Raw genomic sequence first — 56,211 nt, 5'->3', positions numbered from 1 at the left:
TTCGTTTGTTTTAAAAGTGGTTCATCAAATGGAGCAGCGGAAATTATCCCAAGATCGATTTCGTGATTTTGTAGTATCATTCGAATTTCAGGGGCTGTTTTCACTAGTAGCGTTATTTTTATATTGGGAAATTCACATTGAAATTGATGAACGACTGCTGGCAAAAGATAAGTCGCTGGTACATAACTAGCGCCAATTGTTATAGCACCTTTATGAAAATCTTTAAACTCTTGCGTGACACGTCTAGCTTCTTTCATAAGTGCATCTATTTTACAAGCATAATGGTGCAAAGCCTCACCAGCCTCTGTTAAGAAATACCTTCCAGAACGTAATTCGAATAAAGACACACCGAGTTCTTCTTCTAAGCTTTTTATATGAAAAGTAATAGTTGGTTGTTTAACGCCAAGTTTTTCTGCAACGATTGTAAGCTTTTTGTATTTCTTAATAAGTACTACAATTTCTAATTTTAAGAGATTCATTATGAATTGCCGCCTTTTTTATTTTAACTATAGAAAAAATCTATAGAAATAAATAGTTTATTAGAAGTTTTTTAATTTAATCTTTACAGTGCATTAACATTCAGTATAAATCTTCCATATAGAATGAAAGCAGGTTAAGAATGAGGGGAGAGAGGTGAGACGATGGATATTAAAATTAATGGATTAGAAAAAACATTTGGAAAAACACAAGCGTTAAAGCCGTTGCAGATTGTAATGAAAAAAGGGGAATTCACTACACTTTTAGGACCTTCGGGATGTGGGAAAACGACTTTACTTAGAATGATAGCAGGACTTGAAGAACCGGATAAGGGAGAAATATGTTTTGGAGACCAATGCATGTATTCTGCTACAAAAAAGATAAAGACATCTCCTCATGAACGGAATATCGGTATGGTATTTCAAGATTTTGCTTTATGGCCGCACATGACTGTTTTTGAAAATGTTGCATTTGGTTTAAGAGCTACAAAGCAAACGAATCATTTACGAGAAAAAGTAGGGGATGCGATAAAGCGAGTTCGCCTGCAAGGTATGGAGAAAAGGTATCCACACGAACTTTCTGGTGGACAGCAACAACGTGTCGCATTCGCTAGAGCAATTGTAACAAAACCTCATTTTATTTTGTTTGATGAACCGCTAAGTGCACTCGATGCAATTTTGCGAGAAGAAATGAGAATAGAGCTTATGGATATCGTTCATTCCATTGGTTTAACTGCACTGTATGTCACTCACGATCAAACAGAAGCAATGTCAATGTCAGACCAAATTATTGTCATGAAACAAGGAGAAGTATTACAAAAAGGAACACCGGAAGATATTTATGTGAAACCGTCTCATGAATTTGTTGCCAAATTTGTTGGTAAGGCGAATTGGCTTGTAGAGGGTGAAAAAATGATTCGTCCAGAGCATGTGAGTTGGACAAAAAATGATGTGTGCGAAATGTATACAGGTGAAATTCAGCACGTTACATACGTAGGAGAGCGTTATGAAGTGAAAGTAAATATGGGGACTTTAGGCATCTGGACAGCCTATCACAATAGTAAGCTAAGCATCGGGAAACCAGTATCGTTATATGTACCCAAAAAATGTATTCATCATATAGGGGGAGAATCGTATGAAGAAATTCAGTTCGCTTAAGTCTTTATTTGTATGTACTTTACTATTTTCTACTGTAGTAACAGGTTGTAGTTCAAAGACAGGTAATGCAGATGCAAAAAGTAAAAATATGAATGAAAAGAAAATTGTTGTATATAGTGCAGGGCCAAAAGGGTTAGCAGAAAAAATTCAAAAAGACTTTGAAGAGAAAACTGGTATAAAGGTGGAAATGTTTCAAGGGACAACTGGTAAAATTTTAGCGAGAATGGAAGCTGAAAAGAAAAATCCAGTCGTTGACGTTGTCGTACTCGCTTCCTTACCAGCGATGGAAGGATTAAAGAAAGAGGGTCAAACGTTAGCTTATAAAGAGGCGAAACAAGCTGATAAGCTGCGTTCTGAATGGTCAGATGATAAAGGCCATTATTTCGGGTATAGTGCTTCAGCATTAGGGATTGTGTACAATACAAAAAATGTGAAGACGGCGCCTGAAGATTGGAGCGATATAACGAAAGGAGAATGGAAAGGGAAAGTGAATCTTCCAGATCCAGCACTTTCAGGTTCAGCTTTAGACTTTGTAACAGGATACGTGAAAAAGAATGGACAAGATGGATGGAATTTATTTGAGCAGCTTAAGAAAAATGAAGTTACAGTAGCAGGAGCAAACCAGGAAGCGTTAGACCCAGTTGTAACAGGTGCGAAAGATATGGTCATTGCGGGTGTTGATTATATGACGTATAGCGCAAAAGCAAAGGGTGAACCTGTTGATATTGTATATCCAAAAAGCGGAACAGTTATTAGCCCACGTGCAGCGGGGATTATGAAGGATAGTAAAAATGTTGAAGGTGCAAAAGAGTTTATTGATTATTTATTATCCGATGATGTACAAAAACAAGTTTCTAAAGCGTATTTATTGCCTGGTAGAACAGATATAAAAGCTGAAAATAGACCAAATATAGAAGAGATTCCAGTATTAAATATTGATTGGAAAACAGTTGAGAAAGAGCAAGATGAAATAGGAAAACAATTTAAGAAAGTATTTCAATAAGATGGTGATTCCATGGTAAATCGATTCGTATCAGTAAGACAAGTTGGAATGACGGTAGCGTTATTACTTGTGGCGATGTTAATCGTCATTCCACTTTTTCTTATTTTATTTTCTAGTGTATATGAAAATAGCAGTTGGAATTTTTTAAAGCCTTTTGAAGTGATGCAGAGTGGTGGATTAGCTGGGATTTTTCTAAATTCGATGCTTCTAGGTGCACTCGTTGTAATAGGTGCTACAATATTTGCATTTCCATTGGCATTTATTATGAGCAAAACAGATGTAGGAAAGTATAGTAAGTTAGATATTGTTTTTATGATTCCATTTATGACACCGCCGTATATTGGATCGATGGGCTGGATTTTGTTCATGCAACCTAACGGCTATTTTGAACAATTTTTCCCGATGTTAAAGACAGTTTCATCATCGTTTTTTAGTTTAGGAGGTATGGTATTAATTATGAGTCTGCATTTATTCCCATTCCTTTATTTCATGCTGAAAAACACGTTGCTTCAGATTGGGAGTAGTAAAGAAGAAGCTGCAGCAGTTCATGGCGGAAGTTTTTTCTATCGCTTAAGAAAAATAATATTGCCGTTATTAGTATCAAGTTATGTAATGGGTGCTTTACTCATTTTCGTAAAGACGATTGCTGAATTTGGAACACCGGCTACATTCGGACGTAGAATAGGATTCCACGTGTTAACATCAGAAATTCATAAATTTATTTCGAGTTGGCCAATTGATTTCAGTAGTGCAACAGCATTATCTTCTTTATTACTTAGTGCTTGTGTGCTCATTTGGTATATGCAAAATGTATTGAATCGAAAGTATTCATATGCAATGGTTAGTGGAAAAGGTGTGAAATCTAAAAGATATACTTTGTCTATATTTACGCGCGTTGTAGCATGGATGTATGTAATTGGTTTATTAATCGTATCGATTGGAATTCCATACTTTTCTATACTTATTGCTTCTTTTTCAAAATTAAGAGGCGGCGGTTTACATGTAAATAACTTTACAACAAGTCATTATGAGGCATTGTTTACAATGGGGTCTCCGGGATTAGAGGCTTTATGGAATAGTTTTCTTTTTTCACTCGTAACAGCGATTATTGCGGTAATGATTGGAGTCTTTTTGGCACTTATGATTCGAAAGGGGAAAAAACCTCTGAAAAATGGCTTGATATGTGCGGTATGTTACCGAATATGGTACCAGGAATCGTTATGGTTGTAGGTCTTATTCTATTTTGGAATTCACCATATATGCCTATGTCAATTTATAATACACCAATCATGGTTATCGTAACGTATGTTGTTCTGTTTTTACCTTACACGGTGCAATATGTAAAATCATCACTCGGACAAATTGATGATTCTCTCGTGCAGGCAGGAAGTATTTTTTCGGGAAATTATATTTATATTTTTAGAAAAATAATATTGCCTCTTATTATCCCAGGCATTCTTGCCGGATGGGCGATGACATTTACAATTTCAATAAGAGAGTTAGTAGCATCACTTCTCGTATTACCTCCATCAGTAGAAACGTCAGCAACGTTTATTTTTGCTCAATTTGAACAGGGTGAAGTATCTATAGGAATGGCGATGGCCGTTGTTTCTGTTGGACTTACAACAATGTGCTTATTACTGCTGCAACATATGGAGCAAAAGCGAAAAGGGGTAGCATGATGAGAGTGGAAGTATGGGGAGGAGCAGGAGAATACGGTCGCTCTTGCTATTTTGTAAAAAATAAAGAGACGAAAATAGTATTTGATTGTGGTATTAATCGATCATATGAGAATAGTTATCCAAAAATAGAGGGAGAAGTTGTTCAATTTTTAGATGCGGTATTTTTATCACATATTCATGAAGATCATACGATGGGTTTACCTTTATTGGCGAAGTATGGATATAAGAAAAAAATTTGGACGACTCGTTATACGAAGGAGCAACTGCCGTTATATTATGAAAAATGGAGAAACTATAATGTGATGCAAGGGTGGAAGTTACCTTATAGCGACCAACATATAAAAGATTTAAATTATGTATGTATTGATGAGATTAGTAATCCAAATGAATGGATACAAATTACTCCTACATTGCGGTTTCAGTGGGGGTATAGTGGGCATGTATTAGGAGCTGTTTGGTTTTTAGTTGATATGTGTAATACATACGTATTTTATTCAGGCGACTATTCAGCAGAGTCTAATATACTACGAGCTAATTTACCTGAGAAATTGGGCCACAATATAAAAGTTGCAATTGTAGATGCCGCTTATCACACAGATGATGTTTCGCAAAATGAAAGATTAGACGATCTATGTGCAGAAATTGAACGAGTTATGCAAAATGAAGGAATAGCATTATTACCGCTGCCACAACTTGGTAGGGCGCAAGATATAGTATTGTATTTATATGAACTATATAAAGAATTTCCGCTTATAGTAGATAAAGAAATTTTGGCTGGATTTGAAGAGATGTTCATATATAAAGGTTGGATAAAAAATAATGAAGAACTTAAATGGATTATGGAGAGTTTAAAAAGAAACATAATAGTGATGGATAATGACATTAGTATGCAAAATAGTTACGGAATAGTTGTAATGAGTGATGCGAATATGCAAACGAAACGAGCACAGTTATACTATGAACAACTTCGGAATGAAAAACGGAATGCCGTTATTTTTACTGGGCATATTGCGAAAGGGAGTTTTGCAGAAAAAGTTATGAAAGAACATGTAAGGAGTACATGTAGGGTGAAGAGAGTTCCGTATAAAGTTCACCAAAGTATAAGAGACGTTAAAGAGATGCTAAATACATTATTACCAGAACATACGGTGTTAGTGCACGCTTTGAAAGAGGATACGGATCGATTACAACAAAAGCTAAGTACAGCAGGGTATGAAAATGTATATTCACTTGCAATGGAACGTATAGAAGTCATTTGAAATGTAAAGGGGATAGGTATATGAAAAAAGTATTTGTATTCGTAAGCATTTTCTTTTGTTGTTTCCTTTATAACGTTAAGGAAGGGTTTGCAGCTAGTCCAATGAAACCTAGTTTTGAAGTAAAGTTATTATTGAAGCCAGAACAAGTATTAGGTGATAACAAAGAGATGAAGCAAGAGGTGCTAGAACATTTCTAGGCTGGTACAAAATATGAAAGAATACAAGTGCAATTTTTAGATACTGCGAATAAAAGTTTAAGCGAGGAAGGTTGGTTTGCTAGAATTCGAAAGAAAGAATTTAGTAAAGATTTTGAATTAACATATAAAAAAAGATATCCTATTCCAAATGGTGTAATTCAAGATGCACTAGAAGTAGCTAAAAAAGAAGGATTCGATAGTAATACGGATAGTTATGAGGCGGAAATAGATTGGGGATTTGAGAAGAAAACATTAAGCATTTCAAATAAGAAAAGTTACAGCGCTAAAGGATATGGGATACTTGATTTACCAAATGAACAAGCTGCTCAAAACATGTTAGTAGAAAAATTACCAGGGAAAATGAACAAATGGTTGTATACAAATTGGGGAGAGGAAATGTTAAAGAATTCCCGTATTTACGGTCCTGTATTAATGAAACGATATACAGGAGAGTTTGAAAACATAAAAGCAAATATTGAAATTTGGCCATTAAGTAATACCGGAAAATTAGAAGATGACTTCGTAATAGAAGTGTCATTTAAAACAAATGAAGAAAGTATTGCGACAAAACAAAGGGAATTATTAATGGCGAGTTTAGAGAAAAAAGGCTGGTTGTTACCGAAAGATAGTTTGAAGACAGAGCTTATTTTTCAGTAAATGAGAAAAAAGGAATCCATATTTCTTGGATTCCTTTTTCTAATATATGAGTATTAAGCTAAGTCAGCTGACACGAACATATCACTATTTTGAAGGTTTTTAGAGCGTAAACTATAAGCAACTACCTTCTTTTTATATTGTTTTACAACATCAACATGCTCCTCGTGACTATAAATATAAAATGTAAAATTCTTTTTGCCACGTTTTGCATTGATAATTAAAGGCGTACCCTCATTGTGTGGTGGTGCATAATAGCGATCTAAAAATAAACCTTCGTTAAAATCATGAATAATTTTTGATTTCTGTTCGCCTTCTACGTTATTTCCGTGAATTGTAATAGTCACATTCTCTTCTTCAAGTTTTGGATGTGTTTCGTACTTGCTAATAATGGATTCAATAACAGTGTTAGGAAGGCTAGAAACGATAATTTTAAATGCTCCAAATACAACTAACATTACAATAAACCAAGTCGTCATAGTATATCATCCCCTTTATTCTATTTAATAATATAACTCATATGGTAATAGTACATATGGTGAAGTTTTGTATAATTTGTGAAAAATATGCCATTTTCACGAACGAAATGTTAGAAAAATCAATTTTGTTACAAAAAGTTGAAATCGAAGTATTTTAAAAGAAAAAGGTTTATAATAAAAATATAACTAATAACCATATTACTAATTATAAGGAAGTGTAACTATGAGTACTGTAGCAATCGTATATGGTATTATTCTTTCCACAATTATTGTTTTGTTTTTCGTTGGGGTTTCACGTTATATTCATAAATGGAAAGAAGGCGTTGCGAAATTAAATCACATTGAAGAAGAACTTAGTGATTTAATGTTACATCATGGTAAGTAAACATTTATTTTTTAACTAAACAATGTGAAGAATATCACAAAACGTGCTTTCCTAATGAAGGCATGTTTTTTTGTTGTTTAAGAAAAGAAGTGTTTTTGTATAAATAATCTAATTATTACTTAAAAAGGGAAATTTATTTAGTATAATATATAATATGTTTATTTTAGGGGGAGTATCATGAGGGGATTAAAAGTTGTTGGAATTATAGCTGGAATTACTATAGTAGGCTGTATAGCTTTCTTTTCAGTGAAGGAATATGTCAATTCCAAAGAAGACTCTAATTATGTGCTAAATTACATAAAAGAACATAAGGATGATAAAACAACTTCTTTAATTGTTAAAAGAAATGGTGAAACATTGACATCAATAAATGAAAAAGAAAAATTACCGCTAGCAAGTATGTCGAAAATCGTTATAGCAATTGAATATGCTAAGCAAGTAGCTGAAGGGAAAATAAGAAAAGACGAGAAAATTTCATTGAAAGAATTAGAAAAATACTATGTGAAAAATACTGATGGTGGTGCACACCCTGCATGGCTAGATGATGTAAAAGATAAAGAGTTAGTGAAGGGTGGTCAAACTTCTTTAGAAGAAGTAGTGAAAGGAATGATCCATTATAGTTCGAATGCGAATGCATCATATTTATTGGACAAGCTTGGAGCAGCGCGGATAAATGAAAGTTTGAAAGAGTTAGGCTTAAATAGTCACGATGAATTTTATCCAACGTATACAGGGGCATTATATATGAGGGGCTATGTTGAAAAAGAACTGCATATTCCTCAAAATAAAGCATTGGACAAGCTACGTAATATGTCTAATGATGAATATGTTAAGCATGTATGGCAAATACATGAATGGATGAAAGACGAGAAAGAATGGACAAAACGCGAGATATCGTTAAAAGCCGATATGGATTTTCAGCGTATTTGGTCAGATCGGTTTATAGGTGCAAATGCGAAGGATTACATGAGTTTATTGGAAAAGATAAATAGCAGAAATTATTTTACACCACAAATGCAAGGTGAGGTTGAGAATATATTTAAAGGAACCGTAGGAGAGGGTATATTCGAATTTGCTGGACAGAAAGGTGGTTCTACGGCATTTGTATTAACAAATAGTTTCTATGGTACTGATAAAAAAGGGAATAAGATTGAGATTGTCTTTATGATGAACAATTTGAGTGAAAAAGCATTTGAAAAACTTTTAAGTAATATGGATTACTTTATTCGAGATATTGTCATAAGTGAGGAATTCAGAAATAAATTATAATGAAATAATTTTATTATGTAAACAAAGGGGCACTTATGAAAAGTGCTCTTTTGTAATACAGGATTTTCCAATATTATTATTGAATATAGATGGAAAATAAGAAAGGAGGTTAAAAAATGACAACAATATATTTCGTTCGCCATGCCCATTCTACATATACAAAAGAAGAACGGGAACGACCTTTATCTGAAAAAGGGCACTGTGATGCAGAAAATGTAACGCATTTATTAAAAGATAAACATATTGATGTTGTTATTTCTAGTCCTTACAAAAGAGCAATCCAAACTGTACAAGGAATTGCGAATACATATAAATTATCAATACAAACTGAAGAAGATTTGCGTGAAAGATTATTGAGCACAGAGCCAGTATCAAATTTTAATGATGCTATGCAGAATGTGTGGAAAGATTGGAGTTTTGCATACGAAGGCGGAGAATCGAATACTGTAGCACAAAAGCGCGCTGTAATATGTATACAAAATATATTAAAAAAATATGAAGGTAAGAATATTGTAATAGGCACGCATGGAAATATTATGGTATTACTAATGAATTACTTTAATTCGAAATATGATTTGGAGTTTTGGAAAACACTTCATATGCCTGATGTGTATAAATTAAATTTTGATAAAAATCGTTTCATTTCTGCTGAAAGAATAGAGAAAACAGGTCATCGGTTAAATATTTTGTAAAAGTTTATCAAAAAAAGAGGAAAGAGAGAAGTTATTGTAGAAGTATGACTTTGTAACATAAAAATTATATGTTAAAGGAGGCTGTTTACATGTTTGAGAAAGAGAAAGAAGGGCTTATTGAAGTTCACAACGTATATGAAATTGCACCAGCAGATGGAACAATTATTGGTATGGCAACAGAAGAAGAAATGGAAATTGCTGCTGAACTAGAGCTGCAGTACTATGCCCATTCTCGTTTGCTAGAAGCAAATATTCAGTTAGACGGTTCCTCCTATAAAGAGTTACTTCAGGAGTTCCAGGAGTACGAAAGAAAATCAATGAGCTTTTGGCGAGCAATACATAAGCGTTTAGCTGTGCCATGGGCATGGGTATTACGTATTGATGTTGCGAATGGCCCTATTTATGTAAGTAATGGGAATGCGTATTACGAAGAAATCGATGATGAAGAAGATTATGAATAGATAAGTAAGGAAGCAACTTTAGTTGCTTCCTTTTTTTATTTATAGAGATTGAACAGCCTCAATAATAATATCAGGCCGATCAATTTCGATTCCGTGACCAGCATGTTCGGCAAGTATATATTGGCTATGTATGGAGAGTTGTAATTGTTCATGAATCAGTTCTTGCCACATTGTTTCTAGTCGTGTGGCCTCCTCTTTCGGCATGCCGCCCTCAGTTAACTGAGTAATAGAATATTGAGGGTCTCTACCGATAACGATTAACGGTACTTTTAATGTTTTATATAGCTCTTTTATTGAGCGGGCACAATTTTTCCACTCACATAGTTCGGAAGCTGTTGCTTTATATAACAGAGGAGAGGTAGAAAATTCAATGTACTGTCTTGATTGGTTAGCGAGTATAGATTTTAGTTTATTAGAAAGCATGTCTACATCCATTTTGGAGTATGTATTATATTTTTCAAGCCACATATCATCCGAGTCAGTTTGATCAGAAATTGGTAAATGAAGTTCATCTAAACGGTGTAAGTTCATCGAAGTAGAATCAACTAAAATAAGTGCTTGCAGCTTATCTTCATGTAACATCGCAAAATGTTGTGCACATAAGCCTCCATAGGAATGACCGATTAGAATAAATGGCTCTTGAATAGCTAGTTTGTTTAGTAACATATGTAGCTCTTTTGTAACTTGCCTTATTGTACGTGGCTGATTTCCTAGCTCACTTTTCCCGTAACCTGGGCGATGGTATGAAACGACTGTAAAGTGCTGTGAAAGCTTTTTTATAATAGGAAGCCAATCATAAAATGAGCAAGTCATTCCGGTTTGAATGACTACAGTTTGTTTACCACCTCCTTTTATATGTACTTCTATATTTTGCCCCATTATTTCTACAAATTTATGAATGTTAATTCCTCCTAAGCTTGAAATAATTTTTGACAAGCAAAAACGATACACCAAACACCTATACCGAGTAGGACAGATGTACTAAGTGTAAATGAATTTTTTAAACCAATATAGACAATAAATAATAGTAGTGCTGATGCGGGGAATCCATATAATACCCCTAAAGCAAATTGACTCAATTCTTGTTTATTCCCGCCTTCAAATGAAATCCAAAATAGACTAAGTAAACTCACGAGAGGAAGGGCAGCAATAAAGCCACCTATCGTACTGTAGTGTTTAGCGACTTCAGTGATAACGCCGATAATAAGTGCCGAAACGATTACTTTAACGAGGAAATGCATATTTTGCCTCCTTCGCTAATAACGAAAATGCTTTTTCAATTAATTGTTGTTCTTCTTTTGATAACTGTGATTCTAATATTTTTATCTTTTCTTTATCTAGTAAAGTATGTTTTTCTAATACTTCAATTCCTTCAATTGTTAATGTAAGGTTTACCACTCTTTCATCTTTTTTATTTCTCTCTTTAACGATGAACCCCTTTTGAATAAGGCGCTTTATATGTTCAGATGCTGTGTTATGAGAAAGACTAAGCTCAGTAGCGACTTTTCCAATTGTTATATCTTTCTCACGAGAAACGATTTGTAAAATATGAATTGCTTGGTGGGAAAGGTTGTCCTCGTATTCGTATCGTAAGTGATAATAAATGCTCTCCCAATGTTGATTAATGTTGTTCATAATAATAAATCCCCTTTTTTATATCGTATAGTAAGATATATTCGTCATTTTAGAAATAAAATCCTTTTATTTGGATAAAAAATGTTGAAAAAGTTTATTTTTATTGAAATATAAGGTAATCTATGTGTAAAGGTATACATTTAGCAAGAGAGAGGATGATAGTTGTGAATACATTCAAATGGATGAGTCATGAACAGATGTATGTAGATGAAATACATGTTGAAAAATGTGGTCCTCTTTCAGTCGGCGTATATGGGGGAAATCAAGAAAGTGATGCATATGAACGAGGAGATGCGGTACTTGCTTGGTGGGACCCTGAATTACAATTTGAATTTGTTATGATTTTTGATACACACCACAAAACAAAAAATATTGATTATATAATAGAAGCGATTTCAGAAAGAAAAGAGAAATTAAAAGAGTTATTTTCCTATCCAATACATTTAGCTTTTCATCATACACATATGTACTTATTAGCGTTATTTACAGATGAGTTATTTATTAAAAAGTGTGATCAAGATGATGAGGAACTCGCTTGCTTAATTTGTTTACGAAAAGGCGAATTTTTATATTGGTTATCAGTTGGTGATTGTTTCGCGTATTTATTCCATTCTGAGAAAACGAAAAATGGAAAAGGACGATTAAATAAACGGAAAAATTACGAATATATTGGCAGGAAAAATATTTTTGCAGCAAATACACCTTGCTTTACGTCAGGTGTAAGAGGATTAGAAAAAGGAATGAATCACATTGTAATGGCAACGGACGGTATTTTAGAGTGTGACAAACGAAGGTTTGATGATGATCAATCTTTAGTAGAAATATTACACGACGGAAATAGCTTGCAGATTGAGCCCGTATTAACAAATGTACTGCAGTGGAAAGGTAGAGACTGTGCCACGATTATTGGATGGTCTATTGATACTGATAATAAACAATGTGCTAATTAATATAAAAGGAGTTCAAGGTTTTTATCCTTGAACTCCTTTTTGTTAAGCAATATGGATGTGATATGTTTTCAACCATTCATTTACTTGTAGCATATACTCCATGGCACTTCTTGCTTCAAAATTGTTAATCACTTTATTACTTTGATCAGCAATTGAAAGTAAGATGGAATGGTTAATAAGTGAGAAAATAGGATTGTTTTTATTGTTACACATATCAAGTGTTAAATTACGGATTGTTTGTAAGTAGTGTGGATCTTGTGAAGTTGGATAAGCGCTTTTTCTTCTATTGCGTACATCGTCAGGTAAAGCTGGTTGTAGTGCTCTACGTAAAATGCCTTTTTCAATATTATCAATACTTTTTATGTTGAAAGGAACATTCCATAAATATTCAACTAATCTATAATCGCAAAACGGTACACGAACTTCAAATCCAACAGCCATACTCATACGATCTTTACGGTCAAGTAAGAAAGGAAGGAATCTTGTTAAAAATAAATAAAACATTTGACGTTGTTTCGCGGATTTTTTACTTTCGCCTTCAAGAGTAGGTACTTCAAGTATCGCTTCTTGGAATCGTGTATCAATATAGTCTTCTAGATTGCATTGGTTACTTACTTCATTTAGTAGAAGAGGAGATGTATTTTTCCAATTTGTTAGCCAAGGAAACTTATCTACATATAGTAGTTCTTCTTGATGAAACCAAGGATATCCACCGAATACTTCATCAGCTGATTCGCCGGATAAAGCTACGGTCGCATCTTTTTTCATTTCGCAAAATAGTAAATATAGTGAAGTTTCCATTTCACCAGCACTCGGTAAATCTTTTGCATGAAGGGGAACGAATAAGTGATTTGCTAATTCTTCAGCATTCACAATGATATCATGATGCGCTGTCCCGACATGTTCAGAAACGCGTTTTACCCAAGGAGCGTCTAAACCAGTGCGAGCAAATGTCAGTTCGAAATCTTTTGCGCTATTTACAAAGTCAACAGAATACGTATGAAGTGTTTTATTTTCAGCAGCAAATTCTTTACCCGCAAGTGCAGTAATACCGCTAGAGTCTAATCCGCCTGATAACATACAAACGAGAGGAACATCGGCAATTAATTGTCTTTTTACTGTATCTTGTAAAATAGATAAAATATGCGAAGATGTATCTTCTATAGAGTCTGTATGGAACTTACTTTCTAAATTCCAATACTTCGTAACTACTTTTTTATGACGTGTAAATGTTATAGAATGTCCAGCACGTACTTCTTGAATATGTTTAAAGACGCCACATCCTGGGGTGCGAAATAAGCCTAATCCAAATATTTCATTTATTCCATCCGCATCAATTTCAGCAGGGACAGATGGATGCGCTAATAATGCTTTAATTTCAGAGCCGAAAATAATACTGCCATTTCTTTCTGTAAAAAAGAGTGGTTTTACACCTAAATGATCTCGTGCTAAAAACAATTGTTGCTTCTGATCATCCCATAAGGCAAAAGCGAAAATTCCGTTTAAATGTCGTACGCAGTCTTCTTTCCATTCTAAATAAGCATGTAGTAGTACTTCTGTATCTGAATGGGTTTCAAATGCATGCCCACATTTTTGAAGCTGCTCTCTCAGTTCACGGAAATTATAAATTTCTCCATTATAAGTAAGAGCATACGTATAATCACCAGCACGAAATGTCTTAGGCTGTGTCCCGCCTTCTGGATCAATTACAATTAAACGCCGGTGTGCAAAGGCCGCATGAGGTGAAAACCAAAATCCTTCAGCATCCGGACCGCGATGCTGAATACTATTTGCCATCTTTTTTAAAATAACATGTTGATTTGAAAGGTCTTCTTTCCAATCTACCCAACCTGTAATTCCACACATACACATCTCATCTCCTAATTTTTAAAATAGATTAATGAAATAAAATGTACACTAAATTAAAGAGTGACTATATAAATAGTGTACCACATGAATTAAATTACAGACTTGAGAAAGTTTTCCTTGAATGCATAGTTATGTGAGAAAATGGCTAAGGGAAAGTATTCCATTACATACAAAAAATAAAAAAGATGAGAGAAAAAATTTTCTCAGACGTTATATAGGGTGTAAAAGCTTTTACAAAACAATAAGGGGAATCGCTACATGAAATCAAATGAGAAAAATTTTATAAAAAGATTACAGCGGCAAAAAGAAGACGCGTTAGAATTCGTTGTCGATACATACTTACCACTCATAAAGGGGATCACGCATAAAGTTCTACTTCCCATTCAAAATGATGGACTCATAGAGGAATGTATAAACGATATATTTCTTTCCATTTGGAATAACGCAAATAAATTCCATGGAGAGCCGAGTGATTTTAAAAAGTGGATTGCAGCGATTGCGAAGTTTAAAGCAATTGATTATTACCGGAAATCGACTAAAACAGTAGAAATCATTTCAGATGAGTTTCATATCAGTACAGAAAAATCAGCAGAAGACGAATTAATCGTTATGGAAGATAGGGAAGAATTATTGAAGCTCATTAATCAATTAGAACCGCTAGATCAAAAGGTGTTCATTATGAAATATTTACTTGGTATGAAGACAGAGGAAATAGGCGACAAGTTAGGATTAACTCGGGCAGCAATTGATAATCGAGTGTACCGGGGGAAAAAGAAACTACAACAAAATGCTACGAATATTAGTTTTGGAGGTAGTGCAATATGAAAGACATTTATGAACTATTAAATGATATTGATATAGATGAAAAAGAACTAGAAGAAATTGAGGCTTCTGAAATTGAAAAGGAAAAAGTAAAACGAAATGTAAAACAATCGATACGTACGAAGAAAAAGATGAAAAGTTGGAAAAAAGGTGTCGCTGCTGCATCAATTTTAGTAGGGTTATCGGTTGCAACTCTTGGTATCGGTTTTCCTACATATGCCGGGGGATTGCCAATTGTAGGTGACATATTCCGATTTTTAGATAATGGTAGAACGGGATTATATGAAAATTATAAGGAATTTTCGACTGAGTTGAATATGACAAAAGAGAGTAATGGGGTTAAGGTTACAATTAATGATGTAATTTCTGATGGCAGAACATTATCTATAACGTATTCACTGGAAAGTGAGCAGGACTTAGGGGAGGATCCTATCATATTAGGTGGATTGGATATAATGGACGCTCATGGTAGTTCAGGCAGTGGTAAAATGACTAAAGTTACTGAAAAAAAGTATGTAGGTATGGTAACAACGACGCATCATGATAGCAATAAAAAGGACAAAGTAAACTTTAGATGGAATATAGAGAGAATAGAGATGCCAGATAGGAAAAAATCAATACAAGGTAATTGGAATTTCGCGTTAACTGTAAAATCAGTGGATAGTAAAGAGAGAACAATTGGTGGGAGTTCGGAAAAAGAAGGTATAAAAGCAAATATGGAAAAGGTCGCAATATCGCCAGTTTCATTTATTCTTTATTACAATCAAGAGGTTTCTAAGGGCGCGAGGAAAGAATGGGATAGTGTAGATGTTGAATTGACGGTTAAGGATGATTTAGGGAATATTTATTCGGGTGAAGGAAATGGGGGAAGTGGCAACGATCCTTACAATATCCATTGGAGTGCCACCTTCCAAAAACTAAACGAAAATGCAACAAAGCTTATCGTTACACCTCGCGTGCACTTGCGAGTACATACACCTGAAAATCATGGTGGAGTAGAGTATGTGAATGGGAAAGAGAAGAAAATAGAAGTACCGAAAAAAGAAGCGAAGAGTAAAGATATTGTGTTAGATGATATTGTCATTGATTTAAAGAAATAAAAGAGAGACTGCCTAAAATCATTTAGGCAGTCTTTTTTTTGTTAAGAACTAGTAACGAGCAATGCATGCGGATGCTGCGTTTTATATTCATCTTTCCACGAAATATTTAGTTGTTCCCACGATTCGCCGCTATCATTGGATTGAAAGACGCCATTGTTATTTAACGTGTAGAACGTATGTGGTTCGGCTTCGTTTGTCGCAAACATCGAAATGACTGTACCGATTGCAGATGGTAATCCTTGTTGTACTTGCTGGAACGGAGTATCTTTCGTTTTTCGATAAATATAAGATTCATAAGGGATACGATGATGAGCGAGATCAGCACTTGGCGCAGCAGAAACGAGAATCGTATCACAATCAGCTGGATCGATAGCCATGCTGTATAAATAATGATGTTCAAGTCCTGCACTACATGAGATCCAGCTGTTTCCATTGTTATAACTCTCAAGATAAGCACGATCAGGTCCGCCCATAAATCCGTCACCACATGATGCATAAAGACGATTTGGTGCTTCAGGGTGCATAAGTAATTGATGAGCATCGATAGGAGCACCGAATTTTTTATCAATCCATGTATGCCCTTTATCATTACTTTGAATAACAGCACCAGCTTCGATTGAAACGTGTATTGTATTAGGGTTGTTTGGATCAACTGTAATCCAGCGTACGTGATGGGTAAAAGGTCTAGGCGGGAAAGCCCATGTATAAGAAGATAATAATGATTTCATATTTTTAAGTTCAGTCCACGTTTCACCACCATTTTCAGAGCGAAATAAAGCGCTCGGTTCTGTGCCGACATAAACGACCCCATATCCGTTAACTTGTTCATTTGAGCTTATTGTTATGGAAGTGATAGAGGAGTGCAAAATACCATCTTCTTTAGGGAAATCAAAGTAACGATAAGAATCTCCAATTGGTCGCCATGAATCCCCACTATCGTCACTTAACCATAGACCTCGTCCAAATGTTCCGCAATATACACGATTCTTTTGAAATGGATCAACAGCGATACAGGTAGGTTGCATATTTTGTAAGTGATAAGTCGTTTCATAGTTATCATTGTGTTCTTTCACTACAACAAGTTCACGTTCCATACAGAGAAATAAACGTTTCATTTAAGTAACCTCCTTAAAAATTCTTTCATTAGTAAACAATATGAAAATAAAAAAGAAGTAGTCTTGTTTTATTTGAGAAAAAGGGATTGTTTAAAAAATAGCGAAGTGTGTATACAGAGGAAGCGGGCGTTTACAATCAGTCAATTCGGGATAAAGATGGGGAGTTTGTTTCATACTAACATACAGATATTGTACTTAAAGGAGTATAAGTATGGGACATTCGCATGATCATGGTCATTCAAAAAATAAAAAGGCGTTACTAATTGCCTTCCTACTAACAACAAGTTTTATGATTGCAGAAGTTGTTGGTGGATTTGTAACAAATAGCTTAGCACTACTATCTGACGCGGGGCATATGCTAAGTGATGCAGTATCTTTAGCTTTAAGTTTACTTGCGTTTAAACTCGGAGAAAAAACAGCAACAACTGCGAAAACATACGGGTATAAGCGAGTCGAAATGTTAGCAGCATTATGTAACGGTGTCGTTCTTATTGTCATTTCGGTATACATTTTTATTGAAGCAATCCGTCGTTTTAAAGAACCAGTTGAGATTGCTAGTAATGGGATGCTCATTATTGCAGTCCTGGGTCTGCTTATTAATATTTTATCAGCTTGGATATTAATGAGAGGCGGAGATGTGAAAGGTAATTTGAATTTAAGAAGTGCTTTCCTGCACGTACTAGGCGATCTATTGGGTTCCGTCGGAGCGATTATTGCTGCGTTACTTATTAAATTTTTCGGATGGACTGCTGCAGATGCGATTGCTAGTATTCTTGTGTCTATTTTAGTCATTATTAGTGGATGGCGTGTAACACGTGATACGGTTCATATATTAATGGAAGGTGCACCACAGCACATAAATGTTGAAGAGGTAAAAAGTACGTTATTAAATATTCCGATTGTCAAAGAAGTTCATGATTTGCACATATGGTCTGTCACATCAGATTTTCAAGTATTAACATGTCATCTTATTATTAAAGGAAATGAAACGCAAAGTGTATTAAAAGAGGCTACGTATGTATTAAAGGAGAAATTTCATGTAGAACATGTCACCATTCAAGTAGAAATAGATGGTGAATTTAATCATGATGAGACAACTTGCAAAGTATGAAAGAAAAAGGATAAGAAAAAGTGTCATAACATTTTTCGCACGGCATACATATATATAATGTGGCCACAAGTACTTTGCAAGGTAAATATTTCATGAAATTACTTTACTTATAAAGAGTCATCTTTTATAATCAAAAGTGGTAATTGATAGAGATTATCATTTTCAATGATCGTAGAAAGGAGTTTTTTAAAAGATGAGTAGTCAACTCCGTTTTGCTGTTGAAAATCGTAAGAGGCATTTAATTGATGAGTTAATTGGAGCAGGTGTGTTTAAGATTCGCGACCGACAATTATACGAGCTGTCTTTAGAGGAATTGGAAAAAGAGTACGAAGATATGGAAGATTATGCGAATATTCAGGCGTAGCTATATAGATTAGTAAAAGGAGAGCTGGTTACGATTTTGTGTAACCAGCTCTTTTTTTACTTCGTAGAAATTATTTTTTGTATTTCTTTCATGGGACGGAGCCAGTTTTGGGTCATTATTTGTTCCATTTGTTTTTCGTCCTGCTTCTGTAATGCTTGAATGATAGAGTGATGTTCTTCAATAGATTGACTTGCTGGAACAAAGTTTTGGAAAAATAAATATTCAAGACGTAAAACGTGAAGTTGCATATTTTCTAGAAAGGGTTCAATATATTGGTTTTTAGCAATAGAAGAAATTGTATTGTGGAATTGTATATCTAATTCTAAAGCTTGTTTTGCGTTTTTTTTCTCTATAGAGTGCTGAAAATGATTATTTATTTCAGAAAGTAGTTGAATATCAGCGTCTGTAATGTTTTGAAGAGCTTGCTTTCCTATAATAGAGTGAAGACCAGCCATCGTTTCATAAATGATAGATACGTCGTCTAATTTAATAGGAGCAATTTTCGTTTTTTGCCCTGGTACCATTTCCACTAATCCAGAAAGCTCTAATATTTGAAGTGCTTCTCTTACAGGTGTTCTGCTTACTCCTAGTGCCTCAGCCAATTCCCCATCATTAATTTTTTCATTGGGCTTCAGTACACCTTCAATAATCCAATTTTGTAGTTGATTTAAAACGAGTGATTTTGCTGAAATTCTTCCTGGTTTTTTATAATTTTGAGGGACAGGCATAGTGAATTCAATCCTTTCATTGTATATTTTCCTTTTTTGTATGAACAAGCTTTAATTTTTGTTTCCCTTCATCTGGCTTTTGGCCTAAGATGAGCACCATTACAATGACACAAAAAGCGCCTAATAATTGAAAAGATTGAAATGGCACGTGCAATATAAGTACAGAAGAAATAATAGCTGCGAGTGGTTCTGTGCAACCAAATAATGTTGTTTCTTTCGGAGTCAGGTATCGTATGCTGTCTAAGTATAAATAAAAGGCAATAAGTGTCCCGAAAATGACGACAAATGTGATGAGCGGTAGGGTACTTAGTTTTACATATTTCATAGTTGATAATAAAATGAATTCGTTTGTAGAAATAAAGTGTACAATCGTTACACCAATACCCCCAATAATCATGCCCCATCCAACGATAACGGAGGAAGACCACTTTTCTAACAATTCCTTTGAATATAAACTATAAAAAGCGAGAGATAATCCAGATAAAATACCCCAAATAATAGCTGGTGTAGAAACAGCCAAGTTATGAACAGACCCGTTTGTTAGTAAGAGAAAAGTGCCTACTAATGAAAGGGTAATTGAAATGAAATCAATTTTTGATGGACGAACGTTCCATTGGAAAAGTAAGTATACAGTGATGAATATAGGAGCTAAATATTGCAATAATGTTGCGACGGCAGCATTTCCTTCTTTAATTGAAGCGAAATACGTATACTGTACAGCAAGCATACCGAATAGACCAAACAAAATCATTTTAATAGCATCAGATTTTTGTTTCCAAATGCCAAATATCTCTTTTTTTCTCGTTCCGAATGAGGAAATAATGAGCAAAATAATTCCAGATATAAGTAAACGGATCGTAACTAACCATTCGGTTGAAACATTGTCATATTGAAAAAGTTGTTGTGCAGCTGTACCAGACAAGCCCCATAAACAAGCACCGATTATGACCATTATAATTCCTTTTAATCGATTTGAATCCATATGATCTAAAATTCTCCTTTCTAAAAATACAAATTGAATACAATATGCAATATATCACAGAATGACTTGTTAATAAACTGAAATTTCTAATTTTATTTTTTATGTATAGTAAAATATTGTAGAGGAGGGGGAGGATATGTTAACTGGATTTTTAGTTTGTTTATTTGTAGGGTTACTTATCATTTTTTTAGGGTATCAAATACATGTGAAAAAGAGGTTGTTTTTGTTAGCAGGATATCAAGAAGAAACGTTTGTTGGAGATAAAAATAAATTAGCGAAGCTTTCAGGAGCATTTTCTTATATAGTTGGAGTTGCTACTATAATATTACCGCTTGGCTTAGAAAAAATAGGTGCTGTAGTTGGTATCATATATGCTATATTAATTGTTTTAGGTACAATTGTATTCATAATTAAAGCAAACCTATTAAATAAGAGTGCTATAAAGTAAAAAGGCTTCATTCTACTGAAGCCTTTTTTAAATTATTATGAAGTATAAGTAAAAGCTGGAATAGGATCAACAAATATATCCCAATCTTGTTTCATTTCTTTCTCTGTTAATAGACAACTATCTAATGATTGTTCAATTAAAGAACGGTTCATATCAATTCCGATAAATACGAGTTCGGTTATTCGATCTCCATATTGTTTATCCCAGTTTTTCAATACTTCTGGTTCTTCTGTAAACATTTGATTTCTTTCAGTTTCAGGTAATGCCGCTATCCACTCACCGGCTCCTTGAATTATAATAGAGGAACCTGCTTGAGATAGAAGCCCTATCATATTATTACGAGATGCCAGCCAGAAGAATCCTTTCGCTCTTACAATATCTAAAGGCCATCTTTCTAGCCAATTCATAAGGCGCTCGGGATGGAAAGGATATTTGCGGCGGTAAACAAAGGAATTGATACCGTATTCTTCCGTTTCCGGTGTATGATGGTCACTATTTAATTCTTGTATCCAGCCGGCCGATTGACTGGCTTCTTCATAATTAAATAGATTTGTGTTTAAAATTTCTTGTAATGGTACTTTGCTAAACGAAGATTCAAGAACTTTTGCATTAGGATTTAATTTTTTTAGTAAATGATGAAGCTCTATTACATCTTCTTTTTCTAGCAAATCTATCTTATTAAGAATAATTACGTTTGCAAATTCAATTTGATCTATTAATAAATCAATAACTTCCCGGGTATCATTCTCATCGATTGCTTGTTTTCGGTCTAATAAACTTTCTCCATCTGCAAAATCATCCCAAAATCTATTTGCATCTACAACTGTAACCATCGTATCGAGGCGACAATTTTTCGTTAAATCAATGTTAAGAACTTCGTCTGTATAAGTAAACGTTTGAGCAACTGGAATAGGCTCACTTATACCAGAAGATTCAATAATAATATAGTCAATATCACCATTTTCCACAAGACGATTCACTTCTATCATTAAATCTTCTCGTAGTGTACAACAAATACAGCCATTTTGAATCTCTACTAGTTTTTCCTCCGTACGTGAAAAACCACCCTTTTTTATAAGAGATGCATCAATGTTTACTTCGCTCATATCATTAACGATAACAGCTACTTTTAAGTTATTCTTATTGGTCAAAATGTGATGTAGTAAGGTAGTTTTTCCAGATCCTAAAAAACCACTTAATACAGTGATAGGTACTTTTTTCATGAAATGATCTCTCCTTTAAATCGTAATGATTACGTTTTATATTAAACGATAGGAAAAGAAAAATCAATAATAAATCATAATGATTACGATTTAAGAATAGAAATAGACTATAAAATTTGTGTTGTAGTATGAAGCATTTGGACAAGCACATGTTTACATGTAAATAAAATGGAGGCGAGAAGCTTGGTCTTTAATAGAGTTTCAAAAGAATTAGTAGGCATAGCTCTTATCGCTATGTTTCTCTTTTTATTATTTTTTGTAGATTTTACAAGTCTAGTAAATTTGCACACAAATATACCGCAGGAATGGCTGAATGTGAATACGGTATTTTTAAGTATCATTTTTGAAGCAATACCTTTTATTTTATTAGGGGTAATTGTTTCTTCATGTATTCAAGTGTTTGTGACGGAAGATATGATTCAAAAAGTAATGCCGAAATCTCCAATTGTTGCAATGATTCCAGCAGTATTTGTGGGAGTTCTTTTTCCAATGTGTGAATGTGTCATTATACCAATTGTAAGAAGGCTCATTCAAAAAGGGCTACCACTTCATGTAGGCATTGTTATTTTATTGAGTGCACCCATTATGAATCCAGTTGTTCTTTTATCTACTGTATATGCGTTTCCAAAAAATGATTACGTTGTATATGCACGTTTTGGGATAACAATTTTAGTTGCTCTATTCATAGGGCTAATTGTGTATTATTGCTATCGCGAAAGAAATGTTTTAAAAGACGTAGAGGTTTCAGTTCAAATAAGCAAAAAAAAGAGTTGGAAAGATGTTATGAATCACACTGTAGATGAGTTTTTTGATACTGGTAAGTATTTATTGATTGGTGCTTTTTTAGCAAGTGTATTTCAAACGTTTTTTGATCGGAATGTACTGGATGCAGTAGCACATAACGAAGTAATTGCTCCCATTATTATGATGGGGTTTGGTTATGTTTTATCAATTTGCTCTGCAGCCGATGCTTTTATAGCTGCGTCTTTTGGACATGTTTTCTCGATAAAGGCACTTCTCGCATTTCTTGTGTTTGGGCCTATGCTTGATCTGAAAAATACGTTAATGCTATTTGCGTATTTTCAAAAGAGATTTGTATTCTTTTTGATGGGAATTGTCATTGTATCTGTGTATACCATCGTGCAAATCATAATGTTATAGGAGGTGAGAAAGAATGGAGAAAGAGGAGCAGAAGGCATATCATCGCTATATTCGTGGCATTATTTTAATTGGTTTAGCAATGCTCTTATTTAAACTACTTGTAACAGGGAATATTTATAATTTTATCGCTCCAAAAATGATCAAATTTACGTATATAGCTTTTGTAGTAATTTTAATTTTTGGTATTGTACAAGTTTGGGGAGATGGAAGAGAAAAACAGCATGATTATAATTGTTGTAAACATCATACAACATCAAAAGCAGGGATAAAAAGTTTCTTTGTATATGTTTTATTTGTTGTTCCGATAGTTAGTGCTTTTCTCTTTGGAAGTGTAACAATTGATGGAAGTTTAGCAGGAAAAAGGGGTATGAATCAAAGTGTACAGGCGAGAAGTCTGGAAAGAAACGAAAAAGAGGGGAAACAGGTTAAGTTTGATGAGCAAGAAGTATTAGTTGATTCAGAAGAAACATCAAATTTAGCAACGACTTATAAAACGGAAGAGCAAGTAGTAAAAAGTATGTTAGGACAGCGTAAACTACAAGTAAAGGATAAGGATTATGTTCAAACAATGAATGTAATTGGTCAAAATGTTAATTGGTTTAAAGGGAAAGAAATTACATTCTTAGGGTTTATATATAAGGATAAAGATGTGACGGGGAATAAAGCAGTAGTGGCTCGATATGGCATAACTTGTTGTATTGCGGATGCATCAGTCTGGGGAATGATTGTTACCGGGAAAAATATTGAAAAAATTCCAGAAGAAACATGGGTAAAAATAACAGGATTATTAGATGAAACGACATATAAAGGAACAGTCTTTCCACTTGTAAAAGTAAACAAAATCGAAAAAATTAATAAGCCAACTGACCCATATGTATATGATGCTTTACCTCAATAGAAAAGAATAAATTCTTCATATTTTCATGAAATAGAATCATAATCAAGACGATAAAAAAATAAAGATAAGAGTAATTTGGTTTGTTAAAAATATGTGCAGAAGGAGTTATGCGATGAACTGGGTTACTCATAAACCATCATTTGAATTTGAAACATTTAGTCCTATTATTCGGTCACAATCTGCGTGGAGTGGACATTTAGATTTTGCATATGACTTAGTACGATTTGAAAAACCAGAAACTTTAGTTGAGTTAGGTACACATTTAGGAGCTTCCTTTTTTAGTTTTTGTCAGGGAGTAAAAGATGGAGGGTTATCGACTAAATGCTTTGCAGTAGATACTTGGGCTGGAGATGGGCATACAGGTCCATATGGAGAAGGGGTTTTTCAAATAGTAGAAAAAGTAGTGAGCGATAACTACCTTAATATAGGAAATTTAATTCGATCTACTTTTGATGATGCTGTAGACCGGTTTCAAGATGAAACGATAAATCTTTTGCATATTGATGGCTATCATACGTATGAAGCTGTTTCTCACGATTATAATACATGGCTACCGAAAGTCGCGAAAAACGGTATTGTATTATTTCATGATATTGAAGTTAGAAGTAGTGATTTCGGCGTATATAAGTTTTGGGATGAGGTAAAAGCGAAGTACCCTCATTTTCAATTTGCGCATTCATATGGACTGGGAGTGTTATTTCCGAAGGGTTGTAGTGATAAGTTTGAGGAAATACTTAAAAATAAAGAAGAAATACAAAATATGTATAAATAAAGGTAGGGCATGCATCATTTTAATGATGTGTGCCCTATTTTTTATGTAGAAAATAATGGTGTGAATTAAAAAGCGAAGATAGTTGTAAAAAGTTTTATTGCAGCAAATATTAAAAAAGTTAGTATGGTATTTTTCTTTGTAAATAAAGTGAAGCTTTAATACGTTCATATCAATTCGGAATTTTACAGTAGTTAATTTCTTACCTAAGTGCTTTGCACTTACTGAATTTTGAGACGGGGGTCTTATTGGCCGAAAATATCGGGATAAATAAAAATACAACATTTTTTATATTTTTCATTGCGAAAAACGTAATCTACTTTTACAATAGAAAGGGTTGTGAATATATTATACTGGAAAAATAAATCGAAATAATATGAAAATTTTGTTTTGTCTTCGCTAATTGTATATTACATACATGTAAGACGACATACGTCATGTTATCGACTTGTAAGGAGAGAAAAAAATGAAAAGTGTAAGATTACCATCGATGCTAGAAATCATAGTTCTTTTATTACTATTTCTTGCTGTTGTCTTTTCCTTCCAAACGATTTTTGATCTCCCAATTCAATTAGCGCTATTTATTTCATGGTTTTTAGTAATTGCGCTTGGATTAAGATTAGGATTTCGTTATCAAGAATTGCAAGATGCAATTACGAAAGGGATTTCTAACGGATTAGAAGCGATACTGATTTTAGTTGCAGTAGGTGCTTTAATTGGAACATGGATTGCTGGTGGGGTAGTACCAACATTAATCTATTATGGATTAGAATTTATTCACCCTAGCATATTCCTATTAGCAACATTAATTATTTGTTCTATAACTTCTATCGCAACAGGAACGTCTTGGGGAACAGTGGGAACAGCAGGTATTGCTATGATGGCGATTGGTGAAGGACTTGGTTTACCACTTCCGCTTGTTGCTGGTGCAGTTCTTTCAGGAGCTTATTTCGGCGACAAATTATCACCACTTTCTGATAGCACAGTTCTTGCAGCTTCTATGGCGAAAGTAGATGTTATTGCTCACGTTCGAGCTATGCTCGTATTAGATGTTCCAGCTTATATTATTACTAGTATTATGTTTACTGTAGCTGGTTGGATGTATGGCGGCGATAATGTAGATTTGAATCGAGTAGAATTTTTAAAAGAAGCTTTATTAAAGCAATTTGATATTAAAATATGGATGCTTGTTCCGGCGGTCATTGTTATCGTTCTATTAGCGATGAAGAAACCGTCTATGCCAACAATTGCAATGGGAGCTTTAATTGGTGCAATTTGGGCAACCCTTTTCCAAGGGATGAACTTTGGAGAGGCGATTGGAACAGCTTATAACGGATTCTCAATTCAATCTGGTGTTGAGTTTGTTGACAAGTTATTAAACCGTGGTGGAATTAACGGCATGCTTGGCTCAGTAGCCGTTATTATTTTCGGTTTAGGATTTGGTGGATTACTTGAAAAACTAGGTGTTTTAAAAGTAATCGTATCAAAATTTGAGAAGAAATTAAATTCTGCAGGTAATGTAACATTGTCTACATTAATCGTGGCATTCTTAGCTAATATATTTGGTTGTGCGATGTATGTATCACTAATTTTAACACCAAAAATTATGGAAGATAGCTATGATAAATTAAAAATAGACCGTCGTGTATTAGCGCGTAACTCAGAAGTAGGTGGAACGTTAACTTCAGGTATGGTTCCATGGTCTGATAATGGTATTTTTATGGCTGGTATTTTAGGTGTAGCAACGTTCTCATACGTTCCGTTTATGTGGTTAAGCTTCGTATCGTTAATTTTAGCAGTTATTTACGGATATACAGGCAAATTCATCTGGTATGTAGATGATGCCGATAAAGGAAAGCAAGCATCATAAAATAAAAATCACCTTCTACAATATGTAGAAGGTGATTTTTTTATTTTTTAATAGCATTTGCTGAAGTTATTTCATTCTCATATTTAGCAATTTTTTGTTGTATCTTTTTTAAGTTTTTTTCAGTGTCTTGAATGAGCTGTAAGACATTGGTCTCCTGTTGTTTCATTAATTCTAACCTTTGAAGGATGGTAGATTCTCCTTCCATAGACCAGTCGATAAATTGTTTTATTTTTTGAATTGGCATACCAGTGTTTTTTAAACACAAAATCATCTCTAAATATTTCAGTGCTTCTTCATCAAAAACTCGATCTCCTTTTTCGTTTCTTTGCAGAAAAGGAAACAGTCCTTTTTTATCGTAATAACGTATTTGAGAAATAGTTAAGTGTTGCATTTTGGCGACTTGCCCAATTGTATAATACATATCATTCATCCTTTTATTACCAAGGTATAATGCCATCTTTGTTAAGTATTTTACCATTATAGTTTGTTTCACTTAATGCATATTTAACAATAATTTTAGCACTTTCAGTGGTTGTATGGCCACCGGGGGAATTTCCATTAAGATCCGTAGTTGTAAAACCAGGAGTTACCCCAAATACTTCTGGACCGTTAGTGGCAAATTCTTTACTAAAAGCTAATGTTAAAGCATTAATAGCTGTTTTTGAAGAATTATATCCTAGTGTATTAATTGGATGTGTTTCACCATTAGCAAACATTGTTAGTGAGGCCATGTCAGTTGTTACATTTATTATTTTACTGTTGCTTGAATTCTTTAATAATGGTAAAAAGGCTTGCATCATTTGGAAAGTTCCAAAAAAATTAACTTCAAATCCTTGGCGTAAAGTTTCAATATTTAATTCACTAGGTAGCACATTGAAGTCTAGCGCTATGCCTGCATTATTAATTAATAAATGTAAGTAATCAGTCGTTTCGTAAATTTTCTTTGTTGCTTCTTGAATGGATTGTGAATTTGAAATATCTACTTGAATATAGGAAACGTTTGAAACATTTAAAGATTCTACGGCTTGTTGTCCAAGTTGTTCATTACGAGCACCTAAAAATACGTGATAATCTTTTTCTGCTAATTGACGAACAAGTTCATATCCAATTCCTTTATTCGCACCTGTTATAAAAGCATATTTTTTCATATTGAATTCCTCCAGTAATGTTATAGTAGGTTACAATGGAAAGGATACAGCCTAAACTTAAGTTTAGGTCAAGAGGAATTTTTTAAAATAAATATAGAATATCTATATATAAGAGTGAGAATTCTTATCATTTAAGAGAAAGTCTGTTATTATAAGAGATGTAGGTATTATATTTTCAAGGGGATGAAAACATGGAGTACAGAATTGAAAGAGATACATTAGGAGAAATAAAAGTTCCAGCTGATAAATTATGGGCAGCACAAACACAACGTAGTAAAGAAAACTTTCCAATTGGAACAGAGCAAATGCCGCTTGAAATTGTAAAAGCATTTGCAATTTTAAAGAAGAGTGCAGCGCTTAGCAATCAAAAATTAGGAAAGCTATCAGAAGAAAAAGCAGAAGCAATTGTAGAAGCTGCGGATGAAGTGATTGCAGGGAAATGGAATGAACATTTTCCGCTTGTCGTATGGCAAACAGGTAGTGGTACACAGTCAAACATGAATGTGAATGAAGTAATTGCAAATCGTGGGAATCAAATTTTGAAAGAGAAGGGATCTGACGTACATATTCATCCGAATGATGATGTGAACATGTCACAAAGTTCAAATGATACATTTCCAACGGCGCTTCATGTAGCTTGTGTAATCGCAGTAGAAAATCACGTATTACCAGCAATTACGAAATTAAAAGAAACTTTAGCAGAAAAAGTAACTGCATTTGAACATATTATAAAAATTGGTCGTACACATTTACAAGATGCAACGCCGTTAACTTTAGGGCAAGAAATTAGCGGATGGCACCGTATGCTTGAAAAAACAGAGCGTATGATTGCAGAGAGCAATACATATATGAAAGAGTTAGCAATTGGTGGAACTGCGGTTGGAACAGGTATTAATGCTCATCCTAAATTTGGCGAGATGGTATCAGAGGAAATTAGTCAATTTACAGGTAAACAATTTGTTTCTGCACCAAATAAGTTCCATGCATTAACGAGCCATGATGAAGTTGTATATACTCACGGTGCATTAAAAGCATTAGCTGCGGATTTAATGAAGATCGCTAACGATGTACGTTGGCTTGCAAGTGGTCCACGTAGTGGTCTTGGAGAAATTATTATTCCAGCAAATGAACCGGGAAGCTCTATTATGCCAGGTAAAGTAAATCCAACGCAAAGTGAAGCGTTAACGATGGTTGTAGCGCAAGTAATGGGAAATGATGCAACAATCGGATTTGCTGCGAGCCAAGGTAACTTTGAGTTAAATGTATTTAAACCTGTTATTGCTTATAACTTCTTACAATCAGCTCACTTATTAGCGGATGCAATTGTTTCGTTTAATGACAATTGTGCAGTTGGTATTGAAGCAGATGAAGAAGTAATTAATGAAAATGTGAATCGCTCACTAATGCTTGTAACAGCGCTAAACCCACATATCGGATATGAAAATGCAGCGAAAATTGCGAAGCATGCTCATAAAGAAGGATTAACTTTAAAAGAAGCAGCATTGCAATCTGGGCTACTAACAGAAGAGCAATTTGATGAAATTGTAGATCCAAAGAAAATGATTGCTCCAAAAGAGTAATAGAAAAAGCCAGGGTTCTGAGTATAGAATCTTGGCTTTTTTGATGTTCATTTTTATGTTTCATCTACTTGCAATACTACAAGCTTCAAAATATATTATTTGTTAGCAGGCGTATTCATTACTTTCATCTGTGGGCAGTTCTCTTTTAAGAGTGAAATGAATTTTTCTTCTTCTAGTGGTATGAAAGTGGTCACTGAGTCAAATAAATTGTAATGGATTTCTAATTGTTGTCTAGTCCATTTTTTTGAATGAAGTTTTTTACCAGAGTATTTAACGTGACGAATATTTTCAAATGGAATTTCAGTATGAAAAATGAAACCGTGTTTTACAACAAGAGATGATTCCGTTACGTTGTAGTGAGAGAAATAGAATGAAGAAAGATTCACGATATTTAGCAGCATCATGAGAGTGAAAAAAATAGAATTTTCATTTTGGAAGAATAATGAAACGAAAAAAATAATTATAAATAATGTAATGAAAATGACGTGGAATGGATTTTTTTTCGCTTTAAATTTCAAGTTAGTCACCTCGGTATACTTGTTCTTTAACTAAATTAAATCATAACATTGTGATAAAACGTGTGAATATGCAGAATTGCATATTCACACGTTTTATTATTCATGTAAAATTTCTTGATGGGATAAATTCAAAAGAAGTTTTGTAATAGTGGAGTGGCATAAAGTGACTTACAAGAATAGAAAGATAGCGTTAGTCATAATTAGTTGTATGATGATTATGAGTAGTTGTGCTAATAAATTTGTTGAAGATAGAAATCGAAAGCATACATTTGTACAAGCAAGTAAGGTTTTAGTAGAGACTGTAAATAGAATATATAAAGTGAAACGTTAATTAGTGGGAGGCTTACTGCCCGGTAAATAGCGGGATAAAAAGTAAAAGGTGTTTTCTTATACGGAAACATCTTTTTTGTAGTTAAAATTGAATACTGAAGTTTTGTAATGAGTGAATACCAGTTCCATATTCACTAATCGCATATGCGTTCTGTGTAATTTGCTTAACGGTAAACCAAGGGTCTTGAAGAATATTCATGTTCTATTTCACATCCTATAAAATGAGGTTGTATAAATACATTCGCTTTTCGTTATATCAAATCCTTTCGATAGATGTTTTTATAAAAGTTTATAAAATGGGCAAACGAAACGTTGAAATGTTTGTTTGTGTTGTGATAAGATGAAGAAGTGATAATAAACGATATAGCGATTTGTTTGGTTTTTAAATAAACATTTTGAAGGAGTGTTTAGTATGAGCGATATTTCAGAGAAGTTTTGGGATGCGTCAATAGAGGAATTAAAGAAAGGGTATGTGTTTGATGAAGAAAAAGAGGGGTACATTTGCTTAGCTTGTGGTGAAACATTTATTAAAGGTGTTATTTATCAAGATAATCAAGTTTTGTATGAAGCAGAGAAGTTCGTCCAATTGCATATTCAAAATGAGCATACGTCTATGTTTGATTATTTGCTAAATATGGATAAGAAATTTACTGGATTAACGGATTTACAAAAGAAAATGGTTCAGTTTTTCTATATGGGACTGAATGATAAAGAAATTGTAAAAGAGTTGGATGGCGGAAGTACATCAACAATTCGTAATCATCGATTTACACTGCGAGAGAAAATGAAGCAAGCAAAAGTATTTTTAGCGCTAATGGAATTATCAGAAGAAAAATCAAAAGTACAAACGAAATTTGTACCAATTCACAGAACAGCAACGATGGTGGATGACCGATACAATATTACGGAAGAAGAAAATAATGAAGTATTAAAAGCTCACTTTACAGAAGGATTAGATGGACCTCTCTCTAAATTTCCGAAGAAACAAAAGCGTAAATTAATTATATTGCGTCATTTAGTGAAAAAGTTTGATAGTAATAAAAAGTATACTGAAAAAGAAGTAAATACAGTGATAGAAAATGTATACCCTGATTTCGTAACTTTAAGAAGATATTTAATCGAATATGGATTTTTAGATCGAACAGCCGATGGAAGTCAATATTGGGTGAAGTTATAATCATATGAAAAGAAAATGAATAGAAGCACAGTATTATAACAACTATACAAAGAGATAGATATTGAAAATAGATTTTTAATAAAAGGAGAAATGAAATTTGAAACCACCTGCAGATAACAATAAAGAAGGTGCGGAGTCACATAAGTTGGAAAGTGAGAGTAAACCAATTTGGAAATCGATGTCGATGTTTTTAGTACCGTTATTATTAAGTAATGTACTACAATCAGTTGGACAATTATTTGGTATGGTAGTAGTAGGAAGATGGCTTGGAGTTAATGATTTAGCGGCCATATCAGCATTCTTCCCATTATTTTTCTTGCTCGTTTCATTTGTAATTGGTATCGGTTCAGGGAGCTCTATTTTAATTGGTCAGGCGTTTGGTGCTAAAAACGAAGATCGTTTAAAAGCTATCGTTGGTACGACGCTGACATTTACCTTTATTATTGGAGTTGTGTTGGCGATAATAGGAAGTATTTTTGCGATGGATATTATGCGTCTAATGGGAACGCCAGAAAATATTATTGAAATAAGTGTACATTATGCACGGATTTTATTTATATCGATGCCAGTATTATTTTTATATTTCGCATATACAACATTTATGAGAGGTACAGGAGATTCTAAAACGCCATTTTACTTTTTAATTGTAAGTACAGCACTAAATATGATTTTATTACCAGTTCTTATTTTTGGATGGTTAGGAGCTCCGAAATTAGATGTGTATGGAGCAGCCTATGCATCTGTTATATCTACAGTTATTACGTTTATTGTCATGCTTGTGTATTTAAAGAAGAAAAATCACCCATTACAACTAGATGGAACGGTTAGAAAATACCTTCGAATGGATGGGGAGTTATTAAAGCTATTGCTAAGGCTCGGTATACCGGCAAGTATAAATATGATATTAGTTTCATTATCTGAGATTGCCGTAATCGCATTTGTAAATCGTTACGGTTCGGATGCAACAGCTGCTTACGGCGTTGTGAATCAAGTTGCAAGTTATGTACAAATGCCAGCAGTTAGCCTTGGTATTACAGTTTCTATTTTTGCAGCACAATCAATTGGGGCGAATCAATTTGATCGATTGCAGAAAGTTGTGAAGGCCGGAATTATTATGAACTACGTCATCGGTGGTGTGTTAATATCTCTTATTTATTTATTCTCAAGAGACATTTTATCACTATTTTTAACGAGTCAAACTACAATTGAAATTGCTCATAGCTTAGTTATGATTACGTTATGGAGTTATTTAATTTTCGGTCATGCACAAATTATTAGTGCGACAATGCGAGCGAGCGGTACAGTACTTTGGCCAACTGTTATTGGAGTTGTTTCAATTTGGCTTGTAGAAGTACCCGTAGCATATTATCTTTCTTACCATACAAGTCTTGGAATAGAAGGCATTTGGATCGGGTATCCAGCAGCATTTATTGTCAGCTTACTATTGCAGTATGCATATTATAAGCTTTCATGGCAAAAGAAACGAATTACACGATTAGTTAGTTAAATAGAAAAATGTCCCTAAGTTATTAGACTTAGGGACATTTTTTCGTAAGTGCAGGTTTACAAATAGCTTTTTAAAGTTATATCAAAATGTTGTCTAATGAGTGTTTTATCACTCATATAAAGCTCCCACGCTTTTTCCGGTTCACCGATAATCTCAAAGGATTCCTCTGTAATATATAAAGCGCAATTATCCTCCAGTGCAATTCCTTCTATATTCCCTTGATGATTTTGTAAAAAGGAATGGAAGGCGTTCATTCTGTTTAATTGATTATAATGTGGACAAAATCTTTTATTAACAATACCCCATCCGTTACTCTCTATGTAACCAGAACCTTCATAATCTGATCGGATACTAGACGTGAACCAACACATAGCACCAGCGCTATAACCAGCAATAAGTGTTCCTTGTTGCAGAGCCAATAATAATTTTTCATCAAGTCTATGTTCTTTCCATTGCGTAAGCATGTGAATATAGTTTCCGCCACCTAGATAAATTAAATCGGCTGAATGAATCATCTCCTCTATTTCATACTTAGAAGGTGAATCTGTTGTAATGCGTAAAATTTGTACTTCACAATGTAATTGTTTTTCAAACGTGTCTAAAAATAATTTTATATAGCTTTCATCATCATGACTAGCCGTTGGAATAAACAATACTTTTGGATACTGTTTATTTGTTAATTCTATAAGGCGTTCATTAATAGGCAAGTGATTTGAATCTTGTAAATCACCGCCACCAATGACAGCTAATTTCATAGTAAAGCACCACCTAATCATTTTTGTTATATAAAAATTCGATAGAAGAGAGTTACATTCCTTCCGTAATGTAATCAATAATTAGAAAATGTAGCTTAAGTATATCGGAATAGTAAAGAAACTACTGACTATATATACCAATACATTAGAAACCATTCATTGATATATAATATTTCATACTAATGTTTCAAAAAATGGAAAAAATATGTTTAAATAGATGTAATGAAGCATTCATTCATATTGAATTTATACTTATATTTTAAAAGGGTATCGGAAATAATAGCGATTTTCTAAAACAGTTTTTACTTTTAATAGGAAGTTGTATTACAATATGGTAAAATTATTTCAATATATTTATTTAATATGAAATACAAAGAAGGAGCGTGAAAAAAGTGGATTTTCGATTTGAATTTACAACGAAGCTGAAAGAATACTTAGACGATGAGAAGGATGAAAAAATAATAAAAGATGGACATAGAGATGTAATTTTTCACTATTTATATGCGTTAGAGACTGAAATTGGCGTTGTTAAAAATCCTAATTTTACTTTTTTTGCATCAGGAAGACGTTCACATATAGTGTTAGAAAACGTTGAATTTAAAACAGAAGTAAATGTAAAAAGTAATATAATTGAAATTACAAAAATAGTGGATAATGTAGTTATTCCGTTAGATACTATCGTAGCGAAGGATCGGGAATTATTTGCCCTTGGGCGTAATGAGAAGTTTAGTGTACAAATATTAGAGCAGTATCTCTTTGATACATTTGGAGATAAGTTAGGCTTATAATGAATAGAATGTGGTACGTATTTATAGGTAGTGAATTTTAGTTTGTATTACTTGCGTTTGACCTCTCATTTAATTTGTACTACAATTCGTAGTGTGAAAGGAGTCATACGATGTTTACGCAAAACTATAGGTTAAATGAGCAAGGATTAAATCATTTCTTTGGACCGCTTGAAGCGAAGATTATGGAGATTATTTGGTCTACTGAAGGTATTACTATTAAAGAAGTCCAGCAGAAATTAAGTGAAGAATCGCCTGTGAATTTTAATACTGTTATGACAGTTATGAACAGGTTAGTAGAGAAATTACACTTAGAAAAACAGACTGTGAAAAGAAGTGGCATATATCGTGCTATACAAACGAAAGAAGAATTCTTATCCAATCAAACGAAGAAAATGACACAGGAATTAGTGGGGGAATTTGGAGATTTAGTTATAACACATATGATAGATGAGTTAGAGCAGGCTGATCCGAATTTAATAAAAAAATTAGAAGACAAATTGAATCAGTTAAAAAAAGAGGATCGATGAAATGAAATGGAAAATGCGTAAAATCGTATTGTTAGCGCTCATTGTTAGTACCCTCTTTTTCAGCTTGTTATTGTATTATGTTACATATCCATTTCTCTTTCAAAATAAGGCATTCTTCCTTTCAAAGTTTTGCTTGTTTCAGTTAGAAAAACATATGAAAGAACTATCAATGGTTCGTATTATAGTAGCGGGGTTATTATTAATTACTGTATTGATTGTGTGTAAAAGAATTTGGCGGCAATTTTTCTATAGTAAAAAAGTACAAAAAGTACTTATCCCACTTATTAGAAAAGGGAAACAAATATATATACTGCCGACTGCGGAAGTTGCAGCGTTTACAATTGGATTATTCCGTCCGAAAGTTGTCATGTCGGAAGGTTTGCTTCAGACGTTTTCAGATGAAGAGATTGATGCGATTATTTTCCATGAAGAATATCATCAAAATAATTGGGATCCGCTAAAATTATTTTGTTTTACGTTATTAGCAGAAGGAATGATGTACATCCCGATATTAAAAGAATTGTTACAACGATATCATACGTATCAAGAGTTAGCAGCAGATAAATATGCGATGCAAAAAATGGAATCTTCATTTGAGTTAGGTAGCGCATTATTAAAATTAATTAAAATAAAGACAATGGAAAATCGATGTGTTACAGCTTCATTTGCAAAAACAGCAATAAATTTACGAATCGAGCAAGTGTTAAATGAAAAGGTTGCTAAGCTTACTATTCCGTTACATACGAACTCGGTATATGTAACAATAGGGTTATTCTGTGTGTCGATTGTACTTATTGTCGGAGAGTGCATATAGCCTCTTTTTTTTAGGGTAAACACTACTCTATGTAGTGTGGATAGAGTGTTGTCATTTATATCATTATACTTTTTATCGCTATATATATCTTATTTATCATATATTACAGGTATTTTATTGTATACAAATCAAATGACGAAAATTACAGCATTCTTTATTCGTCTATTCGGTGGATTTACAGGTTTTTAAAAATGAGGAGGAAGAAAAGTGAAGAAACTAATTGCTATTATACTAGTAGGTGCTCTCGCTTGGGCGGGGGTTAACTTTTATAATTCAAAGAAAGAAGAAAAGGAAAGAAAAGCAAAGCAAGCAGAGTTACAAGAGAAAGAAGTATTACCACAAGTAGGTTTTAAAGCACCTGGCATCACATTAAAAGGATTAGACGGAAAGTTGCAGTCGTTAAATGATGCCAAGGGAAAACCATATATTATTAATTTTTGGGCATCATGGTGTGGGCCGTGTGAAATGGAGGCACCTGACTTAGTTCATATGTATGATAAATATAAAAAGGATGTTGAAATTTTTGCGGTGAATGCAACTGTTAGTGACCCAGTACAAGAAGCAAGCGCATTTGCTAATCGCTATGGATTTGAGTTTCCGGTTCTACTAGATATGGACGGAGTAGCTGGACTAGATTATAAAGTATTCTCTTTACCGACGACATTTTTTGTTAATAAGGATGGAATTATAGTAGATCATGTACGAGGTGTATTACCACCAGATCAATTAGAAAAGAAATTTAAGAAATTGATTGAGAGCTAAAAGGGGATTTCGTGATGATGGAGTGGATCGTGAGATTACAACCCGTATCTCTTATAATTGGAAGTCTATTTGGATTTATGTTGATGAAACGAAAGATGAGGCATCAAAATGCATCATATGAAAAAATGATGGATGCCGTAACAAATGCGTTTATTATCATCGTATTTGTATGGAAGTTTGCACCAGCAATTTTAAATCCTGTATGGGCTTTTAAATCGCCATTGCAAGCATTATTAGCTATAGGAAGTATGCAACATATTGTAGTAGGATGCGTAATTGCTAGTGTATACATTGTTTGGAAAAGTAAAAAGGAACAATTTTCGCTTCGTATTTTACTTGATGCATTGCCTTTTGGTCTGTGTGTAAGTATTATCTTTTATTTTCTATTACATCATGAAGTAGGTGTACAAACGACACTACCATGGGGAATGAATATATACGAATCTAAATTTTTGTATCATCCTATTTTTGTATATGAGATTATCCTCAACCTTTGTATAATGGGCTTGTTATGGATGAAAAATGAAAGGATCGGAAATGGAAAGAATATAAGTATTTTTCTAATTGTTGAGGGGTTTGCTCAAATTATTATTTCGCTTGTTAGTGAACAAAATTCGGTACAGTTTGGTCTATCAGCACAGCAAATAATGAGCTTTTGTATTATTAGTTTAGGGATTTTGTTGGTGCCGAAAAAATAAAAGATATCCATGTACAGAGAGTATCTGTGTATGGATATCTTTTATAAGCGTATTTCTTCATCATATGCTAAATCATTATATTGTAGAAACCTAAAAACCCCTTTATTAGGGGTTTTTAGGTTTCTACAGGTCTGCATGTGTTTCTTGTTTATCTGTATCCCATTTTGGAAGTTGTTTTGCTTGTTGATTTTCAGTGAAATTATTAAAGCCAAAAGCAAGTATGCATGTAAAGGTTAAAATAGCTAAACTAATCTTTTTCATTATCTTAGTGCCTCCTTAGTTAATAATTTTTGTTTTGCTTCGTAAGTTTTGAAAAAATATTTTTGAGATTTCTCTATTTTATTCACTTTATGAAATTCTACTGCTAATAATTCGTAATATTCTTGTGCATAATCGTATAATTCTTTACTGTTAAAATATGTGGTGCCTGCAATGATTGCGTTTTCTAAGTCGTCTAGAATACCAGTGTGTTGTGTTTTTAAGATAGTGAAATGGTGTTTATATTCTTGATTATTTAATTCATTACAAATTTCTAAGCCTTTTTGAACCCAATCGTTTGCAAGTTCTTTTTCATTTAAACTAAAATGTTCTTTGGCTTGTAGAAAATTGGCTTTTAGGTGTTTAGGTAATTTGTTTGTAACTATTGTAAGATGTCTAATAGCAAGGGTTGATAGATTTTGAGAAGAGTAGAGCCAACCTAAGTTATTTCGAACTTTTAAGATTAGTGTATCGTCTTTCAGCTTTTGTAAAATATTGATTGCTGAATTATAGTTCTCTTCGGCTTGTTCGAATTGTTTTAAATAAACAGAACATGAGCCTAAAATGTTTTCGCATAGAGCTATTTTAATTTCATAACGTGGATATTTTGAGAAAATCTCTTTCGCTTGATTTGCATAATTGATTGCTGTAAGTGGTTTGTTTGTATGGTGATTAAATATAGCAAATTTATATTTATATTCAGCTTCTTCTAGTTCACCTGGTACATGTTTTAAAAGGGATTCAGCTTTTTCGTATTCTTTTTTTGCTTCATCATAATTTCCAATAATGGTAGCATGTTCAGCTTTAAAAAAGTGATAATAATAAGTAATAAAGTCTTCAGTTATTGGATTGTCTAAACGAACAATTTGACTAAAAGTATCATACTTAATGTTTGTCCAATCGGTTAGGACCTTATATTTAAAGTTTAGTAGGGAGTAGTAAAGCGATAGATTTTGATCAGCTTCAATTTTATTAATCTGTTTCTCTATTTTTTCTTTTAATTGTTTCGCTTCAATTAATTGCTCCGCTACCATTACTTGATATAAAATGTTTAATTCGTTGACAATCTGTTCATGCCCTTTTAATAACACACTCATTATATATTCCCCCATCCGATAAAAGTATTCTAATTTAATTATTTCTATAATAGCAAAATAGAAGAAGTATAAGAGTAATTTTACCATATTTTTCAACAAAATTCTGAAAAAACAATTAATTTTTACGTGTTTCTTATTTTTATGTGAATATTACAAGTGCCTCTGGTAGTGGTGGGATGAATCTGACTCATGATACGTTAGCATCAATGGGAGGGATAGCTTCACTTGTAAATATGTTTTTAGGAGGATTGTTCGGATTGGGTCCAACTGTTAAGCTTTTAACAAAAATTTCACTTTCTTATTTAATAAAAACAGGATAATCCGCATTTTATAAGAATCATCCTGTTTTTATTGATATATTAAAAAATCGGCGGAGTAACAGAAAATAAGACTATCGCATTTTTCTCAAAATGATTCACCCATTTATGCTTTAAATAAGCAGGTATCTTTACACTGTCGCCAGTTTCTAATACGTATTCTTCCTCGTTTAAATATAATGTGATTTTCCCATCTAAGACAAATGCTAATTCTTCTCCTTTATGTTCTAGCACATTTTCTGATGAAGCTGTATTAGGCGGGACGGTCATAATTGCTGTTGCTAAATTTCCAGTGAAATCAGGTGAAAGCATTTCATATGATAAATTATCGATAATCATTTTCTTTCGTTTATGGGAACGTACAATTAAATCGTCTGTATTTGTATCTTCAAGTAAAAAGCTAAATGTTGGCACATCAAGAGCTTTAGCAAGCACTTTTAATGTTTGAATAGAAGGGTTAGCGGACCCACGCTCAATTTGACTTAACATAGATGGTGTAATATCGGCCATCTTTGCTAGTTCTTTACTAGTTAAACCTTTTTCTTTTCTTTGTTTTTCAATTTTTTTACCAATATCTATATTTTCCATAATGAAAATCTCCTTAAGGGTTATTAAATTATATTTAAATAAATTAAATTAAAATTAACTAAAGTTAACGATTTGTGTTAAACTATATTAAAATTAATTTAATTATAATTTATTATATGGTGAGCTACAAGGATATAGGGAGGAAACAAAATGAAAGAAATAGGGGCATTACAAGCAGAATACCCATTAGTGAATAAACTTATTGCAACAGAAGAAGTATTTTGGATAAATCCAAACATAGAAAAGTATGAAAGGGCAATAAAAGATTCACCACTTAATGAAGAGAATGTAAAAGATGTGGAAGAGAGATTAAAGCGTTTTGCACCATATATTGCGAAAGTTTTTCCTGAAACGAAAGGGACGAATGGCATAATCGAATCACCTTTAGTGAAAATATCTTCTATGAAAGAAGCTTTAGAGACAAATTACAAGCAACCTATTTTAGGAGAATTATTATTAAAATGTGATAGTCATCTTCCGATATCAGGATCAATTAAAGCTAGGGGCGGCATTTATGAAGTTTTGAAACATGCTGAGCAACTAGCATTGCAGCACGGAATGTTAACAGAGGAAGCGGATTATTCCATTTTAGATAGTGATATATGTAGAGAACTTTTCTCGAAGTATTCAATTGCGGTAGGTTCGACAGGGAATTTAGGACTTAGCATTGGGATTATGAGTGCGAAACTAGGTTTTAACGTAACGGTTCATATGTCAGCAGATGCGAAACAATGGAAAAAAGATTTATTAAGAAGTAAAGGTGTAAACGTTATTGAATATGAAGATGATTATAGTAAAGCAGTAGAAGAAGGAAGAAGACAAGCGGATTCGGATCCTAGCTGTTATTTTGTAGATGATGAAAATTCCCATGATTTATTTTTAGGATACGCAGTAGCAGCATTGCGATTACAAAAGCAATTAGAAGAGTTAGAGGTTGTAGTAGATGAAAATCATCCTTTATTTGTTTATCTTCCGTGCGGAGTAGGAGGAGGACCTGGCGGGGTAGCATTTGGTTTAAAGTTATTGTATAAAGACAACGTGCACTGCTTCTTTGCGGAGCCTACGCACTCTCCATGCATGTTACTCGGTTTAATGACAGGACTTCATGATAAAATTGCTGTTCAAGATATCGGGATTGATAATGTAACAGACGCGGACGGACTAGCGGTAGGAAGACCGTCTGGATTTGTCGGTAAAACGATGGAACCATTTTTGAGTGGGAATTACACAGTAAGCGATGAAGAGTTATATAGATTGTTAAAAGAACTAGCTGACACGGAGAATATTTATTTAGAGCCTTCTGCACTAGCAGGTATGATAGGGCCAGTGAAAGTATGTAAAGAAGATGAGTATTTACAAAAGCAACAGTTAACAGAGAAGGTGAAAAAAGGTACTCATATTGTGTGGGGAACGGGTGGAAGTATGGTTCCAAAAGATGTAATGAATGAATATTATAGGAAAGGTTTGGAGTTAACGGTATAAGAAAAATGAGGCTAATTGTAGCCTCATTTTTTCATGTACATAAAAATCTTTGTTATTTTCACAATAGTTCTTTATAGTATATATAAAGGATAACTAATATTGAATAAATACAACAAAAAAGCTTTATTTTACATAATAAGAGGATGTGTATACGATGTCATTACAGACTAAATATATAGCGGGTATTTCGCTTGGGGTTATGGGTGTAGGCTTTGCGGCTTCTATCCCTTTTCAAGGAACGATAGCTGGAGAGATTATACAAGGGGGATTTGAAGCTGGGTTAGTTGGCGGGCTTGCAGATTGGTTCGCAGTTACAGCATTATTCCGTCACCCGATGGGAATTCCAATTCCGCATACAGCTTTGTTACCTAAAAACCGTAAACGAGTAACGAAAGGGCTCATCAATACGTTAGAAAATGAGTGGCTAACGAAAGAAAGTATTACGAATAAAGTAAAAGAAATGCAGCTAGCACAAATGGTGCTACAAATTGCAGAGAGAGAAATGCAGTCTGATGCTGTGAAAAAAGGCATTGTAACGATTGCTGAGAAGGCGATTGTTTCAATCGATACAGAAAAATTAGCGGTTATTATTGAAAAAGAATTAAAGACGTATTTACATACAATTAATACAAATAACATTTTACAAGTGCTTGTTGATCAATTAGTTGTGCAAGAATATGATGAAAAGACACTTGATTACATATTAGTGAAGGTAAAAGATTGGACAGCGCAAGATGAAGCTCGTTACCAGCTCGGTAGCTTAGGTATGAAGGCGATGGAAAATATAAAAGTAGATGGATTCTTGCAGTTTACTTTGAAATCATTTATGAATATTGTAGATGAAGATAAGATTGGCGGCATTTTGCAGAAGTTTATCATTAGTAATATTAACAGCTTACAAGAGGCTGATAATAGCACAAGACAACTTATATTAGCGAAGATTCGTCAAGAAATTATCAATGTAAAAGAAAATGAAGCCTTATTACAGGAATTAGAAAATTGGAAAGAAAAGTGGCTTGCGAATTGGAATGCTACTGACAAAATAAAAGAGATGCTAGAGCAAGTACAGCAAAGAGCAGTTGCTTTTGTAAATAATGAAGAATTTGCTGATAAATATGTTATTCCATTTTTACAAAAACAAATGAATAAAATAAAAGAAGATGAACAAACTGTTCAAAAAATAGAGGAGTGGTTACAAAAGCAAGTTGTCACACTTGTGGAAAAGAACCATTCGAAAATCGGTAAGCTTGTACAAGAAAATCTTGATAAGTTAGATGATAAAACGTTAATCGAAATGATTGAAAATAATGTCGGTAAAGATTTACAGTGGATCCGAGTGAACGGGGCGGTTTGCGGATTTATGATTGGATTAGTGTTAGAAGGAATTAAAGCGATTATATGAGAAAAACCTTCCGCAATTGCGGAAGGTTTTTTATTTTTCGAGAACACTCATATTCAAATTATAAGCTTTCTCAATATTTAACTTGTACGTCCCATTTCCAGTTTTAATCGAATTTTTATACCAATGTTCTTGGTTGTTTAATTCTGGATGTTCTTCTGAAGAAGTATTTTCGTTTTTCGTTAAATCTTCTACTTGTTCCCAAGGTGTACTTCCATGGGTTTCTTTTTGATTCGTTACTGCTGTTAAAGATACATCACTTTCTTTTGCAAGATGGACAGACACTCTTGAGCTTTCCTGTACAAACCAATTATTTTGTAATTGACCTGGATAAAGAGATAGTTCGTTATTTGAAGCACGGATTTCCACATTTTTATTTTGCGGAAGAACAAGCGTTGGTTTCACCTGTGGTGCTGAATTAAATAATGTATGCTGAACAGGTAAAGATTTTAAAGTGATATACATCGTTTCTCCAGCCGTTTGAACTGAAAGGAAATCATCTCGTTTTAAATTGAGTTTTTCATTTGCTTTCGTTGTCATTTCATAAGTTCCCAAAAGATGAATTTGATTTGTATTATTTCCCTCTATCGTTAGAGGCTGATGTCCTGCATCTACTACGATTTTTTTGATAGATTCAGGTATATCAAATTGTCCGTCTGGAATATTACTCGTTTGCCTCGTTGTGTTAATAGAGTGACGAACTTCTTCTAGTAATCCAGTTGATAATAAACAGTAAAAAGCAATTCCGACGCTTCCTAAAACGCCGATAAAGAAAATACTAAAAATATCATATTTAATAAATGATTGTTCCTTCTTAGAAAATAGAAGGTATAGTAAAACTTCGGCTCCAAGTATGATGAGTAAAACTGGCCACCATGCAGTTAGTGTATCTAATACTTGAATTCCTTTTACGACTGAAAATAGTAAAAAGCATCCTAACGATATAATAGAAAGCCCCATTGAGAATGTTCCAACACGCCAAGTCCTCATTCGCTTGTCCCACCTTTGTTTTCTTTATTTCCAAGTAACAATTTAAAGCCGCCGCCAATTAAAAGGAGCGCAACGATAGATGTTTGGAAATAGCGATAATATAGTTCACTAAGATGAATATTAAATATAGTTACAAAATAATCATTCAAAATAGGAAGGACTGTTTGATTTAATAAATAATAACCACCGAGTGTAATTAATCCGATACCGATCCATCTTTGATGATTTATAAAATAATCGATAATGGGTTCGTCTTGAACTCGTTCTTTTCCGTATTTTGCTGTTTGCTGTAACGCATCAAAAAAGCTATAGAACCAAATGATTGGTACTAAAAATAAAAACGCAGAAAGTCTTAATAAGTCGAGTAAATAAATAGATAGTAAGAAGGCTGCCATAAGCTGAAGACCACGGCGTTGTAAGCCTAAATACATATGACCTGCTCCAGGGAACATCGCTAAAATAGAAGCAAATGTTTTACTTTTCTTTCCCTGCTCTCGATGTTCTTCAAAATCTTCGAAAATAGTACGGTCAATTAATTGCTCGCCACGTTCTTTTTTCTGTAGTTGCTGAACAACGTCAAAGAAATTATAAATCCATAAAACAGGTAACGTAATAAGGAAGATAAGAAAACTTTCTTGCGATGTTAAAAGTGCAACGAAAATGATCATACTTCCGATTCCTGTGCAAGCTACTAAAAATGTAAGTCCGCGTTGCATAAGTCCTAATTGGAAATGGCCAAGTCCAGGGATGATGGATAAGAGAATGATATAAAATCGTTCGCTCTCTTTAGAGGAATTTATCACTTCTCCAGCTTCTTGCTTTTTCGTTTGGTTTATAATGGTGATAACTAAATCTAGTAAGTTAATTACCCATAGAACAGCTAGTAAAAATAGAGAAAGAAAAGCAATATCACGTTCTCTTACTACTATGGTACAAAATACTGCAAAGGAGAATAGAAATAGTGATCCCCCGCTATATAAAATAAACCGTCCTAGCTTTTTTAAGTATAAATGTCCAAGCCCAGGAATTAGCCCTAATACAAGTGCTAAAAAGGGATTTTTATTCATGCTTTGAACCTCCGTCCTTTTTCGATGTGTCTACCGATTTGTTTACAATTTGTTGTGAAATAGAAGACTCGTTATGTTTTGAAGATTTCTCTAAATTTGATGTCGCTGTAAAAATATACTGAAATAAACCACTTACCATAAAAATAATTGTAGCCGCAGTCGCAATTATGTAATGAATGATCGTGCGCTTTAGTGAGGTTGTTTTTATATTTTCATTAGACTGTAGTGTTTCAAAATTAATTTGCGTCATAACTTCGTTCGTAAATGAATCATCATTTATCATTGGAAGGTTTTCATGTTGTTCATCAATACTTTCCATATAAAGTGCTAAACAATGATCACATTCATAAAGATGTTCTTCCATAGATTCACGTTCATTGCTTTCTATAAAATCTAATGTATAATTGCGCCAATCTTCTTTTGAATAATGCATCATAGAAACTCTTCCTCCTTCCAATGTTTTTTAATCCATTTTCTTGCTCGATACAGTTTCATTTCGACTGTTTTTACTTCGATGTTTTCCTGTAAAGCAATTTCTTGATAGCTCTTTTCTTCTAAGTAATGTGCGAGAACGACGTCACGGTAATTTTCGGGAAGTTCTCGCAGTTTTTGAGCAATGAGTAATTTTTGCTCTTTCGTCAATAATAAAGCCTCAATATTATGAGAGGACTGTATATTTTCCTCAGCTTCTTTACATAAGGAGAGTTCTTCACTTTCTCTAGCTTTCTTTCTCTTATAATCAATAGCGTGATTGGTGGCAATACGTGCCATCCACGTTTTTAATCCGCGAAATTGATAATTTGGGAGAGAGGTGTGAATTTTTACGAATACTTCTTGTGTAACATCTTTCGCATCTTCTTCATGTCTTAAAATAGAAAAGATAACTTGAAAAATATAATGACGATATGTTTGTACAAGGATACGAAAAGCATGCTCGCTTCCTTGCTGTGCTTTTTCAATTAATTGTTTTTCCTCAATCGGTCTCTCCCTCCTTTTTGACGCATTCTATTATATAGACGTAAAGAATGATAAGTCACCCTACACATTTTGTAAAAAAAGAATAATATATTTTTTGCGGGAGAGCTAGATGAAAAAAGGTGTGAAAAAATGGTAAAGAGAAGTATATAATGAGCAAGTAGGAAATGTTACACGGAGAAAGGATGTGAATGTTAGTAGGGAAAGGTCCATACTAACAAACATGAAAATTAAAATATTAATAGCAGATGATAACTCTTTTATTAGAGAAGGCATGAAAATTATTTTAAATACATACGAAGAGTTTGAAGTAGTAGATACTGTAAATGATGGGGAAGAAGCTGTAGCGTATTGTAAAAAGCATGAAGTTGATATTGCTCTTTTAGATGTTCGTATGCCAAATATGAACGGGGTAGAGGCGACGAAGTTCATTTGTGAAGAGACGAAAACAAAACCGCTTATTTTAACGACGTTTGATGATGATGAATATATTTTGGATGCAGTAAAAAATGGAGCGAAAGGTTATTTATTAAAAAATAACGATCCGGAGCGTATTCGTGATGCGATAAAAGGAGTATATAACGGTCAAACTGTTATGCAAGATGTTATTCTCGATAAAATTAAGTCTAATTTAATGGAAAGTAAAGAGGAAGAATGTAAAATTGATAAGAGCCTTTTCACAGAAAGGGAGCTTAGTATTATTGCATTAATTGCAAAAGGTTTCTCAAATAAAGAAATTTCGAAACAGCTTTTTATATCTGAGGGAACAATTGCAAATTATATTACGTCAGTTTTAGGGAAAACTGGACTTGAACATCGCACACAAATTGCGATTTATTACTTAACAGGGAAAGTAGATTAATGATATGGAATTTTGGTTAACTGTAAGTAAATTAATTGTCTTTTTATATATTGTGTTCAGTTATATTTACGCAAATATAGCAAATTTACCGTGGGTTATATTTACTTTACTTATTTACCTCTCTGTAAACGTAATGATTTCTATATTTAAAAAAGATACGTATAAAAAAATATTAATCTGTATGTCCATTGGCGTAGTTATGTTATTTACATGGAGGGTTCATCCATTTTTTATTTTGTTTTTACCTTTGAACTTATACGAAATTACATTCTATTACATAGAAAAGAATTGGCCACGCTTTGTCGTTATGATGCTCCCAATTACGATTGCAGATGAAAGTATTCGAATGACTTATGGATTGATTGTTGCATTTTCTTTTCTCGTTTTAACAATTGCAGATCGATATATATCGCGTGTAGTAAAGCTTGAATCGCAAAATGATAAGATGCGAAAAGATATGCAACGACTTACGAAAAGCTTACATGAAAATAAAGAGTACATAAGACAATCTGAATACACATTTAAGCTAGAAGAGAGAAATCGGTTATCGCAAGAAATTCATGATAAAATTGGTCACTCGATGACGGGTGCACTTATTCAAATGGAGGCAGCAAAGAGGTTAATGGAAATAGATAAAGAAAAATCTGCGGAGTTATTACAAAATGCAATTCACATTTCAAAAGATGGAATTGAAAGTATTCGCATTACATTGAAAAATATGAAGCCACCAACTGAGCAAATTGGTATTCATCGTATGAAATTATTCATAGAGGAATTTGCCGGTAAGAATGATGTGAATATTCCTTTCGTTTATAAGGGGAACTTAGATATGATTTCTCCGATACAGTGGAAAATTATTGGTGAAAATGTTATGGAGGCATTAACGAACGCGATGAAGTATGCTGATGCGACAGTCATCTCAATTGATATTCATGTACTTAACAAGATGGTGAAAGTACAAGTGAAGGATAACGGAAAAGGTGCGGTTCTCGTTAAGAAAGGTCTCGGGATTATGGGGATGGAGGAGCGAACAGCGTCAGTAAACGGAAAAATTATTGTAGATGGAACAAGTGGTTTTGCAGTAACAATGTTGTTGCCGATATGAGGATGAATCATCTCATATGAAAAAAGTGAATAATCTCATGTGAAAAGAATGAACTTCTGCACTGAGCAGGTTCATTCTTTTTGTTTATACTAAAAGCAGAGAAACCGAAATAGGGGTGAAATGATGAATACATTAGAAATTAAAAATTTAACGAAAAAATTTGGTGATTTCATCGCAGTTGATAATATGTCTTTATCTATTAAAGAAGGAGAAATATTTGGCTTTTTAGGATCGAATGGTGCTGGTAAGAGTACAACGATTAATATGATTGCTGGTTTGTTAAGAAGTAATGAAGGCGAAATTAGCATACTAGGAAAAAATATAAAGAAACATAACCGATTTGCGAAGATGAATATCGGTATCGTTCCGCAAGATATTGCGATTTATGAAGAGTTAACTGCCTATGAAAATGTGAAATTCTTTGCTGGGTTGTACGGATTACGAGGAGCCGAATTAAAAGCTAGGGTAGAGGAAGCTCTTCAATTTGTAGGACTTAGTGATAAACAGAAAAGCTATCCGAAGAACTTTTCTGGCGGGATGAAACGGAGACTGAATATCGCTTGTGCGATTGCTCATAGACCGAAGTTAATTATTATGGATGAGCCGACAGTTGGAATTGATCCACAGTCAAGAAACTACATTTTGCAGTCAGTACGTAAATTAAATGAAATGGGAAGTACGATTATTTACACGAGCCACTACATGGAAGAAGTAGAAGAGATTTGTACGAAAATCGCAATTGTCGACCACGGTAAAGTGATTGCAGAAGGTACGAAAGAACAGTTAAAAGCGATTATTACAGATACGAAAGATATTTGGATTGAAGTGAAGTCAGTAGAAAATTTAGATGTAGAAAAGTTAAAAGAGATAAACGGTGTGAAAGCTGTTCAAATTGAAGAGAACGTAATCAAGGTAAACTCGGATGCAGGATTAAATAATTTAAATCAAGTTATTCAGCATTTCATTAATCATGACATTGAAATTCGTTCGTTAGAGGAGCAGGCTCCAAACTTAGAAACAGTATTTCTTACGTTAACCGGAAGAAACTTACGAGATAAATAAAAGGTAAATGAAGAAAAGGTAAAGGGAGGTTCATCAATTGAACATCTTCAATATTGCAATTATGCATATTAAAAGAGATTTCAGAGACGTAAGAACTTTAGTTTTTATGTTAGCATTTCCGATTGTACTTATGCTTGTGTTAGGAACAGCGTTAACCAACGCATTTAATAGTGATAGTCATTCGATTAAAGATATACAAGTGCTATATAAAGATGAAGCGAGTAGCACGTTTTCTCAATCATTTGCAGCATTTACGAAAGAAGTGGATAAATCAGGTATTCATTTTAAAAAAGCTTCCGGCAGTATAGATGGGAAAGAAGAAGTGAAGAAAAATAAATATGCTGCTTATGTAGAGTTAAATAAAGATGGTGCAAAATTTTACGGAAGTGATAAAAGTAGTATTGAGGGGAGTATTGTGGAAGGAATGCTTACAACATTTGTTGATAAGTACAATGTAGCGGTCGAAGTTGCAAAAGTAGATCCTACTAAGGTGAGCACAGTTATTTCAAACGGAAATCATAATGATTATATAAAAGAAACATCCTTACAAGCTGCGAAAAAACCAGGTTCTATGGATTACTATGCGGTTGTAATGACAACGATGATTGCACTGTATGCTGCGATGGGAGCGAGTTCTTTAATTCGAGGAGAACGAATACGTAAAACAGGAGATCGTCTCATTGCTGCACCTATAAGTAAAGCTGAAATATTCATTGGAAAAGTACTTGGTAGCCTAGTAGCAAATGCCCTGTGCATATTACTCGTCATGTTATTTAGTAAATTTGTTTTTCAAGCGAATTGGGGCGACCATCTTGGAATCATATTTCTTATTTTATTAACACAAGTCTTTCTAGCAATTAGTTTCGGTTTAGGAATCGGATATATTACGAAAACAGCTGAAGCGTCCAGGGCAATTATTATGGTTGGTGTGCAATTAGCTTCTATTTTTGGAGGTGCATATTTCGTAATAGAAGAAAATTTCGTTACGAATTTATCGCCATTAACTTGGGCAAATACAGCTGTTATGAAAATTATTTATGCAAATGATGTAGGGGCAGCACTACCAGTCATTTCTTTAAACCTTGGAATTTCAGCACTCTTTTTATTAATTGCAATTATTGCATTACGTAGACGGGAGGGGCTATAGTATGAAGGATATTTTATGGCTCATACAAAAAACGTTATCTGTGCTTTTGAAAAATAAAAAAAGTTTACTCATTATAATTAGCTTGCCGATAATAGGGACGCTCATTTCCTTCTCGATATACGGAAATGCAGGGCAAGGAACGTTAAATATCGGGATTGTAAATAAAGAAAATGAGCCGATAGCAAATGATACGATAAAGTTTTTAGAAGGATTAAATCATGTGAATGTGAGTAAGGTGAAGGAGTCTGAAGTAGAAGATAAACTCACTTCCAAAAAACTTGATGGAGTTATTACATTAGCTTCTGGTTTTTCAAAAAGTGTTCGAGAAGGGAAACCAGAGCATATTGAAATTTCATCGATTAAAGGTGATCAAGTAACAGGATTTATAAAATCATATTTATATAATTATATTGATAATATAGCAGCTATTAGTAAAATAGCAGGAACAGATCAAAGCACATTCGACAATATGTACGCAGGGTATCAAAAAAGTTCATTTAAAATGAAAACTGAGACGCTAGAAGATACTTCGAAAAATAAAGATATGACAAATCAAACGATGGGTTACCTTATTATGTTTATGCTGTTTTCAGCAGCGAACTTATCAGGTCATATTTTAAAAGAAAAAGAGAATAGAACGTACTTTAGACTATTATCAACGCCGATAGATGGGAAGAAGTTTATATTATCTAATGTCGGAGTAAATATGATAATACTAACAGTACAAATTTTGATTACAATCCTATTCCTAACGAATGTTTTTCATACGAATATCAATATGCCTTTCATAGTGATGATGGGCGTACTAATGCTATTTGCATTAATCGCAATTGGAATATCATTAGTCCTTGTAGCTTTTTCGAAAAACTCAGCATCGGCAAATGCGATGCAAAATATGATCATTGTACCAACATGCTTACTTGCTGGATGTTATTTCCCATATGACATTATGCCAAGTGCAGTACAAAAAGTAGCTAATTTTCTTCCGCAGCGCTGGTTGTTAGATACGATATCAAAACTACAGCAGGGAATACCATTCTCGGAGTTGTATTTAAACATTTTAATTTTATTCGCTTTCGCAATTGCATTCTTCTTAATTGCTATTTATAAGTTTGGAAGAAATAATGATGCGAGAAATTTTGTTTAATGTGAAAAGGTGTGGCTTAATGCCATACCTTTTTTGTTTGAAATTTAGAGTATCTTTTGTAGTATAGGAATGCTTTTGTAGAGCACTTCGTTATGTGAAGCATGCAAAACATATTTATTTCCCTCTAGAAGAAAAACGCTATGTAGAACAGCGTTACCGTCACCATGTTTTGTAAGTAAATCACCGACGACTTTGCCGTCTGTCCATTTCAGTTTGGAATGTGAAGGGACGACTTGTAAATATTGAGTTGTTTCCTCTCCATCTCCGGCAATGAGTGTCGTTTCAATATTTCTTTTTTGTATAATAAATCTATTTGTATTTAATATATCGAGGAAAGGGTTTTTCGTTTTCATCTTACTATAAGGAAGAAATGTAATAGAAGAGTCGGATTTTATAAATAAATAATTTCCGTAATCTTTACAAGGAATAACATCTTGTAATCCTGGAAAGTAAATGTGTATCGCCTCAACTTTATTCATTTTATGTAAGATGCTTAAGTAACAAATATATTGTTCCATATAAAAATGAACGATATTTATTTTAGAAGAGGCATGGATAGGGAGACTGCCTCCAGTCCAATAACTATAATTTGGTGGAGATCCAGCGTTTGGTGTGCAGAGTATTATAAGTTGATTCACATCATTTTTATATTCGTCACTTTGAACGTAAGAACGTCCAAGAAGGCCGCCCATACTATGACAAATTAAATTTAGTTTATCGCAACCTGTAATCTTTTTAGCATAAGCAATCGTTTGTAATAAATATTTTTGTGTAGAAAAAACAATACGCTGCCGCCAGTCATAAAAACAGATGAACAAGTCTTTATTTCGTTCGTAGCCCATACTTTCTAGCATCATGATGAATGGTTCGTAAACAAATGCAGAAAGTCCAAAACTCCAATTACCAGTGCCGGGAATAATAATATTGCTCATTGAACCGAAAAGACCTGGGATAAAAACAATAGGAGTTTTTCTTTTTCTCATATTCATATCTCCTTTAACTGTTTAGTATCAATAAAAATAAGAAATACATTTCGTATGAAAACATATTTAAATGAAACACTACGAAATAGTAAGGAATATGATTGGAAGGAAACCAAAATGATTAAAAAAATATTAAGAGTTACTTCTATTATTATTGCTATTTTCGTTTTTATTGTAATTTGTATGCATATCGATGTTACCTTAGGTAGGAAAATGGAAGCTGGAAAAAACATGCCGACAGAGTATGCGCCTCATTATAGTGATTTTCAATTATATGTAGAAGGGAAATCATTATATGAGCAGCTATTTGAAGATATTAAAAAAGCGAAAAGCTCTATCTACACTTATTTCTTCATTTTGTCGGATGATAAAAGTAGTCATACTTTTTTAAACTTATTAAAAGAGAAGGCAAAAGAAGGAGTAAACGTCTATTTATCAGTTGATCGCATTAATGATTTATCATTTGAAAGAAAGATGATAAATGAATTACGGGAAAGTGGTGTGCATTTTACATATAGTAGAAAACCTGCATTGCCATTCGGATTTTATTCACTTCACCATCGTAATCATCGCCGTATTACGACGATTGATGGGGATATTGGCTATACAGGCGGATTTAATATAGGAGATGAGTACTTAGGGAAAGATAAGCGATTTGGATATTGGCGTGATTATCATGTACGGCTTAAAGGAGAAGGAGCAAAAGATTTAGAACAGCAATTCGCTTTAGATTGGAAACGAGATACGAAAGAAGAGATAAAGAGGAGTACGAATAAAGCTAGTAAAGGGAATACATTACATACTATGACTAGTTACAATGGGCATTACGTTGCTGAAAAATATATAGAGCTCATAAAACAAGCTCAACACTCCATTGTAATTGCAACGCCGTATTTTATAGCAAAAAATAAAGAATCCATGAATGCTTTAATCGCAGCACAAAAGCGTGGTGTTACAGTAAAAATACTTTGGTCATATAAACCAGATCTACCTCTTATAAAAGAAGCGGCGTATCCATACATACGTCAAGCTGTTAATAATGGGATTACTGTATATGGGTATAAAAAAGGAATGTTCCATGGCAAATTAATGCTTATTGATAATGAATTAACCGTTATTGGTACAACAAACTTTACTTCGCGTAGCTTCAATATAAATGATGAAATGAATTTTTATATTTATGGTGGTCCTATTGTAGGACAAGTTAATAAGGCGTTAACAGAGGATTTTCATGATTCGAAAGAAATGACGAAAGAGTTTTTTGAAAAGTTATCTTTTTGGGAGCGTTGTAAGGAGAAAGTGGCGGGATTGGTTGAGTTCTATTTGTGATGATGGATTAGGAAAGGGTGCCTACAAAAGGCACCCTTTTTGGTGGGAAATCATTATTTTTCATGCACCAGCATCGTAACATCATCATTAATCAACGTCCCCACATGTTCACCTAAACATATTTTTTTCATCACTCCAGGCTCATCAAAGTTAAAGACATGTGCTGGTAAATTGTAGTCCCGGGCAAGCAGTAATGCCGCTTGATCCATGACTTGTATATTTTGTCTAACGACATCATTATAGTTTAGTTTGCTGTACATTTTTGCTGATTTGTTATGCTTTGGATCACTTGTAAAAACACCGTCGACACCTTGTTTTGCGACTAATATGGCATCACTATTCATTTCGATGGCTCTTTGTACACTTGGATAATCTGTTGTCACGAACGGTTGCCCGTTTCCGCCTCCAAAGATAACGATATAGCCGTTATCTAAATGGTGGGCTGCACGTAAGCGAATGTATGGTTCAGCTACTGCATTAAATGGAATGGACGTCATAACGCGTACTTCTCTATTTGTTTTACTTGTTAAAACACCGCGAAGCATTAAGCTGTTAATGATTGTACCTAGTGTACCGATATTATCAGCTTCTACGCGATCAATTCCCCACTCTTCAGCTAGATGCCCCCTAAAAATGTTACCGCCACCGATGACGATGGATACTTCGATACCTAAATCAACAATGGATAAAATTTCGTTTGCGATATGTTCTAATCGTTTGGAGTTAAAGCTATTTCCAGTTTGATCGGCAAGTGCACCGCCGCTTAATTTAATTAAGACACGTTTATATGGCCTCATAACAATTCCCCCTATATAGATCGCAATAAAAAAGGAACAAAGGCGAATGCCTTTGTTCCTTTTTAAGAAAATGAAAAAGAAAAGAAGAAGATAGGACGAATTGCTTTGTATAGTTTTTCATAACATCCACTCCTTTTCATTTTGATTTGTTTTAAGTATATATCTTTTTGATTATACGAAACAATCTGATTACTTATCAAGTTTATTTTATCGTTTTTTAACAAAATGGTGTCAATGAAAAAAAGAAGAAAAATATTTGAATTTTTTGTGACGAACTTGTAGGTTTTTGTATGATTTTGTAGGTTCGCTTATAAGATGTGTGAGTAGCTTTTATAAATTCAAATTGAAAGCGTTCGCATGAAGGGGATGAACATAAATGAAAAAATTCGGATTGGCAACACAAATTTTTGTCGCGCTTGTTTTAGGGATTGTAGTAGGGGCAGTCTTTTATGGCAATAAAACGGCGATTTCTTATATCACACCAATTGGGGATATATTTATTCACTTAATTAAGATGATTGTAGTACCAATTGTTATTTCAGCATTAATTGTTGCAGTAGCTGGTGTAGGAGATATGAAGAAGCTTGGGAAACTGGGTGGTAAGACAATTCTTTATTTCGAAATTATTACGACGATTGCTATTTTAATGGGATTACTTGCAGCGAATATATTCCAACCAGGTACTGGTGTTGATATGAGTAATTTACAGCAAAGTGATATTTCTTCTTATAAACAAACTGCAGATGCAACAGAGAAGAAAGGTTTTGCTGAGACAATTGTTCACATTGTACCGAAAAACGTATTTGAATCGATTGCACAAGGTGACCTATTACCGATTATATTCTTCTCAGTATTATTCGGCTTAGGAGTTGCGGCAATTGGGGAAAAAGGAAAGCCTGTCTTTAACTTTTTTGAAGGCGTACTCGAAGCCATGTTTTGGGTTACAAATCAAGTTATGAAATTTGCACCATTTGGTGTATTCGCATTAATTGCCGTTACGGTTGCAAAATTTGGTGTAGCAACACTACTTCCGCTAGGAAAACTAGTGCTAGCTGTATACGTAACTGTTATACTATTCGTTGTGATTGTATTAGGTATTAATGCACGAATGGTTGGAGTAAACATTTTTACATTAATAAAAATTTTAAAAGAAGAATTGATTCTTTCATTTACGACAGCAAGTTCAGAAGCTGTTTTACCTAATATAATGAGAAAAATGGAAGAGTTCGGTTGTCCAAAGGCAGTTGCCTCTTTCGTAATTCCGACAGGTTATACATTTAACTTGACTGGATCAGCTATTTATCAAGCGTTAGCGGCATTGTTTGTTGCACAAATGTACGGTGTGCACATGTCACTAACGGAGCAAATAACGTTATTATTCGTTCTCATGTTAACATCCAAAGGTATGGCGGGAGTTCCAGGTGCATCGTTCGTTGTTGTATTAGCAACGTTAGGTTCAATGGGGTTACCACTAGAAGGTATCGCATTAATTGCGGGAATTGACCGCATTTTAGATATGATTCGCTCATCTGTCAATGTATTAGGAAATGCATTAGCGGCTATTGTTATGTCGAAGTGGGAAGGCGAATTCGATAATGAGAAAGCAAAACAATATGTAGAAACAGTCAAAGAAACAAAAGCAGCATAAGAAATCGTTAAGGAGTGAATAATCATGGCAACATTAACTGAAGTTAAAAATGGTGTTCGAATTGAAAAAGATTTTTTAGGTGAAAAAGAAGTACCAAACTATGCATACTACGGCGTACAAACAATGCGTGCAGTTGAAAACTTCCCAATTACAGGATACAAAATCCATGAAGGTTTAATTAAAGCGTTCGCAATTGTAAAAAAAGCTGCAGCGCTTGCGAATACAGATGTAGGAAGATTGGAATTAAACAAGGGCGGTGCGATCGCAGAAGCTGCTCAAGAAATTCTTGATGGAAAATGGCATGATCATTTCATCGTAGATCCAATCCAAGGCGGAGCGGGTACTTCAATGAACATGAATGCAAATGAAGTCATTGCCAATCGTGCTCTTGAATTATTAGGAATGGAAAAGGGAGACTATCATTATATTAGTCCAAATAGTCATGTAAATATGGCCCAATCAACAAATGATGCATTCCCAACGGCGATTCATATCGCAACGTTAAATGCATTAGAAGGCTTATTACAAACGATGGGTTATATGCATGATGTATTTGAATTAAAAGCAGAACAGTTTGACCATGTTATTAAAATG

The 56,211-nt window shown here is 33.7% G+C and carries 62 protein-coding genes and 2 pseudogenes (1 of these 64 cut by a window edge); 41 read left to right on the top strand and 23 right to left on the bottom strand.

The window, feature by feature from the left end; all coding sequences use genetic code 11:
• Positions 1 to 479, bottom strand: partial view of a LysR family transcriptional regulator gene (locus ACK1U5_RS10085; protein WP_044584284.1) — the 5' portion only. It extends 415 nt beyond the left edge of the window; 479 of the gene's 894 nt are visible here — the first part of the coding sequence; its start codon is at positions 477 to 479; the stop codon falls past the left edge of the window.
• Positions 480 to 641: 162 nt separating this feature from the next.
• On the opposite strand from ACK1U5_RS10085, the gene ACK1U5_RS10080 reads away from it, so the two are divergent.
• The 5 genes and pseudogenes from ACK1U5_RS10080 to ACK1U5_RS10060 all read left to right on the top strand — a co-directional run bounded on the left by ACK1U5_RS10080 (position 642) and on the right by ACK1U5_RS10060 (position 6,432).
• Complete coding sequence (locus ACK1U5_RS10080) at positions 642 to 1,634, top strand: ABC transporter ATP-binding protein (protein ID WP_044584285.1); 993 nt, start codon at positions 642 to 644, stop codon at positions 1,632 to 1,634.
• Entirely contained in the window at positions 1,612 to 2,637 is a 1,026-nt protein-coding gene (locus ACK1U5_RS10075; RefSeq protein ID WP_069604789.1) for an ABC transporter substrate-binding protein, read from the top strand. Before ACK1U5_RS10080 ends, ACK1U5_RS10075 begins: the two co-directional genes overlap by 23 nt.
• A gap of 12 nt (positions 2,638 to 2,649) precedes the next feature.
• Positions 2,650 to 4,319 (top strand): annotated as a pseudogene (locus ACK1U5_RS10070) (ABC transporter permease).
• Positions 4,316 to 5,578 carry an MBL fold metallo-hydrolase gene (locus ACK1U5_RS10065; protein WP_069604788.1) on the top strand — a complete coding sequence of 421 codons (1,263 nt, stop codon included), beginning with the start codon at positions 4,316 to 4,318 and terminating at the stop codon, positions 5,576 to 5,578. The pseudogene ACK1U5_RS10070 and the gene ACK1U5_RS10065 overlap by 4 nt, the downstream one beginning before the upstream one ends.
• 20 nt (positions 5,579 to 5,598) lie before the next feature.
• Positions 5,599 to 6,432, top strand: a pseudogene (locus ACK1U5_RS10060) (hypothetical protein).
• Positions 6,433 to 6,485: 53 nt separating this feature from the next.
• On the opposite strand, the gene ACK1U5_RS10055 reads toward ACK1U5_RS10060, so the two are convergent.
• Positions 6,486 to 6,908, bottom strand: coding sequence for a YfmQ family protein (locus ACK1U5_RS10055; protein WP_000214592.1), 423 nt, complete (start codon positions 6,906 to 6,908; stop codon positions 6,486 to 6,488).
• Between the two features lie 41 nt (positions 6,909 to 6,949).
• On the opposite strand from ACK1U5_RS10055, the gene ACK1U5_RS10050 reads away from it, so the two are divergent.
• The 5 genes from ACK1U5_RS10050 to ACK1U5_RS10030 all read left to right on the top strand — a co-directional run bounded on the left by ACK1U5_RS10050 (position 6,950) and on the right by ACK1U5_RS10030 (position 9,715).
• Positions 6,950 to 7,066, top strand: coding sequence for a hypothetical protein (locus tag ACK1U5_RS10050; RefSeq protein WP_001987133.1), 117 nt, complete (start codon positions 6,950 to 6,952; stop codon positions 7,064 to 7,066).
• Between the two features lie 65 nt (positions 7,067 to 7,131).
• On the top strand, positions 7,132 to 7,293 hold the full coding sequence (locus ACK1U5_RS10045; RefSeq protein ID WP_000108701.1) for a hypothetical protein: 162 nt from the start codon (positions 7,132 to 7,134) through the stop codon (positions 7,291 to 7,293).
• 177 nt (positions 7,294 to 7,470) lie between these two features.
• Entirely contained in the window at positions 7,471 to 8,562 is a 1,092-nt protein-coding gene (locus ACK1U5_RS10040) for a serine hydrolase (RefSeq protein WP_001214672.1), read from the top strand.
• 116 nt (positions 8,563 to 8,678) lie between these two features.
• Positions 8,679 to 9,254: a histidine phosphatase family protein gene (locus tag ACK1U5_RS10035; RefSeq protein ID WP_000208266.1), complete on the top strand. Its 576-nt coding sequence runs from the start codon at positions 8,679 to 8,681 to the stop codon at positions 9,252 to 9,254.
• An 89-nt stretch (positions 9,255 to 9,343) separates the two neighbouring features.
• A complete protein-coding gene (locus ACK1U5_RS10030; protein WP_000461766.1) occupies positions 9,344 to 9,715 on the top strand; it encodes a hypothetical protein in 372 nt (123 codons plus the stop codon).
• Between the two features lie 39 nt (positions 9,716 to 9,754).
• Here ACK1U5_RS10030 and ACK1U5_RS10025 read toward each other — a convergent pair whose 3' ends face one another.
• The 3 genes from ACK1U5_RS10025 to ACK1U5_RS10015 are packed head-to-tail and all read right to left on the bottom strand — an operon-like array spanning position 9,755 to position 11,350.
• Positions 9,755 to 10,666 carry an alpha/beta fold hydrolase gene (locus ACK1U5_RS10025; protein WP_113710725.1) on the bottom strand — a complete coding sequence of 304 codons (912 nt, stop codon included), beginning with the start codon at positions 10,664 to 10,666 and terminating at the stop codon, positions 9,755 to 9,757.
• Positions 10,627 to 10,956, bottom strand: a complete 330-nt coding sequence (locus ACK1U5_RS10020) for a DUF3147 family protein (RefSeq protein ID WP_000545640.1) — start codon at positions 10,954 to 10,956, stop codon at positions 10,627 to 10,629. The genes ACK1U5_RS10025 and ACK1U5_RS10020 overlap by 40 nt, the downstream gene beginning before the upstream one ends.
• Entirely contained in the window at positions 10,940 to 11,350 is a 411-nt protein-coding gene (locus tag ACK1U5_RS10015; RefSeq protein WP_069604786.1) for a MarR family winged helix-turn-helix transcriptional regulator, read from the bottom strand. The genes ACK1U5_RS10020 and ACK1U5_RS10015 overlap by 17 nt, the downstream gene beginning before the upstream one ends.
• 122 nt (positions 11,351 to 11,472) lie before the next feature.
• On the opposite strand from ACK1U5_RS10015, the gene ACK1U5_RS10010 reads away from it, so the two are divergent.
• Positions 11,473 to 12,300: a protein phosphatase 2C domain-containing protein gene (locus tag ACK1U5_RS10010; protein ID WP_001999549.1), complete on the top strand. Its 828-nt coding sequence runs from the start codon at positions 11,473 to 11,475 to the stop codon at positions 12,298 to 12,300.
• 42 nt (positions 12,301 to 12,342) lie between these two features.
• Here ACK1U5_RS10010 and asnB read toward each other — a convergent pair whose 3' ends face one another.
• The gene (gene asnB, locus ACK1U5_RS10005; protein WP_069604820.1) at positions 12,343 to 14,166 is read right to left on the bottom strand and encodes an asparagine synthase (glutamine-hydrolyzing); all 1,824 of its coding nucleotides are present in this window, start codon (positions 14,164 to 14,166) and stop codon (positions 12,343 to 12,345) included.
• Between the two features lie 261 nt (positions 14,167 to 14,427).
• Here asnB and ACK1U5_RS10000 point away from each other — a divergent pair, with 261 nt between their 5' ends.
• Together ACK1U5_RS10000 and ACK1U5_RS09995 are read left to right on the top strand one after the other, a co-directional pair.
• Complete coding sequence (locus ACK1U5_RS10000; RefSeq protein ID WP_000840007.1) at positions 14,428 to 14,994, top strand: sigma-70 family RNA polymerase sigma factor; 567 nt, start codon at positions 14,428 to 14,430, stop codon at positions 14,992 to 14,994.
• Positions 14,991 to 16,091 (top strand): DUF4179 domain-containing protein, encoded by a 1,101-nt coding sequence (locus ACK1U5_RS09995; protein ID WP_003312848.1) that lies wholly within the window; start codon positions 14,991 to 14,993, stop codon positions 16,089 to 16,091. Before ACK1U5_RS10000 ends, ACK1U5_RS09995 begins: the two co-directional genes overlap by 4 nt.
• 41 nt (positions 16,092 to 16,132) lie before the next feature.
• On the opposite strand, the gene ACK1U5_RS09990 is transcribed toward ACK1U5_RS09995, so the two are convergent.
• A complete protein-coding gene (locus ACK1U5_RS09990) occupies positions 16,133 to 17,206 on the bottom strand; it encodes a WD40/YVTN/BNR-like repeat-containing protein (protein ID WP_000825300.1) in 1,074 nt (357 codons plus the stop codon).
• A 211-nt stretch (positions 17,207 to 17,417) separates the two neighbouring features.
• Between ACK1U5_RS09990 and ACK1U5_RS09985 the strand changes: the two genes are divergently transcribed.
• The gene (locus tag ACK1U5_RS09985) at positions 17,418 to 18,317 is read left to right on the top strand and encodes a cation diffusion facilitator family transporter (protein ID WP_000510035.1); all 900 of its coding nucleotides are present in this window, start codon (positions 17,418 to 17,420) and stop codon (positions 18,315 to 18,317) included.
• A gap of 193 nt (positions 18,318 to 18,510) precedes the next feature.
• Positions 18,511 to 18,681 (top strand): Fur-regulated basic protein FbpA, encoded by a 171-nt coding sequence (gene fbpA / locus ACK1U5_RS09980; RefSeq protein ID WP_000098302.1) that lies wholly within the window; start codon positions 18,511 to 18,513, stop codon positions 18,679 to 18,681.
• A 56-nt stretch (positions 18,682 to 18,737) separates the two neighbouring features.
• Here the strand turns inward: fbpA and ACK1U5_RS09975 are convergent, their stop codons facing one another.
• Together ACK1U5_RS09975 and ACK1U5_RS09970 are read right to left on the bottom strand one after the other, a co-directional pair.
• Positions 18,738 to 19,409: a GntR family transcriptional regulator gene (locus tag ACK1U5_RS09975; RefSeq protein ID WP_061139456.1), complete on the bottom strand. Its 672-nt coding sequence runs from the start codon at positions 19,407 to 19,409 to the stop codon at positions 18,738 to 18,740.
• A gap of 16 nt (positions 19,410 to 19,425) precedes the next feature.
• On the bottom strand, positions 19,426 to 20,391 hold the full coding sequence (locus ACK1U5_RS09970) for a DMT family transporter (protein ID WP_069604821.1): 966 nt from the start codon (positions 20,389 to 20,391) through the stop codon (positions 19,426 to 19,428).
• 136 nt (positions 20,392 to 20,527) lie between these two features.
• On the opposite strand from ACK1U5_RS09970, the gene ACK1U5_RS09965 reads away from it, so the two are divergent.
• Positions 20,528 to 20,839: a DUF3784 domain-containing protein gene (locus ACK1U5_RS09965; protein ID WP_000955204.1), complete on the top strand. Its 312-nt coding sequence runs from the start codon at positions 20,528 to 20,530 to the stop codon at positions 20,837 to 20,839.
• Between the two features lie 35 nt (positions 20,840 to 20,874).
• On the opposite strand, the gene ACK1U5_RS09960 is transcribed toward ACK1U5_RS09965, so the two are convergent.
• Entirely contained in the window at positions 20,875 to 22,062 is a 1,188-nt protein-coding gene (locus ACK1U5_RS09960; RefSeq protein WP_069604822.1) for a GTP-binding protein, read from the bottom strand.
• A 168-nt stretch (positions 22,063 to 22,230) separates the two neighbouring features.
• Between ACK1U5_RS09960 and ACK1U5_RS09955 the strand changes: the two genes are divergently transcribed.
• The 4 genes from ACK1U5_RS09955 (at position 22,231) to nhaC (ending at position 26,760) form a co-directional block, all read left to right on the top strand.
• Entirely contained in the window at positions 22,231 to 23,223 is a 993-nt protein-coding gene (locus ACK1U5_RS09955) for a permease (RefSeq protein WP_175423925.1), read from the top strand.
• A gap of 13 nt (positions 23,224 to 23,236) precedes the next feature.
• Complete coding sequence (locus ACK1U5_RS09950) at positions 23,237 to 24,121, top strand: TIGR03943 family putative permease subunit (protein WP_069604823.1); 885 nt, start codon at positions 23,237 to 23,239, stop codon at positions 24,119 to 24,121.
• Positions 24,122 to 24,233: 112 nt separating this feature from the next.
• Positions 24,234 to 24,893, top strand: a complete 660-nt coding sequence (locus ACK1U5_RS09945; protein WP_001104673.1) for a class I SAM-dependent methyltransferase — start codon at positions 24,234 to 24,236, stop codon at positions 24,891 to 24,893.
• Positions 24,894 to 25,356: 463 nt separating this feature from the next.
• On the top strand, positions 25,357 to 26,760 hold the full coding sequence (nhaC, locus tag ACK1U5_RS09940) for a Na+/H+ antiporter NhaC (RefSeq protein ID WP_000843992.1): 1,404 nt from the start codon (positions 25,357 to 25,359) through the stop codon (positions 26,758 to 26,760).
• A 40-nt stretch (positions 26,761 to 26,800) separates the two neighbouring features.
• On the opposite strand, the gene ACK1U5_RS09935 is transcribed toward nhaC, so the two are convergent.
• Positions 26,801 to 27,181: a MerR family transcriptional regulator gene (locus ACK1U5_RS09935; protein WP_069604826.1), complete on the bottom strand. Its 381-nt coding sequence runs from the start codon at positions 27,179 to 27,181 to the stop codon at positions 26,801 to 26,803.
• Between the two features lie 16 nt (positions 27,182 to 27,197).
• The gene (locus ACK1U5_RS09930; protein WP_069604824.1) at positions 27,198 to 27,908 is read right to left on the bottom strand and encodes an SDR family NAD(P)-dependent oxidoreductase; all 711 of its coding nucleotides are present in this window, start codon (positions 27,906 to 27,908) and stop codon (positions 27,198 to 27,200) included.
• A gap of 191 nt (positions 27,909 to 28,099) precedes the next feature.
• On the opposite strand from ACK1U5_RS09930, the gene fumC reads away from it, so the two are divergent.
• Complete coding sequence (gene fumC, locus ACK1U5_RS09925) at positions 28,100 to 29,488, top strand: class II fumarate hydratase (RefSeq protein WP_000456608.1); 1,389 nt, start codon at positions 28,100 to 28,102, stop codon at positions 29,486 to 29,488.
• 95 nt (positions 29,489 to 29,583) lie between these two features.
• Here the strand turns inward: fumC and ACK1U5_RS09920 are convergent, their stop codons facing one another.
• Positions 29,584 to 30,006 (bottom strand): PH domain-containing protein, encoded by a 423-nt coding sequence (locus ACK1U5_RS09920; RefSeq protein WP_030024938.1) that lies wholly within the window; start codon positions 30,004 to 30,006, stop codon positions 29,584 to 29,586.
• Between the two features lie 163 nt (positions 30,007 to 30,169).
• Between ACK1U5_RS09920 and ACK1U5_RS09915 the strand changes: the two genes are divergently transcribed.
• The 3 genes from ACK1U5_RS09915 to ACK1U5_RS09905 all read left to right on the top strand — a co-directional run bounded on the left by ACK1U5_RS09915 (position 30,170) and on the right by ACK1U5_RS09905 (position 33,020).
• Positions 30,170 to 30,337 (top strand): hypothetical protein, encoded by a 168-nt coding sequence (locus ACK1U5_RS09915; RefSeq protein WP_000221433.1) that lies wholly within the window; start codon positions 30,170 to 30,172, stop codon positions 30,335 to 30,337.
• 411 nt (positions 30,338 to 30,748) lie between these two features.
• Positions 30,749 to 31,513 carry a DUF2087 domain-containing protein gene (locus tag ACK1U5_RS09910; RefSeq protein ID WP_001280277.1) on the top strand — a complete coding sequence of 255 codons (765 nt, stop codon included), beginning with the start codon at positions 30,749 to 30,751 and terminating at the stop codon, positions 31,511 to 31,513.
• A gap of 97 nt (positions 31,514 to 31,610) precedes the next feature.
• Positions 31,611 to 33,020 carry an MATE family efflux transporter gene (locus ACK1U5_RS09905; protein ID WP_000804128.1) on the top strand — a complete coding sequence of 470 codons (1,410 nt, stop codon included), beginning with the start codon at positions 31,611 to 31,613 and terminating at the stop codon, positions 33,018 to 33,020.
• A gap of 56 nt (positions 33,021 to 33,076) precedes the next feature.
• On the opposite strand, the gene ACK1U5_RS09900 is transcribed toward ACK1U5_RS09905, so the two are convergent.
• Positions 33,077 to 33,775: a peptidase E gene (locus ACK1U5_RS09900; protein ID WP_069604825.1), complete on the bottom strand. Its 699-nt coding sequence runs from the start codon at positions 33,773 to 33,775 to the stop codon at positions 33,077 to 33,079.
• Positions 33,776 to 34,167: 392 nt separating this feature from the next.
• Between ACK1U5_RS09900 and ACK1U5_RS09895 the strand changes: the two genes are divergently transcribed.
• The 6 genes from ACK1U5_RS09895 to ACK1U5_RS09870 all read left to right on the top strand — a co-directional run bounded on the left by ACK1U5_RS09895 (position 34,168) and on the right by ACK1U5_RS09870 (position 37,364).
• Positions 34,168 to 34,563 carry a DUF3942 family protein gene (locus ACK1U5_RS09895; protein ID WP_000347526.1) on the top strand — a complete coding sequence of 132 codons (396 nt, stop codon included), beginning with the start codon at positions 34,168 to 34,170 and terminating at the stop codon, positions 34,561 to 34,563.
• A gap of 110 nt (positions 34,564 to 34,673) precedes the next feature.
• Positions 34,674 to 35,090: a BlaI/MecI/CopY family transcriptional regulator gene (locus ACK1U5_RS09890; protein ID WP_000495075.1), complete on the top strand. Its 417-nt coding sequence runs from the start codon at positions 34,674 to 34,676 to the stop codon at positions 35,088 to 35,090.
• Between the two features lies 1 nt (position 35,091).
• Positions 35,092 to 35,904 carry a M56 family metallopeptidase gene (locus tag ACK1U5_RS09885; protein WP_069605007.1) on the top strand — a complete coding sequence of 271 codons (813 nt, stop codon included), beginning with the start codon at positions 35,092 to 35,094 and terminating at the stop codon, positions 35,902 to 35,904.
• Positions 35,905 to 35,952: 48 nt separating this feature from the next.
• A complete protein-coding gene (locus tag ACK1U5_RS09880; protein WP_015382254.1) occupies positions 35,953 to 36,093 on the top strand; it encodes a hypothetical protein in 141 nt (46 codons plus the stop codon).
• 18 nt (positions 36,094 to 36,111) lie between these two features.
• The gene (locus ACK1U5_RS09875; RefSeq protein WP_000733174.1) at positions 36,112 to 36,666 is read left to right on the top strand and encodes a TlpA family protein disulfide reductase; all 555 of its coding nucleotides are present in this window, start codon (positions 36,112 to 36,114) and stop codon (positions 36,664 to 36,666) included.
• A 17-nt stretch (positions 36,667 to 36,683) separates the two neighbouring features.
• Positions 36,684 to 37,364, top strand: a complete 681-nt coding sequence (locus tag ACK1U5_RS09870) for a prolipoprotein diacylglyceryl transferase family protein (RefSeq protein WP_021728690.1) — start codon at positions 36,684 to 36,686, stop codon at positions 37,362 to 37,364.
• A 123-nt stretch (positions 37,365 to 37,487) separates the two neighbouring features.
• Here the strand turns inward: ACK1U5_RS09870 and ACK1U5_RS09865 are convergent, their stop codons facing one another.
• Positions 37,488 to 37,625, bottom strand: coding sequence for a hypothetical protein (locus tag ACK1U5_RS09865; RefSeq protein WP_000724010.1), 138 nt, complete (start codon positions 37,623 to 37,625; stop codon positions 37,488 to 37,490).
• Positions 37,625 to 38,719: a response regulator aspartate phosphatase gene (locus tag ACK1U5_RS09860; RefSeq protein ID WP_000114846.1), complete on the bottom strand. Its 1,095-nt coding sequence runs from the start codon at positions 38,717 to 38,719 to the stop codon at positions 37,625 to 37,627. The genes ACK1U5_RS09865 and ACK1U5_RS09860 overlap by 1 nt, the downstream gene beginning before the upstream one ends.
• Positions 38,720 to 38,862: 143 nt before the next feature.
• Here ACK1U5_RS09860 and ACK1U5_RS09855 point away from each other — a divergent pair, with 143 nt between their 5' ends.
• A complete protein-coding gene (locus ACK1U5_RS09855; protein WP_069604915.1) occupies positions 38,863 to 39,039 on the top strand; it encodes an ATPase in 177 nt (58 codons plus the stop codon).
• A 39-nt stretch (positions 39,040 to 39,078) separates the two neighbouring features.
• Here ACK1U5_RS09855 and ACK1U5_RS09850 read toward each other — a convergent pair whose 3' ends face one another.
• Entirely contained in the window at positions 39,079 to 39,624 is a 546-nt protein-coding gene (locus tag ACK1U5_RS09850; RefSeq protein ID WP_000427637.1) for a helix-turn-helix domain-containing protein, read from the bottom strand.
• 150 nt (positions 39,625 to 39,774) lie between these two features.
• Here ACK1U5_RS09850 and ACK1U5_RS09845 point away from each other — a divergent pair, with 150 nt between their 5' ends.
• Together ACK1U5_RS09845 and ACK1U5_RS09840 are read left to right on the top strand one after the other, a co-directional pair.
• A complete protein-coding gene (locus ACK1U5_RS09845) occupies positions 39,775 to 41,106 on the top strand; it encodes a D-serine ammonia-lyase (RefSeq protein ID WP_069604916.1) in 1,332 nt (443 codons plus the stop codon).
• A gap of 154 nt (positions 41,107 to 41,260) precedes the next feature.
• On the top strand, positions 41,261 to 42,508 hold the full coding sequence (locus ACK1U5_RS09840) for a DUF445 domain-containing protein (RefSeq protein ID WP_000058298.1): 1,248 nt from the start codon (positions 41,261 to 41,263) through the stop codon (positions 42,506 to 42,508).
• Positions 42,509 to 42,538: 30 nt separating this feature from the next.
• Here ACK1U5_RS09840 and exsE read toward each other — a convergent pair whose 3' ends face one another.
• Genes exsE through ACK1U5_RS09820 form a run of 4 tightly spaced genes read right to left on the bottom strand, consistent with a single transcriptional unit; the run spans position 42,539 to position 45,483 of the window.
• Entirely contained in the window at positions 42,539 to 43,495 is a 957-nt protein-coding gene (gene exsE, locus ACK1U5_RS09835) for an exosporium protein ExsE (RefSeq protein ID WP_001261427.1), read from the bottom strand.
• Positions 43,492 to 44,562: a hypothetical protein gene (locus tag ACK1U5_RS09830; RefSeq protein ID WP_001039124.1), complete on the bottom strand. Its 1,071-nt coding sequence runs from the start codon at positions 44,560 to 44,562 to the stop codon at positions 43,492 to 43,494. Before ACK1U5_RS09830 ends, exsE begins: the two co-directional genes overlap by 4 nt.
• The gene (locus tag ACK1U5_RS09825) at positions 44,555 to 44,998 is read right to left on the bottom strand and encodes a hypothetical protein (protein ID WP_000972351.1); all 444 of its coding nucleotides are present in this window, start codon (positions 44,996 to 44,998) and stop codon (positions 44,555 to 44,557) included. The genes ACK1U5_RS09830 and ACK1U5_RS09825 overlap by 8 nt, the downstream gene beginning before the upstream one ends.
• A complete protein-coding gene (locus tag ACK1U5_RS09820; protein ID WP_080029649.1) occupies positions 44,995 to 45,483 on the bottom strand; it encodes an RNA polymerase sigma factor in 489 nt (162 codons plus the stop codon). The genes ACK1U5_RS09825 and ACK1U5_RS09820 overlap by 4 nt, the downstream gene beginning before the upstream one ends.
• A 277-nt stretch (positions 45,484 to 45,760) precedes the next feature.
• Here ACK1U5_RS09820 and ACK1U5_RS09815 point away from each other — a divergent pair, with 277 nt between their 5' ends.
• From ACK1U5_RS09815 to ACK1U5_RS09795, 5 genes are all read left to right on the top strand, one after another.
• A complete protein-coding gene (locus ACK1U5_RS09815) occupies positions 45,761 to 46,399 on the top strand; it encodes a response regulator transcription factor (RefSeq protein WP_000694092.1) in 639 nt (212 codons plus the stop codon).
• Between the two features lie 4 nt (positions 46,400 to 46,403).
• The gene (locus ACK1U5_RS09810) at positions 46,404 to 47,504 is read left to right on the top strand and encodes a sensor histidine kinase (RefSeq protein WP_000397677.1); all 1,101 of its coding nucleotides are present in this window, start codon (positions 46,404 to 46,406) and stop codon (positions 47,502 to 47,504) included.
• Positions 47,505 to 47,627: 123 nt separating this feature from the next.
• Positions 47,628 to 48,566, top strand: coding sequence for an ABC transporter ATP-binding protein (locus ACK1U5_RS09805; RefSeq protein WP_069604917.1), 939 nt, complete (start codon positions 47,628 to 47,630; stop codon positions 48,564 to 48,566).
• Positions 48,567 to 48,603: 37 nt separating this feature from the next.
• Entirely contained in the window at positions 48,604 to 49,713 is a 1,110-nt protein-coding gene (locus ACK1U5_RS09800) for an ABC transporter permease (protein ID WP_001020149.1), read from the top strand.
• 1 nt (position 49,714) lies between these two features.
• Positions 49,715 to 50,860, top strand: a complete 1,146-nt coding sequence (locus ACK1U5_RS09795; RefSeq protein ID WP_000651878.1) for an ABC transporter permease — start codon at positions 49,715 to 49,717, stop codon at positions 50,858 to 50,860.
• Between the two features lie 44 nt (positions 50,861 to 50,904).
• On the opposite strand, the gene ACK1U5_RS09790 is transcribed toward ACK1U5_RS09795, so the two are convergent.
• Positions 50,905 to 51,843, bottom strand: coding sequence for an esterase/lipase family protein (locus ACK1U5_RS09790; protein WP_001231637.1), 939 nt, complete (start codon positions 51,841 to 51,843; stop codon positions 50,905 to 50,907).
• 117 nt (positions 51,844 to 51,960) lie between these two features.
• On the opposite strand from ACK1U5_RS09790, the gene cls reads away from it, so the two are divergent.
• A complete protein-coding gene (gene cls, locus ACK1U5_RS09785; protein ID WP_025967123.1) occupies positions 51,961 to 53,172 on the top strand; it encodes a cardiolipin synthase in 1,212 nt (403 codons plus the stop codon).
• 53 nt (positions 53,173 to 53,225) lie between these two features.
• Here the strand turns inward: cls and pyrH are convergent, their stop codons facing one another.
• Complete coding sequence (pyrH, locus tag ACK1U5_RS09780; RefSeq protein ID WP_001248058.1) at positions 53,226 to 53,969, bottom strand: UMP kinase; 744 nt, start codon at positions 53,967 to 53,969, stop codon at positions 53,226 to 53,228.
• A 376-nt stretch (positions 53,970 to 54,345) separates the two neighbouring features.
• On the opposite strand from pyrH, the gene ACK1U5_RS09775 reads away from it, so the two are divergent.
• Complete coding sequence (locus ACK1U5_RS09775; protein ID WP_000713291.1) at positions 54,346 to 55,617, top strand: cation:dicarboxylate symporter family transporter; 1,272 nt, start codon at positions 54,346 to 54,348, stop codon at positions 55,615 to 55,617.
• 24 nt (positions 55,618 to 55,641) lie between these two features.
• Positions 55,642 to 56,211, top strand: a 570-nt coding sequence (locus tag ACK1U5_RS09770) for a lyase family protein (protein WP_448814818.1), incomplete at its 3' end; no start/stop codon positions are given.

The organism is Bacillus sp. XB1, from assembly GCF_053557995.1.
Note: the sequence above shows the minus strand (reverse complement) of the source record. Positions and strands in the feature narration are given on the sequence as shown.

What these genes read in the sequence shown, in the direction of transcription:
- ACK1U5_RS10080 (WP_044584285.1), top strand. Translation starts at nt 642, where the DNA reads ATGGATATTAAAATTAATGGATTAGAAAAAACATTTGGAAAAACACAA.
- ACK1U5_RS10075 (WP_069604789.1), top strand. Translation starts at nt 1,612, where the DNA reads ATGAAGAAATTCAGTTCGCTTAAGTCTTTATTTGTATGTACTTTACTA.
- ACK1U5_RS10065 (WP_069604788.1), top strand. Translation starts at nt 4,316, where the DNA reads ATGATGAGAGTGGAAGTATGGGGAGGAGCAGGAGAATACGGTCGCTCT.
- ACK1U5_RS10055 (WP_000214592.1), bottom strand. Translation starts at nt 6,908, where the DNA reads ATGACGACTTGGTTTATTGTAATGTTAGTTGTATTTGGAGCATTTAAA.
- ACK1U5_RS10050 (WP_001987133.1), top strand. Translation starts at nt 6,950, where the DNA reads ATGGTAATAGTACATATGGTGAAGTTTTGTATAATTTGTGAAAAATAT.
- ACK1U5_RS10045 (WP_000108701.1), top strand. Translation starts at nt 7,132, where the DNA reads ATGAGTACTGTAGCAATCGTATATGGTATTATTCTTTCCACAATTATT.
- ACK1U5_RS10040 (WP_001214672.1), top strand. Translation starts at nt 7,471, where the DNA reads ATGAGGGGATTAAAAGTTGTTGGAATTATAGCTGGAATTACTATAGTA.
- ACK1U5_RS10035 (WP_000208266.1), top strand. Translation starts at nt 8,679, where the DNA reads ATGACAACAATATATTTCGTTCGCCATGCCCATTCTACATATACAAAA.
- ACK1U5_RS10030 (WP_000461766.1), top strand. Translation starts at nt 9,344, where the DNA reads ATGTTTGAGAAAGAGAAAGAAGGGCTTATTGAAGTTCACAACGTATAT.
- ACK1U5_RS10020 (WP_000545640.1), bottom strand. Translation starts at nt 10,956, where the DNA reads ATGCATTTCCTCGTTAAAGTAATCGTTTCGGCACTTATTATCGGCGTT.
- ACK1U5_RS10015 (WP_069604786.1), bottom strand. Translation starts at nt 11,350, where the DNA reads ATGAACAACATTAATCAACATTGGGAGAGCATTTATTATCACTTACGA.
- ACK1U5_RS10010 (WP_001999549.1), top strand. Translation starts at nt 11,473, where the DNA reads ATGTGTAAAGGTATACATTTAGCAAGAGAGAGGATGATAGTTGTGAAT.
- asnB (WP_069604820.1), bottom strand. Translation starts at nt 14,166, where the DNA reads ATGTGTGGAATTACAGGTTGGGTAGATTGGAAAGAAGACCTTTCAAAT.
- ACK1U5_RS10000 (WP_000840007.1), top strand. Translation starts at nt 14,428, where the DNA reads ATGAAATCAAATGAGAAAAATTTTATAAAAAGATTACAGCGGCAAAAA.
- ACK1U5_RS09995 (WP_003312848.1), top strand. Translation starts at nt 14,991, where the DNA reads ATGAAAGACATTTATGAACTATTAAATGATATTGATATAGATGAAAAA.
- ACK1U5_RS09990 (WP_000825300.1), bottom strand. Translation starts at nt 17,206, where the DNA reads ATGAAACGTTTATTTCTCTGTATGGAACGTGAACTTGTTGTAGTGAAA.
- ACK1U5_RS09985 (WP_000510035.1), top strand. Translation starts at nt 17,418, where the DNA reads ATGGGACATTCGCATGATCATGGTCATTCAAAAAATAAAAAGGCGTTA.
- fbpA (WP_000098302.1), top strand. Translation starts at nt 18,511, where the DNA reads ATGAGTAGTCAACTCCGTTTTGCTGTTGAAAATCGTAAGAGGCATTTA.
- ACK1U5_RS09975 (WP_061139456.1), bottom strand. Translation starts at nt 19,409, where the DNA reads ATGCCTGTCCCTCAAAATTATAAAAAACCAGGAAGAATTTCAGCAAAA.
- ACK1U5_RS09970 (WP_069604821.1), bottom strand. Translation starts at nt 20,391, where the DNA reads ATGGATTCAAATCGATTAAAAGGAATTATAATGGTCATAATCGGTGCT.
- ACK1U5_RS09965 (WP_000955204.1), top strand. Translation starts at nt 20,528, where the DNA reads ATGTTAACTGGATTTTTAGTTTGTTTATTTGTAGGGTTACTTATCATT.
- ACK1U5_RS09960 (WP_069604822.1), bottom strand. Translation starts at nt 22,062, where the DNA reads ATGAAAAAAGTACCTATCACTGTATTAAGTGGTTTTTTAGGATCTGGA.
- ACK1U5_RS09955 (WP_175423925.1), top strand. Translation starts at nt 22,231, where the DNA reads ATGGAGGCGAGAAGCTTGGTCTTTAATAGAGTTTCAAAAGAATTAGTA.
- ACK1U5_RS09950 (WP_069604823.1), top strand. Translation starts at nt 23,237, where the DNA reads ATGGAGAAAGAGGAGCAGAAGGCATATCATCGCTATATTCGTGGCATT.
- ACK1U5_RS09945 (WP_001104673.1), top strand. Translation starts at nt 24,234, where the DNA reads ATGAACTGGGTTACTCATAAACCATCATTTGAATTTGAAACATTTAGT.
- nhaC (WP_000843992.1), top strand. Translation starts at nt 25,357, where the DNA reads ATGAAAAGTGTAAGATTACCATCGATGCTAGAAATCATAGTTCTTTTA.
- ACK1U5_RS09935 (WP_069604826.1), bottom strand. Translation starts at nt 27,181, where the DNA reads ATGTATTATACAATTGGGCAAGTCGCCAAAATGCAACACTTAACTATT.
- ACK1U5_RS09930 (WP_069604824.1), bottom strand. Translation starts at nt 27,908, where the DNA reads ATGAAAAAATATGCTTTTATAACAGGTGCGAATAAAGGAATTGGATAT.
- fumC (WP_000456608.1), top strand. Translation starts at nt 28,100, where the DNA reads ATGGAGTACAGAATTGAAAGAGATACATTAGGAGAAATAAAAGTTCCA.
- ACK1U5_RS09910 (WP_001280277.1), top strand. Translation starts at nt 30,749, where the DNA reads ATGAGCGATATTTCAGAGAAGTTTTGGGATGCGTCAATAGAGGAATTA.
- ACK1U5_RS09900 (WP_069604825.1), bottom strand. Translation starts at nt 33,775, where the DNA reads ATGAAATTAGCTGTCATTGGTGGCGGTGATTTACAAGATTCAAATCAC.
- ACK1U5_RS09890 (WP_000495075.1), top strand. Translation starts at nt 34,674, where the DNA reads ATGTTTACGCAAAACTATAGGTTAAATGAGCAAGGATTAAATCATTTC.
- ACK1U5_RS09885 (WP_069605007.1), top strand. Translation starts at nt 35,092, where the DNA reads ATGAAATGGAAAATGCGTAAAATCGTATTGTTAGCGCTCATTGTTAGT.
- ACK1U5_RS09870 (WP_021728690.1), top strand. Translation starts at nt 36,684, where the DNA reads ATGGAGTGGATCGTGAGATTACAACCCGTATCTCTTATAATTGGAAGT.
- ACK1U5_RS09865 (WP_000724010.1), bottom strand. Translation starts at nt 37,625, where the DNA reads ATGAAAAAGATTAGTTTAGCTATTTTAACCTTTACATGCATACTTGCT.
- ACK1U5_RS09860 (WP_000114846.1), bottom strand. Translation starts at nt 38,719, where the DNA reads ATGAGTGTGTTATTAAAAGGGCATGAACAGATTGTCAACGAATTAAAC.
- ACK1U5_RS09850 (WP_000427637.1), bottom strand. Translation starts at nt 39,624, where the DNA reads ATGGAAAATATAGATATTGGTAAAAAAATTGAAAAACAAAGAAAAGAA.
- ACK1U5_RS09845 (WP_069604916.1), top strand. Translation starts at nt 39,775, where the DNA reads ATGAAAGAAATAGGGGCATTACAAGCAGAATACCCATTAGTGAATAAA.
- ACK1U5_RS09840 (WP_000058298.1), top strand. Translation starts at nt 41,261, where the DNA reads ATGTCATTACAGACTAAATATATAGCGGGTATTTCGCTTGGGGTTATG.
- exsE (WP_001261427.1), bottom strand. Translation starts at nt 43,495, where the DNA reads ATGAGGACTTGGCGTGTTGGAACATTCTCAATGGGGCTTTCTATTATA.
- ACK1U5_RS09830 (WP_001039124.1), bottom strand. Translation starts at nt 44,562, where the DNA reads ATGAATAAAAATCCCTTTTTAGCACTTGTATTAGGGCTAATTCCTGGG.
- ACK1U5_RS09825 (WP_000972351.1), bottom strand. Translation starts at nt 44,998, where the DNA reads ATGATGCATTATTCAAAAGAAGATTGGCGCAATTATACATTAGATTTT.
- ACK1U5_RS09815 (WP_000694092.1), top strand. Translation starts at nt 45,761, where the DNA reads ATGAAAATTAAAATATTAATAGCAGATGATAACTCTTTTATTAGAGAA.
- ACK1U5_RS09810 (WP_000397677.1), top strand. Translation starts at nt 46,404, where the DNA reads ATGGAATTTTGGTTAACTGTAAGTAAATTAATTGTCTTTTTATATATT.
- ACK1U5_RS09805 (WP_069604917.1), top strand. Translation starts at nt 47,628, where the DNA reads ATGAATACATTAGAAATTAAAAATTTAACGAAAAAATTTGGTGATTTC.
- ACK1U5_RS09795 (WP_000651878.1), top strand. Translation starts at nt 49,715, where the DNA reads ATGAAGGATATTTTATGGCTCATACAAAAAACGTTATCTGTGCTTTTG.
- ACK1U5_RS09790 (WP_001231637.1), bottom strand. Translation starts at nt 51,843, where the DNA reads ATGAGAAAAAGAAAAACTCCTATTGTTTTTATCCCAGGTCTTTTCGGT.
- cls (WP_025967123.1), top strand. Translation starts at nt 51,961, where the DNA reads ATGATTAAAAAAATATTAAGAGTTACTTCTATTATTATTGCTATTTTC.
- pyrH (WP_001248058.1), bottom strand. Translation starts at nt 53,969, where the DNA reads ATGAGGCCATATAAACGTGTCTTAATTAAATTAAGCGGCGGTGCACTT.
- ACK1U5_RS09775 (WP_000713291.1), top strand. Translation starts at nt 54,346, where the DNA reads ATGAAAAAATTCGGATTGGCAACACAAATTTTTGTCGCGCTTGTTTTA.